At 67.9% G+C, this 54,840-nt stretch carries 54 protein-coding genes and 2 pseudogenes (2 of these 56 only partly in view); 32 read left to right on the forward strand and 24 right to left on the reverse strand.

Features of this window, described 5'->3' with window-relative positions; genetic code table 11:
• Positions 1–1,699, forward strand: the final stretch of a protein-coding gene (locus tag J3A72_RS12180) for a filamentous haemagglutinin family protein (protein ID WP_075075773.1). 10,685 nt of this gene lie to the left of the window's left edge; only the last 1,699 of its 12,384 coding nucleotides appear in the window; its start codon lies off the left edge, out of view; it ends in the stop codon at positions 1,697–1,699.
• A gap of 366 nt (positions 1,700–2,065) precedes the next feature.
• Here the strand turns inward: J3A72_RS12180 and J3A72_RS12185 are convergent, their stop codons facing one another.
• From J3A72_RS12185 to gspH, 3 genes are read right to left on the reverse strand one after another with little or no spacing between them, the layout of a single operon-like run.
• A complete protein-coding gene (locus J3A72_RS12185) occupies positions 2,066–2,680 on the reverse strand; it encodes a prepilin-type N-terminal cleavage/methylation domain-containing protein (RefSeq protein ID WP_075075774.1) in 615 nt (204 codons plus the stop codon).
• Complete coding sequence (gspI, locus tag J3A72_RS12190; RefSeq protein ID WP_153643303.1) at positions 2,677–3,027, reverse strand: type II secretion system minor pseudopilin GspI; 351 nt, start codon at positions 3,025–3,027, stop codon at positions 2,677–2,679. The genes J3A72_RS12185 and gspI overlap by 4 nt, the downstream gene beginning before the upstream one ends.
• A gap of 8 nt (positions 3,028–3,035) precedes the next feature.
• A complete protein-coding gene (gene gspH / locus J3A72_RS12195; protein WP_014647360.1) occupies positions 3,036–3,482 on the reverse strand; it encodes a type II secretion system minor pseudopilin GspH in 447 nt (148 codons plus the stop codon).
• 103 nt (positions 3,483–3,585) lie between these two features.
• On the opposite strand from gspH, the gene J3A72_RS12200 reads away from it, so the two are divergent.
• The gene (locus tag J3A72_RS12200) at positions 3,586–4,062 is read left to right on the forward strand and encodes a general secretion pathway protein (RefSeq protein WP_172617719.1); all 477 of its coding nucleotides are present in this window, start codon (positions 3,586–3,588) and stop codon (positions 4,060–4,062) included.
• A gap of 90 nt (positions 4,063–4,152) precedes the next feature.
• On the opposite strand, the gene J3A72_RS12205 is transcribed toward J3A72_RS12200, so the two are convergent.
• Entirely contained in the window at positions 4,153–4,488 is a 336-nt protein-coding gene (locus J3A72_RS12205; RefSeq protein ID WP_075075775.1) for a hypothetical protein, read from the reverse strand.
• A gap of 201 nt (positions 4,489–4,689) precedes the next feature.
• On the opposite strand from J3A72_RS12205, the gene J3A72_RS12210 reads away from it, so the two are divergent.
• From J3A72_RS12210 to J3A72_RS12235, 6 genes are all read left to right on the forward strand, one after another.
• A complete protein-coding gene (locus J3A72_RS12210) occupies positions 4,690–6,306 on the forward strand; it encodes a ShlB/FhaC/HecB family hemolysin secretion/activation protein (RefSeq protein WP_075075776.1) in 1,617 nt (538 codons plus the stop codon).
• A 38-nt stretch (positions 6,307–6,344) separates the two neighbouring features.
• Entirely contained in the window at positions 6,345–8,129 is a 1,785-nt protein-coding gene (locus J3A72_RS12215) for a MotA/TolQ/ExbB proton channel family protein (protein ID WP_075075777.1), read from the forward strand.
• A gap of 10 nt (positions 8,130–8,139) precedes the next feature.
• Positions 8,140–8,553 carry a biopolymer transporter ExbD gene (locus J3A72_RS12220; protein WP_005409874.1) on the forward strand — a complete coding sequence of 138 codons (414 nt, stop codon included), beginning with the start codon at positions 8,140–8,142 and terminating at the stop codon, positions 8,551–8,553.
• 39 nt (positions 8,554–8,592) lie between these two features.
• Complete coding sequence (locus J3A72_RS12225; protein WP_075075778.1) at positions 8,593–9,258, forward strand: cell envelope integrity protein TolA; 666 nt, start codon at positions 8,593–8,595, stop codon at positions 9,256–9,258.
• 42 nt (positions 9,259–9,300) lie between these two features.
• A complete protein-coding gene (locus tag J3A72_RS12230; RefSeq protein WP_075075779.1) occupies positions 9,301–11,046 on the forward strand; it encodes a putative porin in 1,746 nt (581 codons plus the stop codon).
• Positions 11,047–11,143: 97 nt separating this feature from the next.
• Positions 11,144–11,473: a hypothetical protein gene (locus J3A72_RS12235; protein WP_005409871.1), complete on the forward strand. Its 330-nt coding sequence runs from the start codon at positions 11,144–11,146 to the stop codon at positions 11,471–11,473.
• Between the two features lie 8 nt (positions 11,474–11,481).
• Here J3A72_RS12235 and J3A72_RS12240 read toward each other — a convergent pair whose 3' ends face one another.
• The 4 genes from J3A72_RS12240 to J3A72_RS12255 form a co-directional block, all read right to left on the reverse strand.
• Positions 11,482–11,880, reverse strand: coding sequence for an OsmC family protein (locus J3A72_RS12240; RefSeq protein ID WP_075075780.1), 399 nt, complete (start codon positions 11,878–11,880; stop codon positions 11,482–11,484).
• 117 nt (positions 11,881–11,997) lie between these two features.
• Positions 11,998–12,639 (reverse strand): hydrolase, encoded by a 642-nt coding sequence (locus tag J3A72_RS12245; RefSeq protein ID WP_032962577.1) that lies wholly within the window; start codon positions 12,637–12,639, stop codon positions 11,998–12,000.
• 55 nt (positions 12,640–12,694) lie between these two features.
• Positions 12,695–13,375: a hydrolase gene (locus tag J3A72_RS12250; RefSeq protein WP_014647352.1), complete on the reverse strand. Its 681-nt coding sequence runs from the start codon at positions 13,373–13,375 to the stop codon at positions 12,695–12,697.
• Positions 13,376–13,447: 72 nt separating this feature from the next.
• Positions 13,448–14,314: a pirin family protein gene (locus tag J3A72_RS12255; protein ID WP_075075625.1), complete on the reverse strand. Its 867-nt coding sequence runs from the start codon at positions 14,312–14,314 to the stop codon at positions 13,448–13,450.
• A 149-nt stretch (positions 14,315–14,463) separates the two neighbouring features.
• On the opposite strand from J3A72_RS12255, the gene J3A72_RS12260 reads away from it, so the two are divergent.
• The 10 genes from J3A72_RS12260 to J3A72_RS12305 all read left to right on the forward strand — a co-directional run bounded on the left by J3A72_RS12260 (position 14,464) and on the right by J3A72_RS12305 (position 25,907).
• On the forward strand, positions 14,464–15,390 hold the full coding sequence (locus J3A72_RS12260; protein WP_014647350.1) for a LysR family transcriptional regulator: 927 nt from the start codon (positions 14,464–14,466) through the stop codon (positions 15,388–15,390).
• 130 nt (positions 15,391–15,520) lie between these two features.
• On the forward strand, positions 15,521–16,024 hold the full coding sequence (locus J3A72_RS12265; protein ID WP_014647349.1) for an RNA polymerase sigma factor: 504 nt from the start codon (positions 15,521–15,523) through the stop codon (positions 16,022–16,024).
• An 82-nt stretch (positions 16,025–16,106) separates the two neighbouring features.
• Entirely contained in the window at positions 16,107–17,063 is a 957-nt protein-coding gene (locus tag J3A72_RS12270; protein WP_069116590.1) for a FecR domain-containing protein, read from the forward strand.
• Between the two features lie 184 nt (positions 17,064–17,247).
• Positions 17,248–20,364 (forward strand): TonB-dependent receptor, encoded by a 3,117-nt coding sequence (locus tag J3A72_RS12275; RefSeq protein ID WP_075075626.1) that lies wholly within the window; start codon positions 17,248–17,250, stop codon positions 20,362–20,364.
• A 52-nt stretch (positions 20,365–20,416) separates the two neighbouring features.
• A complete protein-coding gene (locus J3A72_RS12280) occupies positions 20,417–21,181 on the forward strand; it encodes a Slam-dependent surface lipoprotein (RefSeq protein ID WP_014647346.1) in 765 nt (254 codons plus the stop codon).
• Between the two features lie 89 nt (positions 21,182–21,270).
• Positions 21,271–22,725 carry a porin family protein gene (locus tag J3A72_RS12285; protein WP_075075627.1) on the forward strand — a complete coding sequence of 485 codons (1,455 nt, stop codon included), beginning with the start codon at positions 21,271–21,273 and terminating at the stop codon, positions 22,723–22,725.
• 136 nt (positions 22,726–22,861) lie between these two features.
• Positions 22,862–23,266, forward strand: a complete 405-nt coding sequence (locus J3A72_RS12290) for a response regulator (RefSeq protein ID WP_075075628.1) — start codon at positions 22,862–22,864, stop codon at positions 23,264–23,266.
• Between the two features lie 9 nt (positions 23,267–23,275).
• Complete coding sequence (locus tag J3A72_RS12295) at positions 23,276–24,862, forward strand: PAS domain-containing protein (protein ID WP_075075629.1); 1,587 nt, start codon at positions 23,276–23,278, stop codon at positions 24,860–24,862.
• 70 nt (positions 24,863–24,932) lie between these two features.
• Positions 24,933–25,274, forward strand: a complete 342-nt coding sequence (locus tag J3A72_RS12300) for a type II toxin-antitoxin system prevent-host-death family antitoxin (RefSeq protein ID WP_014647343.1) — start codon at positions 24,933–24,935, stop codon at positions 25,272–25,274.
• Between the two features lie 3 nt (positions 25,275–25,277).
• The gene (locus J3A72_RS12305) at positions 25,278–25,907 is read left to right on the forward strand and encodes a hypothetical protein (protein ID WP_014647342.1); all 630 of its coding nucleotides are present in this window, start codon (positions 25,278–25,280) and stop codon (positions 25,905–25,907) included.
• 72 nt (positions 25,908–25,979) lie between these two features.
• On the opposite strand, the gene proP is transcribed toward J3A72_RS12305, so the two are convergent.
• Positions 25,980–27,470, reverse strand: coding sequence for a glycine betaine/L-proline transporter ProP (gene proP, locus J3A72_RS12310; RefSeq protein ID WP_046430926.1), 1,491 nt, complete (start codon positions 27,468–27,470; stop codon positions 25,980–25,982).
• Positions 27,471–28,039: 569 nt separating this feature from the next.
• Here proP and J3A72_RS12315 point away from each other — a divergent pair.
• On the forward strand, positions 28,040–28,456 hold the full coding sequence (locus tag J3A72_RS12315; RefSeq protein ID WP_014647339.1) for a host attachment family protein: 417 nt from the start codon (positions 28,040–28,042) through the stop codon (positions 28,454–28,456).
• A gap of 5 nt (positions 28,457–28,461) precedes the next feature.
• Positions 28,462–28,785, forward strand: coding sequence for a thioredoxin family protein (locus J3A72_RS12320; RefSeq protein WP_049407275.1), 324 nt, complete (start codon positions 28,462–28,464; stop codon positions 28,783–28,785).
• A gap of 59 nt (positions 28,786–28,844) precedes the next feature.
• On the opposite strand, the gene J3A72_RS12325 is transcribed toward J3A72_RS12320, so the two are convergent.
• Positions 28,845–29,090, reverse strand: a complete 246-nt coding sequence (locus J3A72_RS12325; RefSeq protein ID WP_014647337.1) for a hypothetical protein — start codon at positions 29,088–29,090, stop codon at positions 28,845–28,847.
• A 460-nt stretch (positions 29,091–29,550) separates the two neighbouring features.
• Between J3A72_RS12325 and J3A72_RS12330 the strand changes: the two genes are divergently transcribed.
• The gene (locus J3A72_RS12330; protein ID WP_075075630.1) at positions 29,551–31,902 is read left to right on the forward strand and encodes a GH92 family glycosyl hydrolase; all 2,352 of its coding nucleotides are present in this window, start codon (positions 29,551–29,553) and stop codon (positions 31,900–31,902) included.
• A 143-nt stretch (positions 31,903–32,045) separates the two neighbouring features.
• Here the strand turns inward: J3A72_RS12330 and J3A72_RS12335 are convergent, their stop codons facing one another.
• The gene (locus tag J3A72_RS12335) at positions 32,046–33,419 is read right to left on the reverse strand and encodes a sensor histidine kinase (RefSeq protein ID WP_014647335.1); all 1,374 of its coding nucleotides are present in this window, start codon (positions 33,417–33,419) and stop codon (positions 32,046–32,048) included.
• Entirely contained in the window at positions 33,412–34,086 is a 675-nt protein-coding gene (locus J3A72_RS12340) for a response regulator (RefSeq protein WP_014647334.1), read from the reverse strand. The genes J3A72_RS12335 and J3A72_RS12340 overlap by 8 nt, the downstream gene beginning before the upstream one ends.
• A gap of 62 nt (positions 34,087–34,148) precedes the next feature.
• Between J3A72_RS12340 and J3A72_RS12345 the strand changes: the two genes are divergently transcribed.
• The 3 genes from J3A72_RS12345 to J3A72_RS12355 are packed head-to-tail and all read left to right on the forward strand — an operon-like array spanning position 34,149 to position 39,639.
• Positions 34,149–35,396, forward strand: a complete 1,248-nt coding sequence (locus J3A72_RS12345; protein ID WP_075075631.1) for a TolC family protein — start codon at positions 34,149–34,151, stop codon at positions 35,394–35,396.
• On the forward strand, positions 35,393–36,565 hold the full coding sequence (locus J3A72_RS12350; protein ID WP_140222843.1) for an efflux RND transporter periplasmic adaptor subunit: 1,173 nt from the start codon (positions 35,393–35,395) through the stop codon (positions 36,563–36,565). Before J3A72_RS12345 ends, J3A72_RS12350 begins: the two co-directional genes overlap by 4 nt.
• Entirely contained in the window at positions 36,562–39,639 is a 3,078-nt protein-coding gene (locus tag J3A72_RS12355; protein ID WP_140222844.1) for a CusA/CzcA family heavy metal efflux RND transporter, read from the forward strand. Before J3A72_RS12350 ends, J3A72_RS12355 begins: the two co-directional genes overlap by 4 nt.
• Positions 39,640–39,756: 117 nt before the next feature.
• Here the strand turns inward: J3A72_RS12355 and J3A72_RS12360 are convergent.
• The 3 genes and pseudogenes from J3A72_RS12360 to J3A72_RS12370 form a co-directional block, all read right to left on the reverse strand.
• Positions 39,757–39,843: pseudogene (locus J3A72_RS12360) on the reverse strand (3-ketoacyl-ACP reductase); the annotation flags it as partial.
• A gap of 160 nt (positions 39,844–40,003) precedes the next feature.
• Positions 40,004–40,081: pseudogene (locus J3A72_RS12365) on the reverse strand (3-ketoacyl-ACP reductase); the annotation flags it as partial.
• A 169-nt stretch (positions 40,082–40,250) separates the two neighbouring features.
• Entirely contained in the window at positions 40,251–40,994 is a 744-nt protein-coding gene (locus tag J3A72_RS12370; protein ID WP_049406377.1) for an SDR family oxidoreductase, read from the reverse strand.
• Positions 40,995–41,100: 106 nt separating this feature from the next.
• On the opposite strand from J3A72_RS12370, the gene J3A72_RS12375 reads away from it, so the two are divergent.
• Positions 41,101–42,054 (forward strand): LysR family transcriptional regulator, encoded by a 954-nt coding sequence (locus J3A72_RS12375; protein WP_075077003.1) that lies wholly within the window; start codon positions 41,101–41,103, stop codon positions 42,052–42,054.
• 66 nt (positions 42,055–42,120) lie between these two features.
• Here J3A72_RS12375 and J3A72_RS12380 read toward each other — a convergent pair whose 3' ends face one another.
• The 8 genes from J3A72_RS12380 to dkgB form a co-directional block, all read right to left on the reverse strand.
• Positions 42,121–43,488, reverse strand: coding sequence for a heavy metal sensor histidine kinase (locus J3A72_RS12380; protein WP_075077002.1), 1,368 nt, complete (start codon positions 43,486–43,488; stop codon positions 42,121–42,123).
• Entirely contained in the window at positions 43,485–44,183 is a 699-nt protein-coding gene (locus J3A72_RS12385; protein WP_053495177.1) for a heavy metal response regulator transcription factor, read from the reverse strand. The genes J3A72_RS12380 and J3A72_RS12385 overlap by 4 nt, the downstream gene beginning before the upstream one ends.
• 45 nt (positions 44,184–44,228) lie before the next feature.
• Positions 44,229–45,113 (reverse strand): copper homeostasis membrane protein CopD, encoded by an 885-nt coding sequence (gene copD / locus J3A72_RS12390; protein WP_075077001.1) that lies wholly within the window; start codon positions 45,111–45,113, stop codon positions 44,229–44,231.
• Positions 45,114–45,123: 10 nt separating this feature from the next.
• Positions 45,124–45,501, reverse strand: coding sequence for a copper homeostasis periplasmic binding protein CopC (gene copC / locus J3A72_RS12395; protein ID WP_032962626.1), 378 nt, complete (start codon positions 45,499–45,501; stop codon positions 45,124–45,126).
• A gap of 113 nt (positions 45,502–45,614) precedes the next feature.
• Positions 45,615–45,938 (reverse strand): adenylate cyclase, encoded by a 324-nt coding sequence (locus J3A72_RS12400; RefSeq protein WP_075077000.1) that lies wholly within the window; start codon positions 45,936–45,938, stop codon positions 45,615–45,617.
• On the reverse strand, positions 45,935–46,873 hold the full coding sequence (locus J3A72_RS12405) for a cyclase family protein (protein ID WP_140222845.1): 939 nt from the start codon (positions 46,871–46,873) through the stop codon (positions 45,935–45,937). Before J3A72_RS12405 ends, J3A72_RS12400 begins: the two co-directional genes overlap by 4 nt.
• A 19-nt stretch (positions 46,874–46,892) precedes the next feature.
• Positions 46,893–47,867 carry a TIGR03571 family LLM class oxidoreductase gene (locus J3A72_RS12410; RefSeq protein WP_075076999.1) on the reverse strand — a complete coding sequence of 325 codons (975 nt, stop codon included), beginning with the start codon at positions 47,865–47,867 and terminating at the stop codon, positions 46,893–46,895.
• A gap of 11 nt (positions 47,868–47,878) precedes the next feature.
• Positions 47,879–48,682 carry a 2,5-didehydrogluconate reductase DkgB gene (gene dkgB / locus J3A72_RS12415; protein WP_140222846.1) on the reverse strand — a complete coding sequence of 268 codons (804 nt, stop codon included), beginning with the start codon at positions 48,680–48,682 and terminating at the stop codon, positions 47,879–47,881.
• A gap of 118 nt (positions 48,683–48,800) precedes the next feature.
• Between dkgB and J3A72_RS12420 the strand changes: the two genes are divergently transcribed.
• Complete coding sequence (locus tag J3A72_RS12420; protein ID WP_046430882.1) at positions 48,801–49,703, forward strand: LysR family transcriptional regulator; 903 nt, start codon at positions 48,801–48,803, stop codon at positions 49,701–49,703.
• 370 nt (positions 49,704–50,073) lie between these two features.
• Here J3A72_RS12420 and J3A72_RS12425 read toward each other — a convergent pair whose 3' ends face one another.
• Positions 50,074–50,550, reverse strand: coding sequence for a MerC domain-containing protein (locus J3A72_RS12425; protein ID WP_075076997.1), 477 nt, complete (start codon positions 50,548–50,550; stop codon positions 50,074–50,076).
• A gap of 32 nt (positions 50,551–50,582) precedes the next feature.
• Between J3A72_RS12425 and J3A72_RS12430 the strand changes: the two genes are divergently transcribed.
• The 6 genes in view from J3A72_RS12430 to J3A72_RS12455 are tightly spaced (at most 2 nt apart) and all read left to right on the forward strand, a layout consistent with a single transcriptional unit that may run on beyond the window.
• On the forward strand, positions 50,583–51,116 hold the full coding sequence (locus J3A72_RS12430) for a DUF2796 domain-containing protein (protein ID WP_075076996.1): 534 nt from the start codon (positions 50,583–50,585) through the stop codon (positions 51,114–51,116).
• Positions 51,113–51,808 (forward strand): ATP-binding cassette domain-containing protein, encoded by a 696-nt coding sequence (locus tag J3A72_RS12435; protein WP_075076995.1) that lies wholly within the window; start codon positions 51,113–51,115, stop codon positions 51,806–51,808. The genes J3A72_RS12430 and J3A72_RS12435 overlap by 4 nt, the downstream gene beginning before the upstream one ends.
• Positions 51,801–53,054 (forward strand): ABC transporter permease, encoded by a 1,254-nt coding sequence (locus J3A72_RS12440; RefSeq protein WP_075076994.1) that lies wholly within the window; start codon positions 51,801–51,803, stop codon positions 53,052–53,054. The genes J3A72_RS12435 and J3A72_RS12440 overlap by 8 nt, the downstream gene beginning before the upstream one ends.
• 2 nt (positions 53,055–53,056) lie before the next feature.
• Positions 53,057–53,608 (forward strand): DUF3299 domain-containing protein, encoded by a 552-nt coding sequence (locus tag J3A72_RS12445; RefSeq protein WP_075076993.1) that lies wholly within the window; start codon positions 53,057–53,059, stop codon positions 53,606–53,608.
• Positions 53,598–54,215: a DUF3299 domain-containing protein gene (locus J3A72_RS12450; protein ID WP_046430871.1), complete on the forward strand. Its 618-nt coding sequence runs from the start codon at positions 53,598–53,600 to the stop codon at positions 54,213–54,215. The genes J3A72_RS12445 and J3A72_RS12450 overlap by 11 nt, the downstream gene beginning before the upstream one ends.
• Positions 54,215–54,840, forward strand: the 5' portion of a protein-coding gene (locus tag J3A72_RS12455) for a hypothetical protein (protein WP_075076992.1). The gene runs 121 nt beyond the window's last position; only the first 626 of its 747 coding nucleotides appear in the window; the start codon lies at positions 54,215–54,217; its stop codon lies off the right edge, out of view. The genes J3A72_RS12450 and J3A72_RS12455 overlap by 1 nt, the downstream gene beginning before the upstream one ends.

Here is a 54,840-nt window from a genome sequence, read left to right on the forward strand (position 1 = left end):
GCAGGGGGATTCCGCAGGCAATGTGACCCGCACGCGGCACAACCTGTCCGTCGACGGCAACACGGCATCGCCGGCGGGGTCGCTCCCACTGTTCGCATTCGGTCCGAATACGCCGCTGTCCACTGTGTCTGCGGCACTGGCGCCGAGCCGCTTCTACGCGGTGCAGGGCGACATCATGGGTCTGGCCACCGGCGCCCAGCGCACGCTGAATGTCAACGCGGGGCAGCGCACGCAGCTGAACTGGTTCGAGGCCGCCGGCGCCGTGCAACTGCGGGCAGGCCGGGACATCCTCGGGGTGTCGATGACCGCGTTGAACACCGCGCCCACCGACATCACGGTTGCGGCGGCAGGCCGCGACATCGTGCATCTGAATGCGACCATTGCTGGCCCTGGCAACGTCGAGATCAGTGCCGGCCGCCAGCTGCGCCAGGAGGATGCGGGCAGCATCGCCAGCCTCGGTGGCATCGTGCAGGGCGACACCCGTCCCGGCGCCAGCATCGCGCTGACGGCCGGCAACCAGCAGATCGATTTCGCGGCCCTGCGTGCACGCTATCTGGACCCTGCCAACCTTGCCGATCCCGCGCAATCGCTTGCGTCGCAGCCGGGCAAGGCAGCCAAGGTGTACGACCAGGAACTGAAGCAGTGGCTGCAGCGACGCTTCGGCGTGGCGGCCGAGGGCGACGGGGCGCTGGCCACGTTCGATGCGCTGCCGCAGGAACAGCAGCGTATCTTCCTGCGCCAGGTCTATTACGCAGAGCTGCGCGAAGGTGGACGCGAGTATACCGATGCAGAAGGGCCCCGCTTCGGCTCCTACCTGCGCGGGCGCGAAGCCATCGCCACGCTGATGCCGGACAGGAATGCGGCCGGTGCGACGATCGACCGTACCGGCGATATCGTGATGTACGGTGGCTCCGGCGTGCGTACCGAGGCGGGCGGCAACATCGAACTGATGGCACCGGGTGGGCAGATCGTGATCGGTGTGCAGGGCGTGGTGCCACCCGCCAGCGCCGGCCTTGTCACCCAGGGGCAAGGTGATATCCGGCTGTTCAGCCAGGACAGCGTGCTGCTCGGCCTGTCGCGGGTGATGACCACCTTCGGCGGCGACATCCTGGCGTGGTCGGAGCAGGGTGACATCAATGCCGGTCGTGGTTCGCAGACGACGCTGCTGTACACGCCACCGCGCCGCGTCTATGACGGCTGGGGCAATGTGATCCTGTCGCCGCAGGCTCCCGCCAGTGGCGCAGGCATCGCGACGTTGAACCCCATCGCCGAAGTGCCGCCGGGCGACGTCGACCTGGTCGCGCCGCTGGGCACCATCGACGCGGGCGAGGCTGGTATCCGCGTCTCGGGCAACATCAACCTGGCGGCGCTGCAGGTGCTCAACGCCGCCAACATCCAGGTACAGGGCGAGAGCAAGGGCCTGCCGGTGCTGGCATCGGTGAACGTCAATGCGCTGGCCTCGGCCAGTGCGGCAGCCAACAGCGCCAGCCAGGCCGCACAGGATGTGATGCGCAAGAGCCAGGACGAGGCACGGCGCAACCAGCCGTCGGTGATCAGCGTGCAGATCCTCGGCTTCGGCAGTGGCACCAGCGCCATCAATCCGCCGGCGCGTGGCAACACTGCCAACAGCGGTTATGACGCCAACAGTGCCTTCCAGTTCCCGCAGGCAAGTCGCGACGAGGGCACGCAGCGCCGCTAGGTGCCGTCCTTGGTCGGCACACGTTGCTGCCCACCAAGGTCGGCAATAGATCCACGCCATGCGTGGATGCGACCGGGCCGAAAGAACGAACAGCATCGGGCCAGCCGCCACGGAACGGAAGCGGCCCCAGCCAGGATGGCACGGAGGGCAGGGAGCGGCCATCAGCGGTGAGGACCACCGACACGGCGCCGCCGGGTGCAGGAGCGCGCCCGGCGGCGGGCTCGGCAGTAGATCCGCGCCATGCGTGGATGGCTGGGCCAGCCTCAGTGCCGACCAACGGTCGGCACCCACCAGGGCAGGCCGGGCATTAGAAGCCGCTCGGCAGTAGATCCACGCCATGCGTGGATGCTTTGCCTGGGAGGAATCCTAAAGCTCCAGCACGCGCCGGTAGCCCAGCGGTCCACGCCCGTCACGCAGGCCCAGCCGCAGTTCCAGCCCGGTGGCCGGCAGCACCTCGCCCTCGCTCGGCAGCATCGCCCAGCCGGCCCCGGGTTGCCAGGCGCGCACCTCGAACCGCTGCACATCCTTTGCCACTGCAATGCCTTCCGAAGGAACCGGTGCGGGCAGGGGATAGCGGTCCGTCGCCGTACCGCTGGCGCGCCATAGCGTGTTGCCTTGCCGCCACCAGCGCACCCGCTGCCAGCGCAGCCCATCACTGTCGACGCTGCGGGTGATTTCTAGCGCAAAGCTGCCATCCGGGTACCGTTCGCTCACCAGCGAAGGCGGCAGCAGTCGCTGCGGACGATCCGCCGGGCGCACCGCGCCGTTCATCAGCGCATCGTCGGCACGCATCTCGATATCGCGCTGGAACTGCTGCAGCACGCGTAGTGCCGTCGTGGTCTCGGCATCGGCCCGGCGCAGGCGCTGGTCGCTGCTGGCCACGCTGTCGAGCGCTCGCCAGCAGATCAGCGCCAGCACGCCCATGATGGTGATCGCGATCATCACCTCGATAAGGGTGAAGCCTGCTGCGGTACGCTTCATTGCGCCGCGGTCCACGGCAGCTGCATCCGCGCCAGCGACTGCCGCGGTGCATCTTCGGCAGCCACGCTGAGTTCCAGTTGCGGCTGTCCGTCACTCCCCGTGCCGATATGCTGCAGCACCAGGAAACTGCTTCGCCCCTGCACGCAGCGCAGCCGTGCATCCTGCGGCGGCTGCCCGGCCAGGCGCAGCTCCTGCCAGCGGTCCTGCGCGCACAACAGCGCCAAGCGACGGTCGCGCAGGCGTGACTGATCGTCGGTGGCCACCGCGACCGAGCGCATGACCGCAGCCAGCGCAATCGAAACGATCGCCAGTGCGATCAGCACTTCGATCAAGGTGAATCCGCGCATGTTCCGCTTCACTGCACGACCTGCAACTGTCCGCTGCCATCGTCACGAAGACGCAGCTGGCGGCCCTGCAACGACAACGTCAGTTCCCATGCCACGCCGATCCACTCCGGGCTCAGTTCAACCGGGGTGGCCGGCTGCACCACGATGCCGGCCGGTTGCCATGACTGTGGGCGCAGCAGGTCGTCGCGTTGCACGTCCACCCAGCGGGTGCCTTCGCGCCTGCTGAACCGGTAGCCGGCGGCGTCGGCCTGCCAGCGCAGGGGGCGGCCATCGATGCGGGCCTCGTCGCGCGCCACCTGCAGGCGCTGCGCCAGTCGTTCGGCCTCCTGCCGCAGCTGGCGCGCGGGGTCGAGCAGGCTGCCCAGGCCCAGGCCGATGCCCGCCGTGCAGATGCCGATGATCACCAGCACCACCATCAGTTCCAGCAGGGTGAAACCACGCGGCACGTGCTGCATCGACGTTGCCTCCTGTCCAGGTCGATGCCTGCCAGCGTAGGCCCGCATGATGAAACAAAAGCGTCAGCGGCGGCTGCTAGCGTGGGCGGACACGAACGTGGCGATGGTGCGGAACATGGATGGCAGGCGCTGGGATCGCAATCGGATGTTGACCCTGCTGGCGGCCACCCTGCTGCTGGCGGTGGTGGCCTATTGGAGCGTCACCCTGTCTGCGGTGGCGCCTGCGGCGGCGGCCAGCGAAGCGCATGCCGATGCGCCGGCCCGGCCGCTGTTCGATGCGGTGGCCAGTCTGCCGCTGGTGCGGCTGCTGTCGCCCGGTGCGGTGCAGACCGAGGTGGTCGTGCTGGGTGTGATGGCGGGTGACCACGCGCCCCTGGCCCTGTTGTCGGTGGATGGACGCCCGCCGGAGGCTCACGCGCCCGGCCAGCGGCTGGGGCCCTGTACGGTGCTGGCCAGCATCAGCGCCAACGCGGTGGAACTGAACCAGGCTGGGCAATCGCGCAGCCTGCCGGTGCCCGCGCTGCCACCGGTGCCGAACGATGGCATCGTGCCGGCCGCTCCGAAGGGCGGCGCTCGGTAGAGCCGAGCCCGCGCTCGGCTGCCTCGGCATGGCTGTTGAACGGTGTGCAAGCGCAGCCGGGCGTGGGCTCGGCTCTGCAGATGCATGGGTTCATCGCGCCGGACGCTGCGGTACCACGGACCGCCCGAAGGCATCGCCCATGCGTTGCCGCGTGCCTTCCAGGTTGTACTGCATCAGCTGGTTGCCGGGCTGCCGCATCAGGCGTTCGGCATCCGGCAGCGCCGCTGACTTCGCCGATTTCGGCGCCGGCGCCAGCCTGCGTTGCAGGCATTCCCACGCGGGGATGCGCTCGCCGTTGACCTGTACTTCGATGCACGGCGCAACACCGTCCTGCTTCTTCGCCTCTCCGGCCCAGGCCGATGGCAACGCCAGCAACAAGGCAAGGGCGAGGGCAGGGCGAAGGCCCGCCTTCAATGGCTCACTCATCTCGAATCTCCTGCAACAACCGACGCTCTGCAATGAAGACGTGTGGCGAGGGCAGTCTCCGCCCGCTGGTGCTCTGGCGCTGTCACAAGATGACAGTGCTGTCACAAAACTGGTGGCGGTTTTGACGCGACGTGCACGTCCTGTTGGTAGACCCACGCGCCGCTCCCTGGCCCCTCCCTTCGATACGACGCGATGCCTTCGATGACTCCTGTTCCGTGCCGAGCCGTCCGCTTTCCGTTGCGCCTGCATCCGCTGGTGCTGGCGCTGGCCGCGATGCCGCTGCCATTGTCCGCGCAGGAGGCAGCGCCTGCGCCCAGCGTGAACATCAATGAATACATCGTGCGCGGCAACACCGTGCTCGATCCGCGCCAGATCGAACGGGCGGTAGAGCCGTTCCTCGGCCCGGGCAGGACCCTGGCCGATGTCGAGAAGGCGCGCGATGCGGTCCACGCGCTGTACCAGCAGGCGGGCTACCAGTCGGTCTACGTCGAACTCCCCGAGCAGCAGGTCAGTGGCGGCGTGGTGCTGCTGAAGGTGCAGCAGACGCCGATCGGCCAGCTGCGCGTGGTCGGCACCCGCTACGAATCGCCCGACCGCATACGCGATCGCGTACCGGCACTGGCCGAGGGCAAGGTGCCGGACTTCGACCAGGCCCAGAAGGAACTGACCGCACTGAACGAAGGCGGGCGTCGCCAGGTGATGCCGCTGGTGCGCGAAGGCCAGGTGCCGGGCACGATGGACGTGGACCTGCAGGTCGAGGAGAAGTCGCCGTGGCGTGCCAGCGCGTCACTCAACAACGACCACAGTGCCGACACCGAGAAGCTGCGCCTGAGTGCGTCGCTGGCCTACGACAACCTGTGGAAGCGCGGGCACAGCGCCAACATCGGCGTGTACCTGGCGCCGGAAGATACAAAGCAGGCCAAGGTGTTCTCGGCCTCGTACACGATGCCGTTCGAAGGTACGCCGTGGAGCCTGGAAGCCTCCGGCTACAGATCCGACAGCCGCGTGTTGAATGCAGGCGGGCAGGTCGGTACCGGCACCGGCACCAACGTGATCGGCAACGGCCATTCGATCGGCCTCAAGCTCAACTACCGCCTTGCCGGCAGCAGCCAGTGGTGGCGCCAGCTCAGCCTCGGTGTGGATTTCAAGGACACCGAGGAAGACACGCAGATGGGCAAGGACAGCCTGAAGACACCGTTGAAGTATGCGCCGATCACCCTGGCCTTCGTCGGCGTGCGCCAGGGCGAGCAGGATCAGCTGAGCATCAACACCCAGCTGGTGGCCGGTACCCGCCGCCTGTTCGGTTACGGCAGCGACGCCACCGCGTTCGGGCAGAAGCGCTACTGGGCTGACCCGAGCTTCGTGGCCTTCAAGGCCGACGTGGCCAACACCCACACCTTCAGCAATGACTGGCAGTGGTATGCGCGTGGCTCGCTGCAGGTAACCGATGCGCCACTGGTGTCGGCCGAGCAGTTCGCTGCTGGCGGCATGTACACCGTGCGTGGCTACCTGTCGGCCGAGGCGATCGGCGACTACGGCGGCCTGGCCAGCCTGGAATGGCGCACCCCGGCGTGGTCGCTGTGGAGCGGCACCGATCTGCGTGTCTACAGCTTCGCCGACGCGGCCTACCTGCGCCTGCGCCGGCCGCTGCCCGAGCAGCGTGACAAGTACAACCTGGCCTCGGTCGGCCTGGGCGCGCAGCTGCGCCTGGGTGAACACCTGCAACTGCGCCTGGACTACGCCTGGCCTTATGCCGATGGCCCGGTCACGCGCAAGGACGACCCGCGCCTGCATTTCAACATCAGCACCAGCTACTGACCCTTCCCTTGAACATGCGTTCTCCGGAGACCCTTCGCATGGACCGTTTGCTTTCCCGAGTGTTGCTGCTGCTGGCCGCGCTGGTTGCGTTGCCTGCGGCTGCGGCCGATGCCAATTGGTGGCAGGCCGAATGGAAATACCGCAAGCCGATCACCGTCGACGCCGGCCCGCAGGGCGCGGGCCTGGCCGGTGACCCGGGCCGCACGCCACTGCTGCTGCGGCTGCATACCGGCAACTTCGGCTTCGACGGCACCCAGGATGCGGGCAACGACCTTCGCTTCGTCTCGGGTGATGGCCGTACCGTGCTGGCCCACCAGATCGAGCAGTTCGATCCCACGCTGGGCCTGGCCCTGGTCTGGGTGGACCTGCCGGCGGTCAGTGCCGCCGCGCCGCAGACCATCTGGATGTACTACGGCAATGAAAAAGCCCCGGCCAGCGGCAACGGCCAGCAGGTGTTCGATCCGGACTACACGCTGGTCTATCACTTTGCCGAGGCCAATGCGCCGGCACGCGACACCACCGCCTATGGCAACAATGCCGGTGCGGTGGTGCCGCCGTCGGAAGGCGCGGTGATCGGCCGCGGCGTGCAGCTGGGCGCCGGCCCGCTGCCGCTGCCGGCCAGCGCGTCGCTGGCGCAGGAAGCGGGCGCGCCGCTCACCGTTTCGGGCTGGATCAAGCCGGGCAGCAACAATGCGGCTCAAGCAATCTACGCCCGCCGTGATGGTGCTTCCGAACTGGTGCTGGGCATCGAGAACCGCGTGCCGTTCGTGCAGCTCAATGGCCAGCGCAGCACGCCGGCGCAACCGATTCCGGAAGGGCAGTGGGCGCATGTTGCACTGACGGCAGAGAAGGGCGCGTTGCAGCTGTACCTCAATGGGCGCGTAGCTGCCCAGCTGAGCGGTGCGCTGCCGGCGCTGGCCACCGCGCCGGTGGTCGGCGCCGATGCGCCGGGCGCGGCGCAGCCGCTGGCCAACTTCGAAGGTGCCCTGGACGAGTTGCGCATTTCGCGGGTGGCACGCCCGGCCGCGCTGCTGCTGGCCGACGCCACCGCTCAGGGCGCCGACTCGCGCCTGGTCAGCTACGGCGCCGACGAGCAGTCCGCCGGGCAGAGCCACTTCGCCTTCATCCTCAAGGCGATGCCGTTCGATGCCTGGGTGGTGGTCGCCATCCTCGGCCTGATGATGCTGCTGTCGTGGGCGATCATGATCGCCAAGAGCCGCCACTTCGGCCGTACCAGCAAGGCCAATGCCGTGTTCACCGAGAGCTTCGGAAAGCTGTCCGGCGTACCGCTGCGCACCCTGTCCGACATGGACCGCCAGGGCAAGGCGCCGACCGCCATGCACGATGGCTCGTTGTGGCGCATCTACCAGGTGGCCATCGATGAAATGCAGCAACGCCACCAGCGCGATGGCAACAGCGGTTACCTCAGTGGTGCCACCATCGCGGCGATCCGCGCCTCGATGGATGCAGTGATGGTGCGCGAGCAGGAAGCGATGGCGCGGCGCATGAACTGGCTGTCGACCACCATCGAAGGCGCGCCCTACGTGGGCCTGTTCGGCACAGTGATCGGCATCATGCTGGTGTTCGTGGTTGCGGCAATGGCCGGCGCGGTGGACATCAACTCGGTGGCACCGGGCATGGCCGCAGCGCTGCTGTGTACCGCCGCGGGCCTCGGCGTCGCGATCCCGGCGCTGTTCGGCTACAACTACCTGGGCGCGCGTGCCGAAGCGATCGGCGCGGACATGGCGGTGTTCATCGACGAATTCGCCGCGCGCCTGGCCGAAGAGCAGGACGGGCGCGGCCCGGCCGCGGTCCAGGGCTGAGGGGCGCGCCATGGGCCAGAAGGCGAAGTTCGGCATCAAGAAGCGCGAGAAGGGCATCAACGTGACGCCCTTCGTCGATGTGCTGCTGGTGGTGCTGGTGATCTTCATCCTGACCAGCAACGCTTCCATCCCCGGCATCGAGGTCAACCTGCCGAAGGCCAGCAACAGCGTCGCGCTGGAGAAGCCCAAGACCAAGGCGATCACCATCGACCCCAGTGGCCAGGTGTTTCTGGATGCCTACCCGGTGACGATGGCGGAGCTGGAAGACCGCCTGCGCACCGAGCGCGCGACCACGCCGGATTTCCCGGTGATCGTGCGCGGTGACGCGCAGGTGCAGTACGCCCGCGTGGTCGAGGTGCTGGACCTGCTGCGGCGCCTAGAGCTCGCCCAGGTCGGCCTGGTCACCGGCAAGGCGCAGGGCTGAGGCATGACGGCCCATCAACCCCCTCGGCCGGAGCCCGGCATGCGCGGTCGCCAGCTGCTGGTGACTGTCGCGCTGGTGCTGGCCGCGTTGCTGGTGCTCGGCATCGCCGTGTGGTGGATGCTGTTCAAGGACACCGCCAGCACCCGTCGGCCGGTGGTGCAGCCGCCGATGCTGGCGCTGCCGCCAGCGCCTCCGCCACCCCCGCCGCCGCCGGAAAAGCCGCCGGAGCCGGAAACGCCGCCGGAGGAGACGATGCCCGAACCGGAGCCGCTGGAGCAGCCGACGCCGGCTGAAGAGCCGGCACCGACTCCGGACAATGCCGATCCGGTGACGATGAACGCCGATGCGCAGGCCGGCGGTGACAACTTCGGCATCCAGTCCGGCAGTGGTGGCGGTTCGTCCGGTGTCGGTCGCGGCGGTGCCGGCAATGCCACCTATGGGCGCTACCTCGGCTACCTGATGCAGCAGGCGATCTCGCGCGACGACAGGGTCAAGCGCCTGGCGTTCCAGCTGCAGGTGAATGTGTGGCTGGCCAGCGATGGCCGCCTGGAAAAGGTCGAGCTGGTGCGTGGCAGTGGCAACGAGGAGGCCGACGCGGCCGTGCTCGATGCACTGCGTCGCATCGGCAAGGTCGACCAGGCACCCCCACCGTCGCTTGATTTCCCCGCCCGCGTCCTGATCCAGGGCCGCCGGCCCGGGGCCTGATTCCCGACCTCCGTGATTTCCCTTCTTTCGATGAGAACCGTGATGAACGACCACGTCCGCGCACGAACCGATTCCCGCCGCCCGCGGCCGGCCCGACGGGCGCTGCTGTGCTGCGCCGTGCTGCTCAGCCTGGCCGCCCCGACCGGTGCGATGGCCGCCGAAACGACCATGGTCAAGCTGATCAAGGGCCTGATCGCCAGCGGCGCACTGAAACCCGAAGATGGCCAGGCATTGCTGGTGCAGGCCGAGGCCGAAGCGGCGGCCGCCCAGCGCAGTACAGCCACCGCGACCTCGGCCGCCAGTGGCGGTGTCGCCCTGGAAGCCGGCGACGTGCGTGTACCCTACGTGCCGCAGAGCGTGCGCGACGGCATCCGTGACGAAGTACGCCAGGACGTGATGGCGCAGGCCAGGTCCGAGGGCTGGGCGGCACCGAACGAAGTGGCTGAGTGGACCAAGCGCATCAAGGTCACCGGTGACATGCGCGTGCGCAGCGAATCGCGCTTCTTCTCCGAACGCAACAGCGACATCGTGAGCAACTGGTCGTCGATCAATTCCGGCAACGGCTTCGACACCAACACCAACACCAACCTGCAGCTGCCACCACTGCTGAACACCCGCCAGGACCGCCGCAACCTGTGGCGCATCCGCGCCCGCCTGGGCATCGAGGCGACCATCGGCCAGCACACCACGGCCGGTGTACGCCTGGCCAGCGGCAGCAGCAATGGCCCGGTGTCGACCACCGAGCAGCTGGGCGGTGGCCTGAGCAAGAAGGACGTGTGGCTGGACCAGGCCTGGCTGGCCTACAGCCCGGCCGACTGGGTGACGGTGCGCGGCGGCCGCTTCGGCAATCCGTTCTGGACCAGCGACACGCTGTTCTCCAACGACCTCAACTTCGATGGCCTGGCCGCCAACCTGCAGTACGACTTCGGCGGCGGTGACCTCGGCCTGTTCGGCAACCTGGCGGTGGTACCGCTGGAATACACCTCCGACAGCGCGCCCAGCCAGAGCCGGGTCAAGACCCCGAACGAGAACAAGTGGCTGTCCGGTGCGCAGGTGGGCGTGAACTGGCGCTTCAATGACGACAACGCGCTGCGCGCGGCACTGGGCTACTACGACTTCAAGAACATCAGCGGCCACCTGTCCTCGCCGTGCGCGCTGTATGCGGGCGCGGTGGGCTGCGACACCGACTGGTCGCGTCCGGCGTTCATGCAGAAGGGCAACACCCTGATGCTGATCCGCGACATCGCGCGCAATCCGCTGGATCCGGCCAATACGCCCACCCCGCAGTATGTCGGCCTGGCCTCGGCATTCCGCCTGGCCACGCTGAACCTGCGCTGGGATACGCAGCTGGCCCAGGACGTCGGCCTGCGCCTTGAAGGCGACTACATCCGCAACCTGGCCTATGACAAGCAGGCGATGTTCAGTCGCGCCAACAACGGCATCGTCAACAACTACGGTGCCGGTGGTGCCGCCAGCATCGATACCTTCCGCAGCGGCGACACGGCATGGATGCTGCAGGCCACCTTCGGTGCCACCGAGCTGAAGGAGAAGGGCCATTGGCAGGCGCTGCTGGGCTACAAGCACATCGAGGCCGATGCGCTGCCGGATGCCTACAACGATCCGAACTTCCACCTCGGTGGCACCAATGCCCGCGGCTACTACGTGGGCGGTGCCTATGCGCTGGACGCGCGCAGCTGGATCAGCGGCAAGTGGATGGCGGCCAAGGAAGTGTCCGGTGCGCCGCTGTCGATCGACGTGTTCCAGCTGGAGTTCAACACCGGCTTCTGAGTGACGGCGTGATGCGGATCACGTAGTGCGTGGCGGGGGCGCAGCGATGCGCCCGTCTAGGGAAAGGAGACCACGCGTTGTTCAAAAGGAGGAGTGGATGAGCCGTCGCAAGCTGTTCGAGAGTCCCGAACCGTCCAGCCAGATGCTGGGTGTTGGACCGGCCTATGTTTCCGTGGAGGGCCTGCGCCAGCACCTGGCCGAGTTCCTGCTGTACGCGGGCCGGCCGGTGGTGATCATGCGCGGGCGCAGCGAAGTGGGCTACTTCCTGCCGGCGCGCTGCTGGCGCCAGCGTGACGATGATCCGCTGGCGGCCGCGGCCGCCGACCAGCTGCTGGATGCCGCCGGGTTCCAGGCCGAAGACATCCAGCAGGTGGAGCAGGAATTCAACGCGATGCGCCAACGCACCGTGCTGCATTCACGGCGCTGACCCTTCTGTTACGCCGTCGCCCCACGCTCACTGGTGATGCGTGCACCTTCGCGCATCACCAGGGTCACCGGGGTCTTTTCCACCACCTCCAGCAATCGCTGCCACTGCGCATCGCTCAGCTCGGCACTGGCATGCAGCACGCGGTGCACGTGGAGGCGCCCGTCCTCATCACGTTCCGAGCGCAGCTCGGCATGGAACTCGCCCAGGTCCCAGCCCTTGCGCTGCGCGTACATGCGCAGGGTGATGGCGGTGCACGCCGCCAGCGAGGCCAGGTACAGGTCGAACGGCGCGAAGCCCTTGCCCTGGCCGCCCAACGAGGCGGGCTCGTCCGCATCCACATCGACGCTGCCATTGCTGATGTGGTGCAGGTAACTGTCGGCGGTTGAAACAATGCGTGCGTAGGCCATCACATTCTCCATCTGTCCATGGCGTCGAGCCACGCTCGATTAAACCCACTGTAGCGTCGAGCCATGTTCGACGGCTCCCCAAAGGCGGCGCCAGCCAGGACCGGCGCCGCCACCCGGTTACTCGGTACGATCGTACGAGAACTGGATGCCCGCCGTACCGCCGGTTTCAATGAAGAGGTTCATGAAGGCCGGCACCGTTTCCGAACGGGCCCAGTCGCGCTGCAGCTCGCAGAACAGCTGCGGCACGCTGATCAGCTGGCCGCCGGCCTGTTCGATGCGGCGCAGCGCGGCATCGTGCGCGGCCAGCGAGGTGCCGCCGACGGCGTCGACCACCACATACACCTCATAGCCTTCCTTCAACGCATCCAAGGCCGGGAAGGTCAGGCAGGCCTCGGTCCACAGCGCGGTCATGATCAGCTTGCGGCGGCCGGTGGCTTCCACCGCCCTGCGGAACTGGACGTCTTCCCAGGAATTGATGGTGGTGCGGTCGTAGGTCGGATAGTCACCCAGCACCTGGCGCAGCTGCGGAATCGGCGGCTTGTTCAGGCCGGTCTTGACGTTCACCGTCGAATGCACGATCGGCAGGCCATAAGCCACTGCGGCTTTGGCAGTGCCGACGATGTTGTTGACCAGCAACTGGCGGTCCATCGAAGCAATGGAGTTCACCTGCACCGGCTGGTAGTCGATGATGATGAAGGCGGAGTTCTGCGGGGTCAGCAGATGATCGCTGGCCGGGTCGCGGATCGGTTCACTGGACATGATGGGTCTCCGGTTGAGAGGCGTGCCGACAGCGGGCCGGCACCCCGGGCGTAGGTCAGCTGCGCTGCGAATCCAGCGGCTCGTGGTTCTTCTGCACGTCCTGCGCCTTCAGGTAGCTTTCGATCAGCAGCTGGTAGTTCGGGAAGATCTTCGTGTAGACCTCGGCCCATTGCTGGGCATCGTCGCGGTTCCAGCTGCGCTGGATCTCCGAGGCCACCGCGGCGGTGTCCATCGGCACCACGCCGGCCTGCACCACCCGGGCCAGGGTGATCTCCTCGGCCATCTTCGAATAGGTGCCCGAGGCATCGATGACCGCGAACACCTGATAGCCATCGGCAACGGCGGCAATGGACGGGAAGGCCATGCACACGCTGGTGATGGTGCCGGCAATGATCAGCTGCCTGCGGCCGGTGGCCTTCACTGCTGCAACGAATTCCGGATTGTCCCAGGCGTTGATCTCGCCCTTGCGCGCCACGTACCGGGCATGCGGGGCTGCGTCGTGGATCTCCGGGATCAGCGGGCCGTTCGGGCCCTGCGGAACAGAGGCAGTGGTGATCACCGGCATCTTTGCCAGCGTGGCCATCCTGGCCAGCGCGGTGGCGTGGGCGCGCACGCGGGTGAACGGCATGTCACCGATGGTCTGGAACAGGCCGCTCTGATGGTCGATCAGCAGCATCGCGGCGTTGTCCGGATCGATCACCGGGCGGGCACCGTTGAAGTTGGCGGGGGTACTCATGGTCAGTCTCCTGGAAAAAGCGGGCGATGGCCCGGAGGGTGCGGCGGGCCATCGCCCGCCGCTTTGAAACGATCAGTGCGCGATCTGGCCGAAGCGGCCGCTGTTGAAGTCGTTGACCGCCTGCGCGATCTCGGCCTGGCTGTTCATCACGAACGGGCCATAGCCCACCACCGGCTCGTCGATCGGCTCACCGCTGAGCAGCAGTACGGTGGCGTCGCTGTCGGCGTCGACGAACACGTCCTCGCCGCTGCGGTCGAAGGTGACCAGCTGCGCTTCGCCGACCGGCTGGCCGCCGTTGATCCGCACCGTACCCTTCAGCACCACAAGCGCCAGCGTGCGGCCCTCGGCCACCGGCAGGTCGGTGTGGTGGCCCTGCTGCAGGCGGATGTCCCAGACATCCATCGGCGTGTGGGTGCGCGCCGGGCCGGCATGACCGTGGAAGCGGCCGGCGATGACCCGCACGCGGCCGGCGCCATCGGGCAGATCCACCGAGGGAATCTCTGCGTCGAGCAGGGTCTGGTAGCCCGGTGCGCCCATCTTGTCGCGCGCCGGCAGGTTCACCCACAGCTGGACCATGTCCAGCGTGCCGCCGCGCCTGCTGAATTCCGGCGTGTGGAATTCCTCGTGGAGGATGCCGGAGGCAGCCGTCATCCACTTCACGTCACCCGGGCCGATGGTGCCGCCGGCCCCGGTCGAATCGCGGTGGGCGACCTCACCCTCATAGACGATGGTGACGGTCTCGAATCCGCGATGCGGATGCTGGCCGACGCCACGCGGCGTATTGCTGGGGGCGAAGGTGTACGGGCCGGCGTAATCCAGCAGCAGGAACGGGCTGAGGTGCTGGCCGTGGGTGTTGTAGGAAAACATCGAGCGGGCGGGGAATCCGTCGCCCACCCAGTGCGGGCGGGGGGCGCTGTAGGTACCGGTGACACGCTTCATGGCGATCTCCTGACCGGGGCTGCCGGCCGCTGTTCTTCGTTGCGAAGACGATATTGCCGTGACAATAAGGCCGGTAGACGCCAGTATTTGCCGTCATAGTCCTATCTGGTGAACAATGTCTGCAGGCCGTGGCCGCAGGAGATCGCCCCGTGTTCATCGCAGATATCCGCCGTTGTGACCTCAACGACCTGTTCTACTTCGCCATGGTGGTCGAGCATGGCGGCTTCTCGCAGGCCGGCCGGGCGCTGGCGATGCCGAAGTCGAAACTGAGCCGGCGCATCGCGCTGCTGGAGGAACGGTTGGGCGTGCGCCTGATCCAGCGTTCGACCCGGCGTTTCTCGGTCACCGAGGTCGGCCAGGACTACTACCGCCACTGCAAGGCCATGCTGGTCGAAGCCGAAGCGGCCGAGGAAGCCATTGCGATGTCACGTGCCGAGCCGCGCGGCACCATCCGCCTGGCGTGCCCGATCGCGATCCTGCACGCGCGCATTGGCACGATGCTGGCCGATTTCCTGGCCCTGCACCCGCAGGTGACGGTGCAGCTGGACGCCACCAACCGGCGCGTCGATGTGGTGGGCGAGGGTGTGGACGTGGCGATCCGCGTGCGGCCGCCGCCGCTGGAGGACAGTGACCTGGTGGTACGCGTGCTGGCGCGCCGGGTCTGGTGCACCAGTGCCAGCCCGGCGCTGCTGCAGCGGCTGGGCACGCCGCAGGTGCCTGCCGACCTGGCGATGATGCCGACCGTGGATCTGGCATCGCCCAGCCAGCAGCATGCCTGGGAATACACCGGGCCGGGCGATGTGCTGGCCAGCGTGCACCATCGCCCGCGGCTGGTCAGCGATGACATGATCGCGTTGCGCACCGCCGCGGTGGCCGGGGTGGGCCTGCTGATGCTGCCGCGGATGATGATCAGCGACGAGCTGGCCAGTGGCGCGCTGGTGCCGGTACTGCCGGAGTGGGTGCCCAAGCACGGCATCGTGCACGCGGTGTTCCCGTCGCGACGCGGCCTGTTGCCTGCGGTGCGTGCGCTGATCGACTACCTCGCCGAACGCTTCGAGGCGCTGGAGGAACCGTAGATCCTCCATCCACGCCATGCGTCGATGATGCTTTCGTGGCGCGGCTTGCCGCCTGCGGCCCCGCAGCCCACAATCCACGTGCGGACCGTCGCCATCACGCCCATCATTCCCCGGTCCGGCCTTGGCACCTATGTCTCCCAATGCCCTGGCGCTGGTCGAGCTGCTGATCCGCGAGCGCCGTGCGTTGTCCCGCTTCGTCGCGCGCTACCTCGACCCGGCCAGCACCGAGGACACCCTGCAGAACCTCTACCTGAAGGCCAGCAGCGTGCCCGGCGATCCACCGATCCTGGAGCCGCGCGGTTATCTGTACCGGATGGCCTACCACCACGCGCTCAACCGCAGCCAGGCCGACGCCCGCGAGCGGCGCGCGATGGCCGAGTACGCCACCGGCATGGCCGAGGCAGGCCACGACGGCGAGGCGCAGGCGCTGGACCAGGCGCAGCTGCGCGAGATCACCCAGACCATCCTGGCCCTGCCGGCCCAGGTACGCGAGTGCTTCGTGCTCAACCGCTACCTGGGCCTGAGCGAACGCGAGATTGCCGCGCGCCTGGGGATCTCCAAGAGCCTGGTCGGCAAGCATGTGCTGCGCGCAGCGCTGCTGATCCAGCAACAGCAGCGGGGAATGGGCCGATGAGCGGCGATTGCCGTGGGCAGATCGTGCCCGCCGTTGTCACAACAGGAAAGCGCACCCATTCGCGGTGCGGCAGGCCACAACCATGACCACGTCCGAACCCTCGCCGCGTCAGGCCAGGCAGGCGTTGCGCTGGGTGATACGGTGCAGTGCAGGCCCGTTGCCGGAACGCCAGCAACGCACCCTGCAGCGCTGGCTGCAGTCCGATCCGCGCCATGCGCTGGCCTGGCGCCAGCAGCAGGCCTTCTGGCAGCGGTTGGACGCTGCCGGGCCCGAGGTGCTGGCCGCGCTGCCCGAGCTGACCGCCGACCGCCAGGGGCTGCGTCCGATCGCACCGCGCCGTCGCCTGCCGTGGCTGCTGGCATCGGCTGCGGCCGTGGTGCTGATGGTCGCGGCCGCTCCGCATGCGTTGCTGCTGGCGCGCAGTGATGTGCGCAGCAGCGATGCGCCACGAGTGGTGCAGCTGGCCGATGGCAGCACGGCGGTACTCGATGCCGGCACCGCGCTGGCACTTGCGTTCGATGGCCAGCAGCGGCGCGTACGCCTGCTGCGCGGGCAGGCCTGGTTCCAGGTGGCGCACGAGGTTCGCCCGTTCCAGGTCGAGGCAGCGGGCGGCCTGGTCCGTGACATCGGTACTGCCTTCAGCGTGTCGATGCTGGATACCACGGTCACCACCCAGGTCAGCGCGGGTGTGGTCGATGTGCGCCCGGGCGATGGCAGCGTGCAGCGCCTGCATGCCGGACAGGCACGCGTGTTCCGTGACGGGCACTGGCTGCAGCCGGTGCAGCTGGAAGATCCGGAGAGCATGGCGCCGTGGCGGCGTGGCGAGGTAGTGATCGATGATCGGCCGGCCGCGCAGGCCATCGTCGACCTGGCGCGCTACCGTCGTGCCCCGGTCTGGGTACTGGGCGGGCAGGGCGCACGCATACGGGTCAGTGGCCTGTTCCACCTGCAGCAACCGGACACGGCCATCGTCGCCGTGGCCGCGCAGGCGGGACTGCGCGTGCAGCGCTTGCCCGGTGGTGCGTTGCTGCTGTGGTGAAGCACCCGCGGAACATGGACGAACCGGTCGCATGAAAAAAAACATGAAAAAACCGTGGGCAGTCGTCGCAGCCCGCTGTCTATAGAGGTATAGCCAGAGCGAAACAGCGTTTCTTCTCAAGCCAGACACACCACCGGGCACCGGACGTGTCCGTTGTCCCGCCCCGCTTGAGGAGTTCCTGTCCATGCCGTCCACGGCATCCGCCTGTCATCGTCGCGCCACCGCTCTGGCCCTGGCTGTTTCCACCGCATTGCTGCAGTTGGCCTGGGTGCCGGCCGGGCAGGCGCAACCGGCGGTCGTCGCGCCGCTGCGCCAGTACGCCATTCCGGAACAGCCCCTGGCCGACGCCGTGCGTGCCTTTGGCCGCCAGGCCGATGTGCAGGTGGTGTTCCGCAGTGACCTGGTGGAAGGCCGTCGCTCCAGCGCGGTGAGCGGCGAGTACAGCCAGATGCAGGCCCTGCAGCTGCTGCTGCGTGGCAGCGGCGTGCGCGCGCAGCGTGGCATGGACGGCACCTGGAGCCTGCGTGCCGCAGCGGAGGCGGGTGAAGGGGAAGGGGTGCGGGTGACCGAGACACTGGACGTGGCCGGTCGCCTGCAGTCGGAAGGGGGCGAGGCCCGCGATCGGCGCGGCTACGATGATGTGTTCGCGCTGGACATGGCCACGGCGTATTCGGGGCGCGACCGGGTGGAGCGCTACCGCGGCTCCAATCCGGCCGACGTGGTCAAGGATCTGGTCGGTGTGTTCAGCGGCGATGCGCGCAACAGTGGCGCGCTGGACATCAACATCCGCGGCATCCAGGGGCCGGGGCGGGTGCCGGTCAGCATCGACGGCGGCGAGCAGGCACTTACGGTCTGGCGCGGCTACAACGGCGTCAGCAACCGCAACTACATCGATCCCAACCTGATAGGTGGCATCCAGGTCATCAAGGGGCCGGGGCTGGTGCGCGATGTGCACAGCGGGATCGGTGGCGCGCTGGTGATCAAGACCATCGACGTCGATGACATCGTGGAAGCGGGTGAGCGCTTCGGCGGGGAGCTGAAGATCGAAGGCAGCAGCAATGCGGTGGCGCCACGCCTGCCGCGGCTGCATACCGGCGAGGACTACCGCACGGTGCCCGGGTTCCCGCAGGGCTCGCCCTCGGCACCGTATGCCGACAGCACGCTGCTGGTGCCGGTGAAGTCGCGCGGTTCGGAAGCCAATGTGTTCGCCGGCGAGGACCAGGCCTGGCGGCTGGCGCTGGGCCTGCGCGGCGAACACGTGGACCTGATGGCCGCGTATGCCTGGCGCAAGCGCGGCAACTACTTCTCCGGCACCCAGGGCACGGCGTACTACGACCAGGACCCGCGCGAGCAGTTCGAGTACAAGGGCCTAGACTACATCACCACGCTGGCGCGCTACTTCAAGCCCGGCGACGAGGTGCCCAACACCTCCAGCGAGCAGGAATCGTGGCTGCTGAAGGCGACCTGGCAGATCAACGATGACCAGCAGCTGCGCGCCACCTGGCGGCGTACGCTCTCCCACTACGGCGAGATCATGCCCTCGCGCATCCTGTCCGCGCCCGACTACGGTCGCATCCAGTGGCCGCTCAGCCGCGTCGATGCCGATGCCTGGAACCTGGAATACCACTGGCAGCCTGCCGGCAGCCGCTGGCTGGACCTGCGTGCCAACCTGTGGCGCACCGAAACCACCAGCGATACCTACACCGCTGGCGGCTTCCCCAATTTTGCCAGCAACCCCGACTGGAACCCCGGCAGCAGCCCGATCCTGCGCAATACCGCGCTGGCCAATGCCCGCAACGACCGCACCGGCCTGACCCTGAGCAACCGCTTCGCGCTGCATTCCACCCTGGACCTGACGGTGGGCGGCAACTGGCAGTTCGAGAAACTGCGCTCGGCGGACCCGTACTTTGGCGTCAGCGATGGCTGGCGCATGTACCCGCGCGCCGGGCGCCGCCAGGAAGGCGAGGGCTATCTGGTGCTGGACTGGCGGCCGGTGGATTTCCTCTCCCTGAGCGCCGGCGTGCGCTACGCGCGCTATTGGGCCATCGATGATTTCCTGCAGGAACACCCGGAGCTGATGACCACCTCTGTATTCCCCAAAGAGGCCCGCTACCGGGTCAACGAACTGCCCGTACGCCCGGCCAGCCTGCAGGGCGAGATCGACGCCATCGAGTCGCAGCGCGCGTTCTGGGACAGCATCGGCATGGGCTTCATCGTCGATGATCTGCTGAAGGGCCTGCTGAGCAGGTACGAGACGCCGGTGGCGGTGGAGCACAGCATTCCGTGGCTGCCGGATGCGGACGGCAACTACAGCCGTGCCAGCAACCCGTGCCTGAATGGTCAGGTGGCGGCCATTCCCGGGCTGTTGCCGGTGCAGGGCGCGCAGATCCTGTGCAGCATCCAGAGCGGGCGGTCGCAGACGGTGGCCGGCCGCAACGAGCGCAGGCGCGACCATGCCTGGCTGCCGACCTTCTCGGCCACCGCGCATTTCTCGCCCAATGCGCGCGCCTATGTGCGTTACAGCGAGGCGGTGCGTTTCCCCAGCATGTTCGAGAGCACCATCGCGTTCTCCAGCAGCCTGAACCCGCTGTACCCGCTCAAGCCCGAGCACGCCTACAACTACGAAGTGGGCTATGTGCACAACCTGTCCGCACTGTTCGGCAACACCGCCGATGCCGACGTGAAGCTGGCCTACTACGTGCACAAGACCCGCAACGTGATCGAGCGCGACGGCAATTTCCTGTTCGACAACCTGGACAAGCAGCGCATCCGCGGCGTGGAGCTGCAGGCGCGGTTCGACAACCGGCGCTTCTTCACCGACCTGGGCATCACCCGTACGCTGGAAAACAAGGTCTGCGACGAAAGCATGGCGGTGCAGCTCGATGCGCTGGCCGGCAAGGTGCCCAACTGCGTGCAGGACGGCTTCGTCAGTGGCTACCTGCTGACCCAGGCCATTCCCCGGTTGTCGGTGAACGTGTCGCTGGGCACCCGGCTGTTCGATGAGCGCCTGGAGCTGGGCAGCCGCATCGTGCATTACCAACGCCACCAGAACCCGGACCTGCAGGCCTACCGTGACCGACTGTACGCCGGCAGCGGTGGCCTGATCTGGCAGAACGTGCCGTTCACCTGGGGAAACATCACCACCGTCGATGCCTACGGGCGCTGGCGCTTCAATGACCACGCCAGCGTCGAGCTGGTCGGCACCAACCTAGGCAACCGCTACTACGTCGACCCGGCCACGCGCTCCACGCTGCCGGCGCCGGGGCGCACGCTGAAGCTCGGTGTCACTGCACGCTTCTGATGACCTGCCTCGTTGTTGTACCCGTTGTTCCCTCAACCCAAGGAGTAGTTCCATGAAGATGATCTCCCGTTCCGTACTGGCCATGGCCGCCACCTTCGCCCTGGCCGGTGCCGCCCAGGCCGCCGACATCGTCGGTGCGGCCAGCCCGGCCACCGATTCGCAGCTGTACGTCAAGGTCGGTGCCTCCGAAGTCAACGGCGGCCCGCACAGCGCAGGCAAGGCCGGCATCGGCGTCGGCACCGTCTCCAACGGCAAGCCGGTCGACTTCCAGGGGCTGGCGGCCTACTCGGCCCCGACCACCGTCAACGGCGTTACCGTGCGTACCCTGGCCATGCCGATCACCGGTACGCCGGGCAGCCATTCCGGCATGGGCCACTTCAACTTCGTCAAGGTGGGCAGTGGCGATGTGTGGTTCGGCGAATGGTCCAAGGACGGCGCTGCGGGTGGCTTCAACAACCGCCAGGTGTACTTCGCTGGCGACCGCGCCGGCACCACCCTGCCCAGCGGTACCGCCACCTACGCGGTGGCCGGCCTGAACCGGTTCAATGGCAGCAACCTGCTCAGCGGTACCTTCGCGGCGAACTTCGGCACTGGCAAGCTGACCGGCGGCCTGACCGGTGGTGGCCAGACCCTGGCGATCAGCGCCAACATCAACAGCGCCGATGCATCCTTCGCCGGCACCGCCGTGGCCAACGGCTCGGTCACCGGCAACAGCCAGGGCCAGTTCTTCGGCGCCAACGCGGCCACGCTCGCCGGTATCGCCACGTTCGCCGGCAACAGCCAGTACGACACCGCCTTCGGCGGCAGCAAGAACTGATCGCCACGCCCCTGACGGGGCAGGGCAGGGACAAGCCGCGATCCGCCAGTCCCTGCTTCGGCCGCTGCATGCACCACCACGGATCGACCATGCGCCATTCCACCTTCCTTGTCGTACTGCTGTTGGCTGCCGCTGATGTGCGCGCCCAGCAGGACGATCTGCGCCGCGTGCTTGAACAGGGCAGCGAACTGCGCCACCAGCAGCAGGACCGGCAGCGCCTGCAACAGGTCGAGTCGGAGCGGCCGACCATCACCATCGACGGCAGGACGCTGCGCGTGGAGCGCAGCGTCGACGATCTCGGCCAGGCCCTCTACCTGTCACTGCAGCATCAGCAATGGCGGGCCGCCGCGGCGTTCCTCGAGGAGTACATCGAACTGCCGGGGCATGACCCGCTGCTGCGCCATTACGCGCAGGGGGCGTTGGCCCGCGTGGCCGGCGACCATCGTCGCGCGGCGAAGGAGTACGAAGCGCTGCTGGCGGCGCAGCCGGATTTCCTGCCGGCCCGACTCGAGCTGGCACGTGTCTATGCGGAAGACCAGCGTGATCGCGATGCGGTCGCGCTGTTCACGGCCATCGCTGCAGGCATCAATGCTGATGATCCGGCCACGGCCGGCGTCCGCGCGCGCGTGGACGGTTACCTGGGTGCCCTGCAGGCGCGCCAGCGCTGGAAAGGCGCGCTGTCCGCCGGCCCCGCATGGAGTGACAACATCAACCGCAGCTCGGCCAGCCGCACCTGCCTGTTCGGCGTAGGCGACGCCTGCCTCATCGAACGGAAACTGCCCGACGCCCAGCACGCAGGGGGCCTCGACTACGACGCCAGCCTGGAACGGCGCTGGGTCCTCGACGGGCATCATGGGCTGTACGTGCGCGGTCTCGCCTTCGGTCAGGCATGGCGCGGGCACCGTGCCTACAACGAGCTCAATGCCAATGTGCAGGCAGGTTACAGCTGGCGCAGTGCGCGGCAGACCGTGCTGCTTGCCCCCAGCTATGACGTCCAGGGCCTGGGCAACCATGCGCTGCAGGGCGGCAGTGGCGTGCACGGCGAATGGCAGTACGCCCCGGATGCACGCAGCCTGCTCAAGCTGGAGGCCGACTGGAAGCGCCAGCGGTATCGCCAACAGGGCCTGGCCAGCAACTATGACGGCGAGCTGGCATCGGTGTATGCCATCTGGTTCCGTGCGCTCAATCCGCGCTGGACGGTCTTCGCCGGGCTGGATGTCACCGGCAGCAGCGCTGCCGACCCGGCCAACGGCTACCGCCAGCGCGGCTTGCGGCTGGGCGCGGCGCGGCAGTGGAGCGGCACCACGGCCACGGTGTTCGTGTCGCTGCGCCGCCGCGACTACGACGCCTGGAGTCCATTGCTGGAGGCGCGCAGGCAGGACGACGAACAGAACCTGATCGCCATCGTGCGCAGCGAGCGGCTGGCGGTGGCCGGGCTGGTGCCCAGCCTGGGCCTGCGCTACGCCCGCATCGACAGCAACGTCGGCTGGCTGTACAGCCACGACCGCAGCCTGCTCAGCCTGAAATGGGAGCGTGCGTTCTGAACGCGCCGCTGCAATGCCTGGGTGAACGGGCCGTGGCGGCGATCTTCATCGATCATCACGCGCCCTTGTAGCCCGTTTCGCGCATCCTGCAGGCGTTGCGGCAGAGGTGCGCCGCGTGTATCGAGGAGCGCGGGTCGTGCTGGAAGCGGGCAACAAGCCAGAGGGCCTGAAAGGGCTGCGGGTGCTGGTGGCGGAAGATGAATTCGCCATCGCGATGTTCCTGGCGGACTATCTGGAACTGAAGGGGGCGCAGGTGGTGGGACCGGCCGGTGACCTGCAGGCGCTGGGGCGTCTGGTCGATGAGAACCCCATCGATGTCGCCCTGCTGGACATCAACCTGGGGGGTGAACTGGTTTACCCCTTGGCCGACCGCTTGGCGGACGCCGGCACGCCGTTCATGTTGACCTCCGGCTACGATGACAATCTGCCCAGCCGCTTCGCTGGCGCGCCCCGCTGTACCAAGCCCTATCACATCGAGGCACTGGTGCAGCAGCTGGCACGGCTGGTGGCAGGCCCGCAGGCTGCTGCGGACATCGCCTGATTGCGCGGCATGTCACACCGCATCGAAGGTCTCCCGGCTGTTGAGCGCCCGGCGGGCATGCCGCCGTCGCTGCAGGCGCATGCGCGCCATGACGGCATGGCCGCCCGTATTGCCCGCCACGACTGGTCAGGCACGCCACTGGGTGCGATCGAGCGATGGCCGCCGCACCTGCGCGCCACTGTCGACCTGATGCTGGCCCACGGCTTCCCGATGATCGTGCTGTGGGGCGAGCAGCTGGTGCAGCTCTACAACGATGGCTATGCCGAGATCCTCGCCGACAAGCATCCGGGCGGGCTTGGCCAGCCCACCCGCGAGTGCTGGCCTGAGGTCTGGCACATCAACGGCCCGATCTACCAGCGGGTGTGGCAGGGCGAGACCATCACCTACGAGGACAAGCTCTATCCGCTGGCGCGGCGGGGGCGGCTGGAGGATGTCTGGTTCACCATCACCTACAGCCCCATCCGCGGTGAGGAAGGGCGCATCAACGGCGTGCTTGTCACCATGTTCGAAACGACCGCCGCGCATGTCGCGCAGGCGGCCCGCGAGCGCGAGGAGCAGAAGCGCCGTGAGAGCGACCGGCGCCTGGCGCTGGCATTCAAGGTGCTGCCGGTGGGCGTCTGCATTGTCGATGCCGAAGGCCGACTGCAACTGTCCAATGACCGGATGCGGACCTATCTGCCCACCGGCAAGGTGCCGTCCACCGATCGTCCCAACCACTACCGCTGGCAGGGATGGCACCCCGACGGCTCGCGCATCGAGCCCCATGATTTCGCCATCGCCCGCGCCCTGCGGGGGGAGACGGTGGTCCCTGGCCTGGAGTTCCAGTTCATCCATGACGACGGGCGCGCCCGCTGGACACGCGTCGCCGCTGCGCCGCTGCGCGATGCAGACGGCGAGGTGACCGGGGTGTTCGCCATTGCGGTGGATATCGACGACCTCAAGCGCGCCACCGAGCGCCAGGCGGTGCTGCTGGCCGAACTGCAGCACCGGGTCCGCAACATCATGTCCACCATCCATGCCCTTGCCTGGCGGACGCGCAGTACCGTGGCCAGCGTGGACGAGTACGCCGAGCGGCTGTGCGGGCGGTTGATGTCGCTGGCGCGCACGCAGAGCCTGCTGACCCGCGGCGGCAATGCCGGGGTCTGCCTGCGCGGGATGATCGAAGAGGAAGTGTCGGCGCAGATGCCGGGCACGGGCCTGTGCGAGCTGCACGGTGAGGACGTGCTGCTGCCACCGAAAGCGGCCGAGGTGCTGTCGTTGGCCATCCATGAGCTGGCGAGCAACGCGCTGCGCTATGGCGCGGCCGCGCGCGCGGCGGGGCGGATCGAGGTGTCCTGGCATCTGCAGGTGCAGGACGCCGAACCGTGGCTGGGCCTGCACTGGTGCGAGCGCCATGCCGACGTGGAGGGCTGGGAAATGCCACGACAGCGCGGCCTGGGCCGGGCGCTGATCGAGCAGCGCGTGCCCTACGAGCTGGCTGGCAGCGGCGAGCTGCACTTTGGCCCACAGGGGCTGGATGCGTGGATCCGCTTCCCGCTGCGCGAACGCGACAGCCTGCTGCAGACCGATGCTCCGGACACCGGGCCCCTGCGGTAAAAGGGGATTTATCCCCAATTTGGCCAAATTGGGTATAGTGTCGCTCATCCACCCCGCCTGGAGCCGTGCCATGACCCTGCCGCTGGATCTGCCTGGCCTCGAGAAGGCCCCGGCCTCGTCGGTGAAGACCCGGGGCTGGCCGAGCCTGATGCGCACCGTGCGCGAAAAGCAGGCGCTGGTCATCACCAACCACAACCACCCGGAAGCGGTGATCGTGGACATCCGCACCTACCAGGAACTGCTGGCCAAGGCCGCCGGCGGTGATGCCGGTGAGCGCAGCGAGGAGCTGCAGCGCCTGCGCAGCGAGTTCGACCAGACCCTGGCCGGGCTGCAGCGCGGGGAAGGGCTGGGCAAGGTGCTGGGCCAGCCGATCCGGCGCGGCCGCAAGGTCACCCTTGGCCGTCCGCTCTGATCGATGGGACGCATCCTGGCGTTGGCCGGTGTCAATGGCGCCGGCAAGAGTTCGCTGCTGGGCACCTGGCTGGACGCCGAAGGGCTGAGCTGGTTCAACCCGGACTCGTTCACCCGCCGCCTGGTCGACGCCGGCTGGCCGCTGCCGGACGCCAATGCCGAGGCCTGGCAGGAAGGCACCCGCCGCCTGCGCCAGGCCATGGCCGATGGCACCGACTTCGCCTTCGAGACCACGCTCGGTGGCAACACCATTCCGCGTCTGCTGCGTGAGGCCTGCGAGCGGCACCAGGTGGCGATCTGGTTCTGTGGGCTGGCCGATGTCGGGCTGCACGTCGCCCGTGTGGCCGCGCGGGTGGCCGCCGGTGGCCACGATATTCCGGTGGAGAAGATCCACGCGCGTTTCGATTCGGCGCGCGCAAATCTGCTGGAGCTGCTGCCGCACCTGGCCGAGCTGCATGTCTACGACAACAGCGCGCCGGCCGATGCCGACGGCTGCGTGGTGCCGCTGCCGGTATTGGCCATGGCTGCAGGCCAGCTGCATTACCCGGTCGCAGTGGCCGACCTGTTGCACACGCCGGGCTGGGCCAAGCCCATCGTGATGCGCGCGATGGAATTGGACACCCCGGGTGATTGATGCCGCACGGGGTGCGGAGTCGAACCCATGCTCGGCTGATCCCCTGGAAGTCAGCAGAGCACGGGCTCGGCTCTACAACGCCGGCTTCGCCTGCTCGGGCTCGGCAACGTCCGGCAGCGGCGGCAAGGTCGGGTCCACCGTCACCGGCACATCGCTCTTCAACAGCGCGGCTGCTTCCTTGTCGCTGCCAACCGCTGGCGGTGAACCGCGCAGCGGCAGGCCGGCGGTTTCCTTCACGAACAGCATGGTTACCAGGCCGATCACCGCCGCGCCCATCAGGTAATAGGCCGGCACCAGCGGGTCGCCGGTACGCTCCACCAGCCACGCGGTCACCAGCGGCGTGGTGCCACCGAACAGCGACACCGACACATTGAAGGCGATCGACAGCGCGCTGTAGCGCACCGGGGTGTAGAACAGCGCCGGCAGCGTGGACGGCATCGAGCTGGTGAAGCACACCAGCGCAAGCCCCAGCAGCATCAGGCCGAGGAAGATCAGCCCGTCGTTGCCGCTACCGACCAGCAGCAGGCACGGAATGGCCAGCACCAGCAGCGCGATGCACGCACCGATGATCATCGGGCGCCGGCCCAGCCGGTCACTGAACAACCCGCCGACGATGTTCAGCGGCATCATCACCAGCATCACGATGATGATCAGCAGCAGGCCCTTGCTCTCGGCATAGCCCATCGTGACGCTGAGGTAGCTGGGCATGTAGGTCAGCAGCATGTAATCGGTCACGTTGAACACCAGCACCAGACCCATGCACACCAGCAGCTGGCGGCCATGCACCTGGAACAGCGCGCCCAGCCCCGGCCGCTCGTGCTCACGCTTCTCGGCTTCCTCGGCGAAGGCGCGGAACGCCGGGGTTTCCTCCAGCTTCATGCGCATGTACAGGCCGAGCAGGCCCAGCGGGCCGGCCACCAGGAACGGAATGCGCCACCCCCAGTCCAGCATCTGCTCGCTGCTCAGCAGCATGTGCAGCGCGGTGACGGTGCCGGCGCCGGCGATGTAGCCGCCCAGCGTGCCGAACTCCAGCCAGCTGCCCATCAGGCCGCGGTTGCGGTCGGTGGAATACTCGGCGATGAAGGTGGCCGCGCCCCCGTATTCGCCGCCGGTGGAGAAGCCCTGCACCACGCGCGCCAGCAGCAACAGCACCGGTGCCCAGATGCCGATGCGCTCGTAGGCGGGAATCAGGCCGATGGCAAACGTGCCCAGCGCCATCAGGATCATGGTGAACGCCAGCACTTTCTGGCGGCCGTAGCGATCACCCAGGGGGCCGAACACCAGGCCGCCCAGTGGCCGCACCAGGAACGCCACGGTGAAGGTGGCGAACGCAGCGATCACCTGCGCGGTGGGGTTGCTGGAGGGGAAGAACACCTGGCCGATGGTGACGGCCAGATAGCCGTAGACACCGAAGTCGAACCACTCCATGGCATTGCCGAGTGCGGCCGCGCCGACGGCGCGCTTGAGCATGGGCTTGTCGACGACGGTGATCTCATCGACCTTCAGGTGGCGGCGGCGTTTGAACCAGCCGAAATGGGCATGGGCATCGGGGGTGTCCTGCATGGGGGCTCCCTTGTAGGCAGAAGAGGGGAAGTGAGCGGTGAGGTAGGTCCCGGAAATCGGAAACGGCGATGCAGGCGCAGGTGGCGCAGGGGCATCGGTGAGTGGCGTGGGGGCCGGAGAATGTGTGCAGGCACGGCGCCATGCGCACGGCAAAGCACCGCCGCAACGGCGGAAACGCAGCAACGGGATCACAGCGGTCGCGCAATCAGCGGCCGGCGGTCACAGCAGCGTGGGGAGTGCAGGCCGAGGGCCTGCGGGCGTCATCCGCCAGGATCCAGCGCGAGGCGGTGGAACGGCAGGGCGGGAGCCATCGTGGCAAGCGAAGCGCCGGTCGGCAGTGCTTCCCACGTAACAGGTGCGCCCGTCACGTAGTGGGTCGTGTCGATCATCCGTTCATCATAGCGGCATCGGCGTGAGCATGCAGCGAAGCGGACTGATCTGCACGCTGTGTTCCATCGCGCCTGTTCATCCGCGCGGCATGCAATGACAAGTGTTGAACGAACTCTGGCCGCAGCGCTCACGCGACGCTGTCTACGGTAGCGCTGGACGCAATCGAGAAGGAGCATCGCATGACCCGTCGCATTCCCGAAGGCACGTTGATCATCGTCGCCGATGGCGGTTCGGCCCGCGTGTTCACCAACGTCGGCAGCGAACATCAGCTGGCGTTGAAGCAGGAAGGTGAGCTGCGCCTGCAGGACATCAGCGAGCAGGGCGTCTCTGGTCAGGGCCCGGCCGGCGCGGTGCCGAAGGACATGTCCATTGCGCAGCTCAACGAGGCGACGTTCGCCAAGCAGGTGGCGGAGCAGTTGAACGAAGATGCGCTCAACAACCGCTATGCACACCTGGTGCTGGTGGCAGACCCGACCACGCTGGGCCGTATCCGCCCGCTGCTGCACAAGGAGGTCCAGGCGCGTCTGCTGGGCGATATCGCCAAGGACCTGACCAACGCCCCGCTGGCGGATATCCAGAAAGCGCTGGCGGCGTAACCGGCATGCCGTTCATGCGTGACTACCCGGCGGCGGAGCCTGCAGGCGCGGACGTGGAAGCTCAGGCGGGCTGGCAGCTGCTGGAGTTCGGTGCACCCTGGTGTGGCCATTGCCAGGCCGCGCAGCCCGCACTCCAGGCGTTTGTGGACGCCCACGATCTTGTGCATTGGAAGATCGAGGATGGCAAGGGAAAGCCGCTGGGGCGTGCGTTCAAGGTAAAACTGTGGCCCACCGTGGTGCTGCTGCATGACGGCCAGGAAGTGGCGCGCGTGGTGAGGCCGGTCGACAGCGCCGACCTCGCCACCTTGCAGGGCGCATTGCCAGATTGAGGGCAGCAATCACTGCGTGCGGTGCGCACGGCGCCGAGCAGGCTCGGTTGCAGGGCGGGCTAGTGATAGGTCACCTTTTCCGCTTCCGCACGCAGCTTCTGCAACAACGACCGGCCATGCTGGCTCAGCATGACCATCGCATTGGCGATCTCTCTGGCGTTGTAGCCCATCGGTGCGGGCGGCTTCGGCTCGGGGCCGTACTGTTCGCCGATGAGGATGGCCATGCCTTCTGCACTGTTGAGGGCGTGTTCGATGCGCTGGAAGAGCGACTCCATGGCCGGGCTGAGCGGACGCGTGTGTTTCATGCGGGAACTCCTTGGGTGCGAGGGCCACCGCAAGGGTGGCGGGCGATGCGTGCTTGGAACTCCCGGAAGGAACAGAGAAAACCGGAAGGCCTGACGGCCACACGCAGCGCCCGCCGTAGTTACGACGGGCTATCTCTGTCCTTCTTTTCGGGGGTTCCAATCCCGGCAGCGGGATGTCCGCTGCGGCGCAATCCTGGGCAGATCGAGGCGCTGCGCACCAATTGATGGTTTGTCTCGCTTTGTCCCGTTCGGAAGGCGCGGTCTTTCAGAAGTGCATGTCTGGACATCCATTGCCGTATCGGCACCGATCGGGACGCGGGAGACCGGAAGGCTATGAGGTGATTCGTCGTGCGGCCATGCAATTACGTGCAAAGCATCGTGCCGGTTCCGGCGGCCGCACTGCAGCATGCGACAGGGCAGGGCCGGTGCTAGGATCCGACTACCACCTGAATCGATCCAAATGCCGATGCCCACGCTGGACCGTCGTCTCCTGATCGCTTTCGTCGCGACCGCCATGCTTGCCTCCGGGGCGGTGCTGGCGGCTCCGTCGAAATCCGCCGCCGAACGCGCCTATGGCTCGGTCGACCCGTTCATCGGTACCGGCGGGGAAGGCCATACCTACCCGGGGGCGACGGTGCCGTTCGGCATGGTCCAGCTCAGCCCGGACACGCGCATCCAGCCGCGCGAAAAGGCCTATGGCTGGGCAGCGGGCTACCGTTACGACGACAGCAGCATCGTCGGTTTCTCGCACACGCATTTTTCCGGCACCGGTCATTCGGACCTGGGCGACATCCTGCTGATGCCGTTCACCGGCAACCCCGGGCTGGAGCGCGGCGATCCGGAGAAGCCGCGCAGCGGTTACGCCTCACGGTTCCGCCACGCTGACGAGAAGGCCGAGCCGGGCTACTACGCGGTCACCCTGGACGACTACAAGGTGCGTGCCGAGCTGACCACCAGTGCGCGCGTGGGCGTGCACCGCTATGCCTTCCCCAAAGGTGCCGACGCCAAGGTGCTGCTGGACATGCGTACCAGCATGTACGACTACCCGGGCAAGGTGCTGTGGTCGCGGGTGCGGGTGCGCGCCGATGGCACGGTGACCGGCTTCCGCGAGACGCGCGGCTGGGCGCCGGGCCGCCAGCTGTTCTTCGCGATGCGTTTCTCGCGGCCGCTGGCTGGCCATGAACTGCATAACACCGAGCAGGACATCGTCTACAAGGGCTTCCCGCCGCCGGGCGAGAAGGACCCGGGGCAGCGCGCACAGATCGAGGGTCGCCAGCTGGTCGGCACGTTCGCATTCGGCAAGCTCGACGCACCGCTGGTGGTGAAGGTGGCCATTTCGCCGGTCAGTGAAGCCGGCGCGATCGCCAACCTCGACGCGGAAGTGGCTGACTTCGATTTCGACCGCGTGCGTGCACAGGCGAAGCAGGACTGGACGCAGGCACTGTCCGTGCTCGATATCGATGCCCCCGAGCATGCGCGGCGCAGTGCCTATACCGCGCTGTACCACACGATGCTGGGGCCGACGCTGTTCATGGACGCCGATGGCCAGTACCGCGGTTCGGACAACGCGGTGCACAAGGCCGACGGCTTCACGCACTATTCGACGTTCTCGCTGTGGGACACCTACCGCGCGCTGCACCCGTTGCTGACGCTGGTGCAGCCGGAGAAGCGCAACAGCGACTTCGTCAATTCGATGCTGGCCCACCATGAGCACAGTCCGTATGGCATGCTGCCGGTGTGGTCGTTCCATGGCCTGGAAGACTGGTGCATGATCGGCTACCACGCCGTGCCGGTGATCGCCGATGCCTACGTGAAGGGCATTCGTGGCTTCGACGCCGACAAGGCATTGAAGGCGATGGTCGAGACCGCCAACTACGGCCCGTATGACGGTATCGCGCAGTACCGTGAGCTGGGCTATGTGCCGATCGACGAGGAAGGCGAAGCGGCCAGCAAGACGCTGGAGTACGCCTTTGATGACTGGACCATCGCACGCATGGCGCAGGCGATGGGCAAGGCCGATATCGCGGCCACCTTCGACAAACGCGCGGGTAACTGGCGCAACGCGTTCGACAAGGACACCGGCTTCATGCGCGCGCGCAAGCGCGATGGCAGCTTCCGTACGCCGTTCGACCCCAGCGCCAGCGGCTACGGCACCGACTACACCGAGGGCAACGCCTGGCAGTACTCGTGGTACGTGCCGCAGGACGTTGCCGGCCTGGCGGCAGCCCACGGTGGCAGCGACAAGCTGCTCGCGCGCCTGGACGAGGTGTTCAACGCCAAGGTGGATCCATCGATCTTCGAGCACATGGAAGACATCACCGGCCTGATCGGCTGGTATGCGCACGGCAACGAGCCCAGCCACCACGTGGCCTACCTCTATTCGTACGCGGGCCAGCCATGGCGCACCCAGGCGCGGTTGAAGCAGATCATGGACACCCAGTATGCCGACCGCCCCGATGGCCTGGCCGGCAATGATGACGTTGGCCAGATGTCGGCCTGGTATGTGTTCACCGCGCTGGGCTTCTACCCGGTGGCGCCGGGCTCGGGCGAGTACATCCTGGGCCGTCCGTTCCTGCCGAAGACCGCGATGCGTCTTCCGAACGGCAAGTCGTTCACCATCGTGGCCGAGGGCCTGGATGACAAACACACCTATGTGGGCAGCGTGAGCCTCAACGGCAAGCCGTTGCAGCGCACCTTCCTGCGCCATGACGAGATCCTGGCTGGCGGCGAACTGCGCTTCAGCATGCAGGCCGAGCCGAACAAGGACTGGCCGGGGCAGGACGCGCAGGCGCCGTATTCGATGAGCCGGTGATGCGCACGTGGTAGGTGCCGACCTTGGCCGGCACGCTTCACGGGTGACCTGGAACCTGCAGAGCCGAGCCCATGCTCGGCTGCTTTTGGCACGGTGCCTGAGCCGAGCATGGGCTCGGCTCTACAAGGGCAATTCGACAAAGGTCAACGGAAACGCAACCCGACGCGCGCGCCACCGAGCGGGGCCGTTTCGATCATCAATATCGCGCCATGCCGCTGCGCGATCTCGGCCACGATCGCCAGCCCCAGCCCGCAGCCATCTCCCTCGCTGCTGGCCCGGTAGAACCGTTCCGTGACGCGCGCGCGCTCGGCTTCGGCGATACCTGTACCGTCATCGTCCACCCACACCTGCACGCCCTCGGCATCCCGCTGTAGTCCCAGGGTGATCACACCGGGCACGGCGCCGTAGCGCAGCGCGTTGTCCAGCAGGTTGCCCAGCGCCTCGCGCAGCAACTGCGGATCACCCTGTACCTTCACGCCGTCGTCGGGTCCGTCGTAACCCAGGTCCACGCCCGCCACCAACGCACGGTCGGCGTAGCGCTCGACCACGCCCCGTGCCAACGCGGCCAGATCCAGCGGCTGCAGCGGCAGTGCGCTGCCCTGTGGATCTTCCGAGCGGCTGAGCATCAGCAGCTGGTTGACCAGGTGCTGCAGCCGTGCCAGCCCGGCCAGCGTGCCGGACAGCGCCAGCTGCTGGGCCTGCGGATCCTGTTGGCGGAGTGAGCTCTCCAGCTCCACCTGCATTGCCGCCAGCGGCGTGCGCAGCTGGTGCGCCGCATTGCTGACGAAGCGCCGTTGCGCGGCCTGCATCGCGTCCAGCCGTTGCAGCAGTGCGTTGTAGGCTTCGACCGCCGGCCACAGTTCGCGTGGGGCTTCCTGCGCGGGCTCCAGTGGCGCCAGCGGGTCCGGACGCGGGCTGGCCAGCCGCCGCGCCACCTGGTTGGCATGGCGTGCAGCCGCGCCGGTACCGGACCAGGCCAGCCACGCGGCCAGCGCCAGGATCGCGGCCTGGAACGGGATGCTGGCCAGCAGCAGCTTGCGCTCCAGCCGGTGCCGCTTGCGCAGCGTCTCGGCCACGCGCAGGCGGATATCATGGCCCGGCCCAGCGCTGACCACGACCTCGACCATGCGCACCGGCTGCCCACGCAGGCGCGCGTCGTAGTAGACGGCATCGTCGCTGCCGGCAGCGATCGCGGGGCGGGGCAGCGCTTCGGGCAGGTCCCCATACAGGCGCCCGCCGGCAGCGTCGACCACTTCGCCATGCACTTCGTCAGCGGTATCCCAGGTGAACATGCGCGACACCGCGGGCGTGATCTCGATCGAGGCGCGCCCGTCCTGCACCTTCACCAGCTCGGACAACGACATCGCCGAGTCCAGCAACCAGCGGTCATAGACCTGGCCGGCATAGAAGCGGGCCAACGCGAATGAACCGATCGCGCTGCACAGCAGCAGCACCAGCAGGGGCAGCCACAGGCGGCGCAGCAGCAGGCCACGCAGGCTGTGCACACGCTCAGTCACCACCGGCTTCCAGCCGATAGCCCAGGCCACGCAGCATGCGGATGCCGACGCCGGCGCGCGCCTGTTCCAGCTTGCGGCGCAGGCGGCTGACATGCACTTCGATCACTGACAGGTTGGCCTCGTGATCCCAGCTGTACAGCGCGTCGAACAGGCGCTGCTTGGTGACGGTGCGGCCAGGATGCTGCATCAGTGCCTCGACCAGCGACAGCTCGCGCGCGGTCAGTTCGATGCGCTGGCCTTCCACCTGCACTTCATTGCGGATGCTGTCGAAGCACAAACGGCCCAACCGCTTGTGCGCCGGTGCGTCGCTGCGGCGACGCGACAGCGCACGCAGGCGGGCTTCCAGTTCCCCCAGTGCAAACGGCTTGGCGAGATAGTCGTCGCCACCGCGGTCAAGGCCGAGGATGCGGTCCTCCACGCCATCGCGCGCCGTGAGGATCAGCACCGGCAGGGTGACGCCGTCGTTGCGCAGGCGCGAGAGCAGGTCGAGGCCATCGACGTCGGGCAATGAAAGATCGAGCACCATCACGTCATACGGCGCGCTGGCCAGTGCAGCCGGCGCGTGCAGCCCGCGCGAAAGGTGGTCGCACAGATGGCCGGCGCCCTGCAGGGCGCGGATCAGTCCATCGGCCAGGGCGGCGTCGTCTTCGATCAGCAGGATTCGCATTGCAAGCTTCGTGCAAGGTTGGGGCAAGTTTGGCGCAAGTGCGTCACCTTACCGTGACGTGCATGAATTTCTCCCGTCGTCTTGCGGCCCTGCTGGCCGCCCTTTCGTGCGCGCCTGCGACTTCGGCGCTGTCCTTGCAGGATGCACAGCGTGCAATGGAAGCGCACAACCCGGACCTGCGCGCGGCGGCATTGGAACTGCGTGGGGTGCAGGGCGATGCGCTGACCGCTGCGTTGCGGCCAGCGGCCGAGCTGTCGATCGGCAGCAGCAAGATCAGCCCGAAGCACGGCATCGGCCCGGGGCGCTGGCAGGACAGGCGGGTGGACAGCACGCTGGGCCTGGGCTGGACCTGGGAGCGCGGCGGCAAGCGCGCATTGCGCATCCGCCAGGCGGACGCGCTGCTGGAAGTGGCCGGGCTGGACATGCTCGATACCCGGCGCCGGCAGCAGGTGGCACTGCATGAAGCCTATTTTGGCCTGAAGGGCGCGCAGGAGCGGGCGCAGATTGCCGAGGCCAACCGCCAGAATTCGGCCGAACAGATGGCGGCGGCCGACAAGCAGGTGGCCACCGGGGCGATGGCGCCGGTGGATCGCGCGCGGATGGCGGTGGACCATCTGGCGGTGGCCGATGCGGCGCGCGAGGCGGCCTTGGATCTGCGTGACGCGCGGCATGCGCTGGGCCTGCTGCTCGGCAGCGATGATAGCCGCGACCTCAGTGCCGATGACCCCTGGCCGGATGCCAGCAGCGTGGCCAAGGTGCGCGCGTTCGATCCGCAGCAGCGTGCCGATCTGCGCGCGGCACGCTCGCGCCTGGCCGCCGCCGACGCTGGCGTGGCCCTGGCACGTAGCGAGCGCCACCGCGACATCCAGCTGGGTGTGGAGGCCGAGCGCGAGCCCACCGATATCAGCGGTGTCACCTGGGGCGTGTCGTTGACCATTCCGCTGGGCGGCCCGTCGCGCGCACGCGGCGCGATCCAGCGTGCCGAGGCCGACCGGGACAGCGCCGCGCTGGAACTGCAGCTGCTGCAGCGCGAAGCACACGCTGAACTGGACCAGCTGCAGGCCAGCGTGCAGTCTGCCGCGCAGCGCCGCAGCGACTACGAGGGGCTGCAGTCCGACGCTGCGCGCAAGGCGGTGGAGGGCATCGAACTGGCCTATCGCCGTGGCGCCGCCAGCCTGACGGATCTGCTCGACGCGCGCCGCAGCTGGCGCGAGTTCGAGGCCGCGCTGATTGATGCGCGTGCCGACCATGCCATTGCCCTGGCGCGCTGGGAAGCGGCCACATCCGTTGCTGAAGGAGAGTCCCGATGAAGTCCACCGTCGCCCATCGCCCGCGGGCGCGACATGCCACGCTGCCGGCCCTGCTGGCGCTGGCCCTGCTGGGCGGCTGCGGTCGCGAACCGGCGTCGTATACCGAGGATGCGCCGCAGGTCAGTGCCGGCCAGATCCTGTTTCCGGCCGGCATCCGCCAGCTGGATGTACTGCGCAGCGAGGCGGTGACCGCCGGTGCCAGCGCCAGCCTGCAGCTGCCGGGCCGGGTGGTCTGGGACGAGACCCGCTCCAGCGCGCTGCGCACCCCGCTGGCGGGGCAGGTGGCGCGCATCGAGGCACAACCGGGGCAGAAGGTGAAGGCCGGCCAGGTGATCGCCTGGATCACCTCGCCCGAGTTCGGCCAGGCGCAGGCGGAGGGCGTGCGTGGCCGTGCCGAGCTGCAGCTGGCACGCCGGGAACTGGACCGCACCCGCGAACTGCACGCGGCAGGGGTGGCGTCGGGCCGTGAACTGGACGAGGCCGAGGCCAGCTTCGCCGGCAGCCAGGCCGATCACGCGCGCGCGACCGCCTTCGCCAGGGCGTATGGCAACGGCCAGCACGTCGACCAACGGCTGCCGCTGCGCGCACCCATTGATGGCGTGCTGGTGGAGCGGCGGATGAGCCCGGGCATGGCAGTCAGCCCCGACAGCGAACAGCCGCTGGCGATGATTGGCGATCCTGACCGCCTGTGGTTGCTGCTGGATGTACCGGAGAGCCTGGCCGGACGCCTGAAGGCGGGCATGCAGGTGAGCGTGCCCGGCGCCGATGGGCAGCCGCAGCAGGCGACCCTGCAGCACGTGGATGACTTCGTCGACAGCGAACGCCGCGTGGTGCAGGCGCGCGCCGAACTGGACAACCGTGCGCGCGGTTTCAAGGCGGGCCAGTACGTGCGTGCGCAGGTGGCAGTGCCGGCCGGGGGCGGTGTCTCGCTGCCCGATGCTGCGGTACTGCTCATCGACGGCAAGCAGGTGGTGTTCGTGGAGGAGGCCAAGGGCCGCTTCGCGCGCCGCGCCGTGCGTGCCGAGGAACTGGGCGATGGCCGCCTGTGGGTGCGCGAGGGCCTGGCCCAGGGCGCCAGGGTGGTGGTCGAAGGGGGCCTGTTGCTGCAGCAGCTGGTCGACAGTGCGCCCGCAGCCGCCAGCACCGGGACGGGGCATGCCGCGCCATGATCGATCGCCTGATTGCCTATTGCCTGCGCCAGCCGCTGATGGTGATGCTGGCGCTGCTGCTGTTCATCGGCGCTGGCATTGCCGCGTTCCGCGTGCTGCCGGTGGAAGCCTTTCCGGATGTGTCCGACACCCAGGTGACGGTGGTATCGCTGCACCCGGGCCGGGCCGCCGAGGAGGTGGAGCGCGAGGTGACGATGCCGCTGGAAGTGGCACTGTCCGGCATCCCGCATTCGGTGCGGGTGTTCTCGCATACGCAATTCGGCCTGTCGATGATCATCCTGACCTTCGACGACAAGGCCGACGATTACTTCGCGCGCCAGCAGGTGCTGGAACGCCTGCAGGGCGTGGAGCTGCCCGAAGGGGTGACGCCGGAGCTGGAGGCGATGAGCTCGGCGGTGGGCGAAATCTACCGGTACGTGCTGAAAGGCCCGCACCTGACACCGACCCAGCTGCGCACCGTGCAGGAATGGACGATGGAGCGCAGCCTGCGCACCGTGCCGGGCGTAGCCGATGTGATCAGTTTCGGTGGCTTCGCGCGTACGTTCCAGGTCAAGCCGGACCTGGACAAGCTGCGTGACCGCGGCATCAGCCTGGCTGAGTTCGCCGAGGCGCTGGAGAAGGGCAGCTCGAACGCAGGCGGCGGCTACGTGGAACGTGGCCAGCAGCAGTTCCTGATCCGCGGCGTGGGACTGATGCGTTCGCCGGCCGACATCGGCAACGTGGTCGTGGCGCAGCGCAGTGGCACGCCGATCCTGGTGCGCGACCTGGCTGGCATCGCCGATACCGGCCTGCCCCGGCAGGGCCTGGTCGGCCAGGATGACAACGACGATGCGGTGTTCGGCATGGTGCTGATGCGCAAGGGCGAGAACCCGTCCGACGTGCTCGACGCCCTGCATGCGCGCATCGCCGAGATCGAAGCGAACCAGCTGCCGGCCGGGATCAGCATCGAGCCGTTCTACGACCGCTCGTGGCTGGTCTCGACCACGCTGAAAACCGTCTTCAGCAACCTGCTGGAAGGCGCGGTGCTGGTGTTCCTGGTGCTGTGGCTGTTCCTGTACAACGCCCGTGCCGCGCTGATCGTGGCGGCGATGATGCCGCTTGCGCTGCTGTCGACCTTCCTTGGCCTGCATCTGTGGGGCGTGCCGGCCAACCTGCTGTCGTTGGGTGCGATGGACTTCGGCATCATCATCGATGGCGCGGTGATCGTGACCGAGCACATCGTCTCGCGATTGTCGAAGCTGCCACCTGCGGCCGACCGTAAGACACGGTTCTCGACCATTCTTTCGGCAGCGTCGGAAGTGGGCCGGCCGACGTTCTTCTCGATGCTGATCATCATCGCCGCGCACATCCCGATCTTCACCCTGCAGCGCCAGGAAGGCCGCATGTTCGCGCCGATGGCGTACTCGGTGACCTCGGCATTGATCGGCGCGCTGATCCTGGCGCTGACCGTGGTGCCGTTGTTCTGCTACTGGTGGCTGCGGCGCGACCGCATGCGCGACGGCAATCCGCTGATGGACCGCCTGACCGGCTGGTACCGGCCGGTCCTGGAGCGCGCACTGGCCCGCCCGCGTGCGGTAGTGCTGACCGCGATTGCGCTGCTGGTCGGCACGCTGGCATTGGGCACGCGGCTGGGTTCGGAGTTCCTGCCCGAGCTGGACGAAGGATCGATCTGGCTGACGGCCACGCTCGACCCGAGCACCAGCCTGGGCGAAGCGCAGCAGCAGTCGCGGCGCATCCGTGAGCTGGTCGGCAGCTTTCCGCAGGTATCGACGGTGGTGGCCAAGCTGGGACGCCCGGAAGACGGCTCCGATGCCAAGGGCGCCAACCAGATCGAGGCGCTGGTGGCGTTGAAGCCGGAGAAGGAATGGCCGAAAGGCGTGGGCAAGCGACAGCTGGTGAGCGACCTGCAGCGCACGCTGGAGCAGCGCATTCCGGGCCCCGAGTTCTCGATTTCGCAGCCGGTGCGCGACAACATCCTGGAGAGCATCTCGCAGATCAAGGGCCAGGTGGTGATCAAGGTCAGCGGCTCGGATCTGGACGTATTGAACCAGCAGGCGCAGGCGATCCTCGGCCAGGTACGCGGCGTGGAGGGCGTGGAGAGCGCCTTCATCGACCGCGACGGGTCATTGCCGCAGCTGCAGATCGAGATCGACCGCGACCGCGCCGCGCGCTATGGCCTGAACGTACGCGACGTCGACGAAGTGATCGAGACCGCACTGGGCGGGCGCCAGGTCGGCGAGCTGTGGGAGGGTGACCGCAGATTCCCCATCACCCTGCGCCTGGACGATGCCGATCGTGACCTGCAGCGGCTGCGTACGGTGCCGGTTGGCATCGGCGATGGCCACACGGTGACGCTGTCCGACGTGGCCGACTTCCGCATGGCCAGCGGCGCGATCAACATCTCGCGCGAGAACGCACAGCGGGTGAAGGCGGTGAGCATCTTCATCGCCGGCCGCGACATGGGCAGCGTGGTGGCTGACATGCGCAAGCGCGTGGATGCCAGCGTACAGCTGCCGGAAGGCTATCGGCTGGAGTGGTCCGGCGAGTTCGAGAACCAGCAGCGTGCGATGAAGCGGCTGGGCTGGGTGATTCCGCTGTCGGTGCTGATCATCTTCGTGCTGCTGTTCGATGCCTTCAAGGACATCAGCAGCGCCGCGCTGATCCTGGCCAACGTGCCACTGGCGATGATCGGCGGCATCCTGGCCCTGTGGCTGACCGGCATTCCGCTGTCGGTGTCGGCGGCAATCGGCTTCATTGCATTGTTCGGGCAAGCGGTGCTGAACGGCGTGGTGATGCTCAGCCGCTTCGCCCAGTTGCGCGAGCAGGGCATGGACCTGCTGCAGTCGGTGGTGCAGGGTTCGCTGCAGCGCCTGCGCACGGTGCTGATGACCGCACTATTGGCGATGTTCGGCCTGCTGCCGATGGCCACCTCGCATGCGATCGGTGCCGAGACCCAGAAGCCGCTGGCGGTGGTGGTGATCGGTGGTCTGCTGTCGGCGATGCTGCTGACCCTGCTGGTGTTGCCGACGCTGTACTACTGGGTGCATCGCCGCCGCGAGGCCCGCATCGCGTGACCTACCTGTAGAGCCGAGCCCACGCTCGGCTGCTTCTGGCCTTTGCGCGAAGAGCAGCCGAGCATGGGCTCGGCTCTACAAGGGCGTCGCGCCATGCGTGGATGCCACCTGTGCGATCTACACCATTCCGCCGTTGGCGCGCAGCACCTGACCGTTGATCCATCCGCCATCGGCACCGGCCAGGAACCCCACCGCACCGGCGATGTACTACTGGGTGCATCGCCGCCGCGAGGCCCGCATCGCGTGACCTACCTGTAGAGCCGAGCCCACGCTCGGCTGCTTCTGGCCTTTGCGCGAAGAGCAGCCGAGCATGGGCTCGGCTCTACAAGGGCGTCGCGCCATGCGTGGATGCCACCTGTGCGATCTATACCATCCCGCCGTTGGCGCGCAGCACCTGGCCGTTGATCCATCCGCCATCGGCACCTGCCAGGAACCCCACCGCGCCGACGCTGTACTACTGGGTGCATCGCCGCCGCGAGGCGCGCATCGCCTGACCTACCTGTAGAGCCGAGCCCACGCTCGGCTGCTTCTGGCCTTTGCGCGAAGAGCAGCCGAGCATGGGCTCGGCTCTACAAGGGCGTCGCGCCATGCGTGGATGCCACCTGTGCGATCTATACCATCCCGCCGTTGGCGCGCAGCACCTGGCCGTTGATCCATCCGCCATCGGCACCTGCCAGGAACCCCACCGCGCCGGCGATGTCCTCCGGCGTACCCAGCCGCTCCAGGGGGTTCATCTTCGCCAACCGCTCGATCAGCTCGGGCGATTTTCCATCCAGGAACAGATCGGTGGCGGTCGGGCCCGGCGCCACGGCGTTCACGGTGATATTGCGTCCGCGCAGCTCCTTGCTGAGGATTGCGCCCATCGTCTCCACCGCCGCCTTGCTGGCCGCATACACGCTGTAGTTCTCCAGCCGGATGCCGACCACGCTGGTGGACAGGGTGATCAGCCGGCCACCGTCGCGCACCCGTCGCGCGCTTTCGCGCAGCACGTTGAAGGCGCCCCTGAGGTTGATGCCGATCACCCGCTCGAACAGGGCGTCGTCGGTATCGGCCAGTGGTGCCAGCTGCAGCACCCCGGCGCTGTTGACCACCACGTCGATGCCGCCGAAACGGGCTTCGATGGCGTCGAACAGCTGGCGCACCGCCTGCGGATCGGACACATCGGCCTGCAGCGCGGTGGCCTGCGCGCCGGCGGCGTTGAGTTCGGCCGCCAAGGCTTCGGCGTCGTCGCGGCGGCCCGCATAGTTGATCGCGACCGCGTGGCCATCGGCGGCGAGCCGACGCGAGATGGCGGCACCGATGCCACGGGATCCGCCGGTGACCAGGGCGACAGAGCGGGCGGGGGAGAGGGTCATGGTGGCTTCCACGGGGACACGCCGAAGTGGCGCAGCGCCATCTTCGCGAAATCGCGCTTTCGGATAATCCTGCATAATCCGCCAACATCATCCGGATAGCCGAACAATGGACCGCTTCACGGCCATGCGCGCCTTCGTCCGTATCGTCGAGCGCCGCAGCTTCACCCGGGCCTCCGAGGACCTGGGCCTGCCGCGGGCCACGGTGACCGACGCGATCAAGGCGCTGGAACAGCGGCTGGGCGTGCGCCTGCTGCACCGGACCACGCGGCTGGTGGTGCCGACGCTGGAAGGCGAGGCCTTCTATGGCCGTTGCCTGCGCCTGATCGCCGACATGGACGACGCCGAGGCCGCATTCCGTGACGCGCCGCCGCGCGGCCCCTTGCGCATTGAGGTGCATGGCACGCTGGGCCGGCACCTGCTGTTTCCCCACCTGCCGGAGTTCCTGCAGCGCTACCCGGAGATCGAACTGGAGGTCAGCGAAGGCGACCGCTATGTCGATCTGCTGCGCGAAGGTGTGGATGCGGCGCTGCGGGTGGGCACGCTGGCCGACAGCGATCTGGCGGCGCGCCGGTTGGCGATGCTGCGCGAGGTCACGGTGGCCGCGCCGGGCTACCTGCAGGCCAAGGGCGTGCCAGGCAGCATCGAGTCGCTACTGGGCGGCCATGAAATGGTGGGCTATCGCTCCAGCGCCACCGGCCAGCTGATTCCGCTGGAGTTCCAGCAGGGCGGGCAGGTGCGCTACGTGCCGCTGCCAGTGCGGGTGCGTGTGTCCGGTGCGGATGCGTTCCTCGGCGCCGCGCTGGCGGGCCTGGGCATCATCCAGGCTCCGCGCTACCGGATGGCCCCGTATATCGCGCGCGGGCAGCTGGTGGAGCTGTTGCCGGACGCGCCGCCGACCCAAAGCCCGTTGAGCCTGGTCTACCCGCGCAACCGCACGCCGTCGCCACGCCTGCGGGTGTTCATCGACTGGGTGGCCGGGGTGTTCGAGCAGACCGGGGGTGCCGGCCAGCGGCCGGCACTACCGGAGCGGCACGCGAAGCTGTCCGACCGCAGGGGGTAGTGCTGGCCGCTGGCCGGCAACCGCAATGCGCTTGATGTACCCCGGGGGGGCGGCCGGCGGCCGGCACTACCGGGCTGCGGCGCTCGGCAGCACCAACTCGAACACGGTGCCGGTGTCATCGGACGCAACACTCACGCTGCCGCCATGCGCCTGTGCAATCGCGCGGGTGATCGCCAGCCCCAGCCCCGCACCTTCGTGTCGGCCACGCTCGCCGCGGTAGAACCGATCGAACAGGCGCGGCAGCGCTTCGGCGGAAATCGGCGTGCCGACGTTGTGCACGCTGACCCTGCACACGCCATCGGCCTCGGCCAGCCGTACCCGCACCTCGCTGCCGGCAGCGGCGTGCTTCAACGCGTTGGACAGCAGGTTGGCAATCGCCCGGTGCAGCATCAAGCGGTTGCCTTCCACGCTCGCCACACCTTCGCGATGCAGGGTCAACTGCCGGTCCTCGGCCAACAGCTCGTAGAACTCCAACAGTGAATCCACCACCCCATGCAGCGCCACCGGCTCGCGTGAAGGCAGCGCACCCGGCGCCTCGGCCTGCGCCAGGTACAGCAGGTCACCCACGGTCTGTGCCAGCTGCTGCAGTTCCTCGGCACACGACGCCAGCGTCTCGCGGTAGGCCTCGTTGCTGCGCGGGTGCGCCAGCACCACCTGCACCTGGGTGAGCATATTGGTGATGGGCGTGCGCAGCTCGTGGGCGAGATCACCGGAGAATTCGGTCAGCCGCGCGAAGTCCCGCTGCAGGCGTGCCAGCATGCCGTTGAGGGTCTGCGCCAGCTGCTCCAGTTCGGCCGGTGCACTGCGCGCGCTCAGGCGGCGCTGCAGGCGACCGGCGGTGATCTGCCTGGCCTCATCGGCCAGCGTGCGCAGCGGCCGCAGCGTACGCCGCACCACATAGCCGCCGAGCAGGCTGCTGGCCACGGCGGCGCCGATGATGGCGATTGCCAGCAGGTGGCGGAAGCGCTCCAGGAAGTCGGCGTGACGGTTGTCATCAATGGCCAGCAGAGTCACCAGCTGGCTGCCGTCGGCCAGCGTCTGGCGCAGGTGCAGGGCATGCATGCAGCGACCATCGGTGAGGATCCAGTCGTGCCGCCGTGGCGCGGCGTCGATGGGCTGGCTGCGTGCATGCTCGCGCAGCAGTGCCGGCGCAGTGGAGAACAGTACGGTTCCGCTCCCATCAACAATGTGGAAGGCGATACCCGGATGATGGCCGAGCGCCTCTGCCAACCGCGGTCCGCGCGCGGCGGCAGGCCCATTGTCAGCGAGGTCGCGGATCAACGCGACCTTGTTTTCCAGTTCGATGAAGTCCTGGGCAACAAGATCATGGCGGGCGCTGACATAGATCGCCACGCCCAATGCGGCCAGCACCAGCGTGGCCACGATGGCGAACAGCAGTGTCAGCCGTACCGCGATGGAACGGCGCAGGCTCATCCGCTGTGCACGGCACCGTCGTCCGGCGCCTCCAGCACATAGCCCATGCCGCGCACGGTGACGATCAGCTTGGCATCGAAGTCATCGTCGATCTTCGCGCGCAGGCGGCGGATCGCCACGTCGATCACATTGGTGTCGCTGTCGAAGTTCATGTCCCACACCTGCGAGGCGATCAGCGAGCGTGGCAGCACTTCGCCCTGGCGACGCGCCAGCAGCTCCAGCAGGGTGTATTCCTTCTGGCTGAGGGCGATGCGCTGGCCGCCGCGTTCGACCCGGCGGCGCAGGGTATCCACCACCAGGTCGGCGATGATGATGCGCTCGGCCTGCGGCTGTGCCTGGCCGCGACGCAGCAGGGTGCGTACCCGCGCCAGCAGCTCGGCGAAGGCGAACGGCTTGGCCAGGTAGTCATCGGCGCCCAGTTCCAGGCCCTGCACGCGGTCGGCGATGCTGCTGCGCGCAGTCAGGAACAGCACCGGCACCTGCCATCCGGCGGCGCGCAGCCGCGACAGCACGTTCCATCCGTCCATGCCGGGCAGCATCACATCGAGAATGACCAGTTGGTACTCGCCGCTGCCGGCCAGGTGCAGCCCGTCCACGCCGTTGCAGGCGAGATCGACCACGTAGCCGGCCTCGATCAGGCCCTGGCGCAGGTAGTTGCCGGTCTTGGGTTCGTCTTCGACGATCAGCAGTTTCATGATGTGCCCATCATCGCAGCTTGCACGTGGGCTGGCTGCGCAGGCTCACGCCAACGGGTCCAGCGTACCAAGCACCGCCACGCAGGCCAGCACCAGCACGGCCAGCACCGACTCGCAGGCCAGGCTGTGGCGCAGGGAACGCAGCGGCCGCGGTTGCCAGCCGTCGCGGATGGAGGTGGCCAAGGCCGGCACCAATCGCCAGCGATGCAGCGCCGCCAACCCCAGCATGCCGACCACCAGGGCCAGCTTGAGCAGCAGCCAGCGCCCATGCGCGGTACCGGTCAGGGTCTGCACGGAACCGCCGAGATCGACATAGGTATAGGTGCCGGTCATTGCCAGCAGGGCGACGATGACCGTGCCCGGCAGGGCGAAGCTGTGCGCGGCCCGCCACAACTCGTAGGTGCGCTCGCGCAGGCGCAGGCCCTGTGGACGCAGCGCCAACTGCAGGATGGCGGCGATCGCGCCGACCCAGGCACCGGCGGCCAGCAGGTGCACGATGCCGGCCAGCAGCCGCAAGGTGCCGCCGAACCCATCGCCCGCAGCGGCGTGGCCGTTCCAGGACAGGCTGGCCAACGCCGTGGCAGACAAAGCGAGCAGGGCCACGCGGCGCAGGCCCTGCAGCGGCGTGGCGAATGCCAGCAGGGGCAGCATCGCCAGCACCGCCACGGTACGCAGCAGGCCGGCTTTACCCACCGGCGTACCGGTGAGGAACCAGTGCGCCGTTGCAGGGTCGATGTCGGCCGGCGCGATGCCGAGCACACCGGACAAGCGGGTGATGGCATCGGTGACCACCACGGCCACCGCGATCAGGGCGAGCGCCAGCGAGACGCCGCGCGGCAGCCCCGGACGGACGAACAGCATCCGCCCGAACAGCAGCATCAGCACCAGGTACAGCGCCAGCCGCAGCGCATACGGCGAGAGCTCGGCCACGACGGCAGCCTTACTTCACGGTGAAACGGTACGTGCCAGTGATCGGGTGGCTGTCCTGGCCCACCGCGCGCCACTGCAGTGCGTAGCTGCCTGCCGGCAAGGGCTTGGCGAAGCGTGCCCGCAGGGTGTGGCCATCTTCGGAGAGCTCCTGCGCAGTGGTGGGCATGGCCATCTTCATGCGGCCATGGTCCATGCTCAGTTCGATGCGGGTGGCACGCGGCATCACCTTCTCGCTGAACTGCAGCTCGATCTGGCTGGCCGGCGCCACGGTCGCGTCGGCGGCCGGCGTCGAGCGCACCAGGCTGGGATGGGCCAGGGCCAGCGGCGCAACCGCGAGGCCGGAAACGAGGACAACAAGGGCGGTGGAGCGGAGCAGGGGACGGGCCATGCGTGGGACACCTGTGGAAGACATGGCCCACAGGGTGGAGGGCAGCGCCTTTCGCTGCCCTGACCCCTGCATTACCGATCTGTAATGTTTCGTCCGCCGGCCGCTGGCCCGCATCACAGCGCGTGCAGCGGCCCCTGCATGCGATGGAAACTGCCATCGGTGGCGGTGAACCAGGCCAGCGAATGCCCGCCCGCGAAGTCATCGACATGCACGACCGTAGCGCCATCGGCTTCCTGCCACGAAATGGCATAGACCCCGACGCTGATCCGCTGCCACTCACAGGCGGCTTCGCCCCGCGCACCGGCATAGGCGCCGGAGACGATGGCGTACTGCACGTGGCGGCCATCGGCGCTGTAGACATTGTCGGCGGCCAGGCCGTCATAGCTGACGCGGAAGCGGCGGCCGACGAACACGGGAAGGTCAGCGGCGGTGTTCATCGGATTGCCACCGGGTTGATGTTGACCTGGGTCGAACCGACGTACAGCGGCTGGCCGAGTACGAACAGGAATTCCCAGGCCTTGTCGCGCACCAGGGCACGGCTGTCGATCAGCTCCAGGTTGTAGATGCCACGCTTGGCCAGCATGTACTGGTTGATCGGGAACTCCTCGGCACCGTTCGGGTTCGGGTAGACCTCCGAGGCCCAGGTGTCGCCACCGAAGGCGACGATGCCCTGGTCGGCCAGCCACTTCGCCGCCTCCATGCCGATACCCGGTTCCACTTCCAGGAACTGTTTGTCGTCCTTGCCGATCAGTTCCAGCCAGCCGGTGTTGAACAGCACCACGTCGCCCTTGCGCAGGCGCAGCCCCTGCTTCTTCAGCACGGCCTGGATGTCGGCCACGGTGAACTCGGTGCCGCCGGGCACGATCGCCTTGCCGTAGTACGCGGTCATGTCCAGCACGACGCCACGGGTGACCATCGGCGGCACCTTCTCGACGCCGAGCTTGCGCACCCCGTCCACGGTGACGAAGTCGGCGGCCTTGTTGCCGTTGTAGTAGACGTTGTCGATGCCGATATGGCCGATGCCGTTGAGCTGGGTGCCAACGCCGGTCCAGGCGTTCACCAGTTCATCGTTGAAGGTGAACTTGTTGGGGCCCAGCGACTTGCCAGCCTGCTGGCCGACCTGCACGTTGTACAGGCGGAAGCTGCGGTGGCGGAACGCGGGCAGGTTCTTGTCCACCGGCACCGCCAGCGGATAGGTCTTGCCAGTCCTGACCAGCGTGACCGCGTGCTTGACCACGTCGGCGGTCAGCAGGTTGGCCGCGCCAATCTCGTCGTTGGCGCCGTAGGCAGAGGGGTACCAGTCCTCGGCGGTGGCCCGGAAGGACATCGGCAGGGTGGCCAGCGCTAGCGCGGCCAGGGTCTTCATCTTCATTGCAAAGCTCCGGTAACTGTCAGGCCGTCGCGGGGGCGGCAAGCGGGGCATGCGGCGCAGCGGCGCCGGCGTGGGCCGGGAAGTGCGGCAGCACGTACTCGGCGATTTCGTGGAAGGTTTCGGCCAACGGCCGTTCGTTGCGGCGGAACTGCAGACCGATGTGGTCGACACCGGCCGCCTGCATGGCGTGCAGCTCGGCCAGCAGGGCGTTGCGGCCGCCGCGCAGGCCGAAGCGCCAGCGCTGCAGAGGAGCATCGGCATCGGCCACCAGGTCCAGGTGGATGAAGCTGGCATAGGGCTTGTTGCCGGCCACGGCGCGCCAGGCCGCCACGCGTTGTACATGGTCCTGCGGCGTGCCCGGGTAGGCCAGGCAGCCATCCATGTGCTGGCCGATCCACGCCGGTTGCTGCTGGGCCAGGCCGGCCACGAACAGCGGCAGGGCCGGGCCATCCGCGGGCAGCACGTCCAGGCCCTGCGGCAGGTGCGCGGCAGCGCCTTCGCGCAGCAGTGCGATGTGCTCGCGGAAGCGGCTGCCACGGCTGTCGAAGTCGCGGCCGAACAGCGGGTACTCCACCGGGCGGTCGCCACTGGCCACGCCCAGCAGCAGGCGGTCACCGCTCAGCCGCTGCACGCTGCGTGCCGACTTCAGGGTCAGCAACGGCTCGCGGATCGGCAGCACCACCGCGCCGGTACCCAGCAGGATGTGCTCGGTGATGCCGGCCAGGTAGCCGAGGTAACTGAACACCTCGAACACCTGTGCGGCATCGCCGAAGGCCGGGTCGTACATGGGCACGTCGCGTACCCACAGCGCGCGGAAGCCAAGGCGGTCGGCCAGCCGTGCCAGCTCCGCATGGCGCTGCAGGTCCGGTTCGCCGGGCAGGCGTCGCGCGGCGTGTCGTGCCTGTTCGCCCAGCGGCGTCCAGTCATTGTCCAGCGGTGCTTCGATGCCGATGCTGAAGCCACCGGCCTGCAGACGCGTCAACGCATTGCCCATGGCGAGGCTCCTCAGTCCCAGGCCGGTGCCAGGCCCGGCGGATCGACTTCGCGGCCGTTGCGGTCAAGCGCAGCGATCGCGGCCATGTCATCGGCATCCAGGTGCAGGTCCTGGGCGAGCAGGTTGCTGGCCAGGTTCTCGCGCTTGGTCGAGGACGGGATGACCGAGTAACCCAGTTGCAGCGCCCACGCCAGCGCGACCTGGGCGACGGTGGCCTGGTGCTTGTCGGCGATGGCGGCCAGCACCGGGTCCTTCAGCACCTTGCCGTAGGCCAGGGTCATGTAGGAGGTGACGGTGATGCCTTGTTCCTGCAGGAAGGCAGTCAGTGCCGGGTTCTGCAGGTAGGGGCTCAGTTCGATCTGGTTGGTGGCGATCTCGCCGGCGCCGACCACCTCGATGGCCTGCCGGGTCAGTTCGATGTTGAAGTTGGACACACCGATCTGACGGGTCAGGCCCAGCGATTTGGCTTCGGCCAGCGCGGTCATGTACTCGCGCAGTTCAACGCCATTGCCCGGCGCCGGCCAGTGGATCAGCAGCAGGTCGACGTACCCGGTGCGCAGCTTGGCCAGGCTGTCGCGCAGGCTCGGGATCAGCTTGTCGGCGGCGTAGTTGTCCACCCAGATCTTGGTGGTCAGGAACAGCTCGTCGCGCGGGACGCCGGATTCGGCGATGGCCTGGCCGACCTCGGCTTCGTTGCCGTAGATCTGCGCGGTATCGATCGCACGGTAGCCGACGTCGAGGGCGTTGCGCACCGAATCGATGACGGTCTGGCCGGTCAGGCGGAAGGTGCCGACGCCAAAGGAAGGAACGCTCATGATGGACTCCAGGGACTTCGTTGAGAGCCGGTGGGCTCGGGACAGGGCGAAGTGTGGGCGCTTTACATTTGTTGATTAAGCCGTGTATACGGGAAATGCTTTTGCGCCGAGGTAAAAAATGAAAACCACCCTGGATGAGCTGAAGGCCTTCGTGGCCGTGGTCGACAGCGGTTCGATCACTGCCGCGGCCGAAGAGCTGGAGCTGACCATCTCCGCCACCAGCCGCACCTTGGCGCGGCTGGAGGACAAGCTGCAGACCACGCTGCTGCGGCGGACCACGCGGCGGCTGGAGCTGACCGAGGAGGGAGCCGCATTCCTGGAGTACGCGCGCACGATCCTGGCCACGGTGGACGAGGCCGAGGAACAGATGGCCGCGCGGCGGCTGCAGCCGGTCGGGCGCCTGCGCGTAGACGCCGCCACGCCGTTCATGCTGCACGTCATCGTGCCGTTGCTGGAGGGCTTCCGCGAGCGCTACCCGCAGGTGGAGCTGGAGCTGAATTCCAATGAAGGCATCACCGACCTGATCGAGAAGCGCACCGACGTGGCGTTCCGCATTGGCGTGCTGCGCGATTCCACCCTGCATGCGCGGCCGATCGGCCACAGCCGCATCCGCGTGGTGGCCAGCCCCGAGTACCTGCGCCGGCATGGCACGCCCACGCGGGTGGAGCAGCTGCGCGAGCACGACCTGCTTGGCTTCACCCAGCCCAGTTCGTTGAACGAATGGCCGCTGCAGGATGCCGATGGCGGCCCTTTCGTGATCGAGCCGGCGATTGCTTCGTCCAGTGGCGAGACACTGCGGCAGATGGCGGTGACCGGGCTGGGCATCGCCTGCCTGTCCGACTTCCTGACCCGCCAGGACCGGCGTGACGGCCGCCTGGTGCAGTTGTTCGCCAAGCAGACGCAGGAGGTGCGCCAGCCGATCAACGCGGTGTACTACCGCAACACCGCGCTGGCCGCGCGCATCACCTGTTTCGTCGACCACGTGACGCAGACGCTCGGCCAGCGTCCGTTTGACGAATAAGGCGGCGTAGCGCCGGCCGCTGGCCGGCTGCCGGGTCTCTGGGGCTGCCGGCCAGCGGCCGGCACTACCGACTGAGCGTCACCTGTTGCGTGGCCCATGCATGGAGGGGTAGAGCCGGCCGCTGGCCGGCTGACGGGTCCCTGAGGCTGCCGGCCAGCGGCCGGCACTACCAGCTGTGTATCACCTGATGCGTGGCCCATGTACGGATGGGTAGCGCCGGCCGCTGGCCGGCTGCCGGGTCTCTGGGGCTGCCGGCCAGCGGCCGGCACTACCAACTGTGTTTCATCTGATGCGTGGCCCATGTACGGATGGGTAGAGCCGGCCGCTGGCCGGCTGCCGGGATCCCGCAGCTGCCGGCCAGCGGCCGGCACTACCGGCGGTTGTGCAGCGCGCGGCGGTTGCCGATGTGCGCGCATGCCAGCAGCACGCCACCACCAGCTGTCGCCACGCCATGCCAGAGCAGTGATTCCTTCAGCGGCAGGTATAGCGAGGCCGACAACAGCGGGAGGGCGCCGACGCAGGCCAGCCTTGCAGGTCGCCAGCGCCCATGCCGGTGAACCCCGGCCAAGGTGCTCGCCAAGGCCAGCGACGACGCCAGCAGCGCAAACAGCCATTCCCAGCGCGACATCATCAGCAGAAACGTCATCGCGCCATGGGCGGGATGCTGGAACGAGCGCAGCGCCATCATCGCGGCCGGCACGAAGGCCAGCAGCAGGGGCAGGGCGATGCAATGGGCGGCGCAGGCCAGGGACAGCCAGGCCCCGGCTAGATCGAAGCGGGGGTGCCAGCGTGCCGAAGCTGGCGGCTGGGCCAGGGCCCTTGCAGGCGTCGCGGGGATGTGGTCCATAATGTTACATAGTAACAATTGGAGTCTCTCCCATGAAGCGTTCTGCTGCTCTTTTCCTGCTGCTGGCTGCCAGCGCTGCACAGGCCCATGATGTCCGCCAGCCCGGTGCGCACGTACACGGCCAGGCCACCGTTGATCTTGCGCTTGACCAGCAGACGCTGGAATTCGCCCTGCAGGCGCCCGGCATCGGCATCCTTGATTTCGAGCGGCCGCCGGCCAATGCAGCCGAGCAGGCCGCGCTGGCGCGTGCGACTGCGCTGCTGCAGGGCGGCAGCTGGGTCACCTTGCCCACCGCCGCGGGCTGCCGCCTTATCGCGAACGATGCCAGGGCCGAGGGCTTCGATGCGATGGCTGCCGCGCCGCCGCCCGGTCAGCATCGCCACGCAGGGTTCAGCGCAACGCTGCGGTACCAGTGCACCAAGCCTGCCGGGTTGCGGGCCATCGTCGTGCGCCTGCCCGCAGTATTCCCGGGCCTGCACGAAGTGATCGTCAACAGCACCACCGCCCATGGCCAGAACCGCAGCGTGTTGACTGCGGACAATCTGCGCGTGGTGCTGGCACCGTGAGCATGCGACCGGTGATCGTGCTGGATGGCGTGCAGTTCGGCTATGGCCGGCGGCTGGTGCTGGACGTGCCGCGGCTATGGATCGAGCAGGGCAGCAGCGTGCTGCTGCGCGGAATCAGTGGCGGTGGCAAGAGCACGCTGCTGGGCCTGCTGGCGGGCGTGCTGCTGCCCGGCAAGGGCCGCATCGAGGTCGCCGGCCACGCGCTGCAGGCGATGCGTGGTGCCGCGCGGGACCGCTTCCGCGCCGACCACCTGGGCGTGATCTTCCAGCAGTTCAACCTGCTGCCGTTTCTCAGCGTGCGCGACAACATCGCACTGGGCCTGCGCTTCTCGCGCCTGCGCAGTGCGCGCATCAGCGGGCCGTTGAATGCCGAGATCGCGCGACTGCTGCAGGCCCTGCAGCTGGACCCCGGGCTGATGCAGCGCCGCGCCGGCACGCTCAGCGTCGGCCAGCAACAACGCGTGGCGGCGGCACGCGCGCTGATCGGCCGCCCGGCGTTGCTGCTGGCTGATGAGCCGACCTCGGCGCTCGACCGCGACGCGGCGACCGCGTTCCTGAAGCTGATGTCGGCGCAATGCGAGGCGGCCGGCACCACGGTGCTGGTGGTCAGCCATGACGACAGCCTGCAGCCGTTGTTCGACCGCACGATCGTCTTGTCGGAGATCAACCAGGCAGGTGCCGACCATGCTTGAGCTTGCATGGGCCAGCCTGCGCAGCCGCGCGTTGAGCGTGGGCCTGACCGTGCTGGTCATCACCCTCAGCGTGGTGCTGTTGCTGGGTGTCGAGCGTGTGCGCACGCAGGCGCACGAAGGCTTCGCCAGCACGGTGTCGGGCACGGACCTGATTGTCGGTGCGCGTTCGGGGCCGGTGAACCTGCTGCTGTACGCGGTGTTCCATATCGGTGACCCCACCAACAACGTGTCCTGGCAGTCCTACCAGGCGCTGTCCGCAATGCCGCAGGTGAAGTGGGCGGTGCCGCTGTCGCTGGGCGATTCCTGGCGCGGCTACCGGGTAGTGGGTACCACTGGCGGCTACTTTGAACACTATCGTTATGGTTCCGGTCATGCGCTTGCCTTTGCACAGGGGCGGCCCTTTGATGATCTGTATGACGCGGTGATCGGCGCGGAGGTGGTACGCGCGCAGAAGGTCGGCCTCGGCGACGAGATCGTGCTGGCGCACGGCACCGGCGCGGTGACGCTGGCCACGCATGCCGACAAGCCGTTCCGGGTCTCCGGCATCCTGCAGCGCAGCGGCACGCCGGTGGATTCGTCGCTGCTGGTCTCGCTGCCGGCGATCGAGGCCATCCACGTCGACTGGCGCTCGGGTGTGCAGCTGCGCAGCCAGAGCGTCAGTGCCGAGCAGGCGCGCCACCTCGATCTGACCCCGACCAGCATCACCGCTTTCATGCTCGGCCTTAACTCGCGCATCGCCACCTTTTCGGTGCAGCGCAGGATCAACGAGTATCCCGAAGAGGCGATGCTGGCGATCCTGCCCGGGGTGACGCTGCAGCAGCTGTGGCAGTCGCTGGGCACGGCCGAGCGCGCCCTGCAGCTGATCAGCGCGTTGGTGGTGTTGCTGGGCATGGTCTCGCTGGTGGCGTTGCTGGTCTCGACGCTGCAGCAGCGGCGGCGCGAGATGGCGATCCTGCGTGCGACCGGCGCGCGGCCGGGTTACATCGCCGGCCTGCTGGTAGTGGAAGCGGTGGCGACCAGTGCCGTGGCCTGCGTGCTGGCGTTGGCGCTGCTGGTGGCCGCCAGCATGGCCGGACGCGGCTGGGCCCTGGCCACGTTCGGCCTGTCCATCACCCATGTCTGGCCGGATGGCCGCGAGCTGGCCTGGGTGGCGGGTGTGTTGGCGATCAGCGCGGTGGCCGGGCTGGTGCCGGCGTTGCTGGCCTACCGGCGCACCTTGGCCGATGGCCTGTCGCCGGGAGGCTGAGCATGCGCTGGATGCTGTCATTGCCGATGGTGCTGGCGCTGGCAGCCTGCGAGCGGCCGGTGGATACCGCTGTGCAGGCGTTGCCACCTCCGCCGGTTGTCGACCACGCTGGCGCTGCGGATGCGGCGGAGCAGGAACTGGACTGGTTGCAGATGATGCCCAAGGACGAGCTGGCCGCGCTGGAGCGCGGAGAGGGCCCGGAGGTGGAGCACAACGGCAACCGGCGCATGCCGCAGTTCGGCACGTTCCGTACCGTGGATACGGTGCTGCAGCGTCCGGTGCGCCTGCCCGGCTACGTGGTGCCGCTGGCCACTGCGCAGGACGGGCGCCTGACCGAATTCCTGTTCGTGCCGTACTACGGCGCCTGCATCCACGTACCACCGCCGCCACCGAACCAGATCGTGCACGTGGTGCTGCCGCGCCCGATCGCCATGCCGGACATGTACTCGCCGTTCTTCCTGGCCGGCACCCTGCGTGACGAGCGGCTGGATGATGATCTGGCCGGTTCCGCCTACACCATGCGCGATGCCCAGCTGAGGCCCTATGAACCGTAGCGCTGTGTTGCTGCTTGGATGCGTCTGGTTGGCAGGCTGCACGTCACCGGGCGGTGATGCCGTGGTGGCCACGCCGCGCGACAAGCCGTTGCCCTCCGCCGCGCCCGAAACGCCTATCGACCGCTGGGACGCGCTGCGGCCGGACGAAGTGACCTATCAGCGCCCGCCCCCGCAGATCGGCTTGTCACGCAATGGCATGGACGGGGTGGGCGGCCTGATCGACGACACCGGCTCGGGCACGCCACCGGGGCAGGAAATCGACCATTCCAGCCCGGATCGCGCCAAGCAGTTCGGCTCTTCGCGCGTGGTCGACGCTGTCGACGGTCGCGCGGTGGATCTGGATGGCTACGTGGTACCGCTGGGCACCAATGATGCCGGCCTGGTCGATGAGCTGCTGTTCGTGCCGTTCTACGGTGCGTGCATCCACGTGCCGCCGCCGCCACCGAACCAGATCATCCATGTGACCCTGGCCACGCCGATCGCGCTGGGCGATCTTTGGGACCCGTACCGGTTGGCCGGCCGCCTGCAGGTGAAGCGCTTCGATGCGGACATTGCCAGCGCGTCCTACGATGCCGCAGCGGCCACGCTGACGGCGATCCACGACTGATGCGCATGCGCTGGATCCTGGCTGCCGGGGTGCTGGTGAGCGCAGTCGTGCTGCTGGTGTGGTGGCAGCGGCAGCGCGCACCCACCGCGCCGCCGTTGGTCGCGTTTCCAGCACCGGCGTCCGACGCCAGCCAGCGCATCGAACAGCGTTTGGGTGACGACCACGCGTTCCGCAACGACGTGCTGTTCCTGCTTGCGGCAACAGTGCGCGACCGCTGCCAGCCAGCGCAGGCGGGGCTGCTGGCGCGCATGGCCAATCGTGCGTCGCTGCCGGTGCTGGCGGCGGTGAGTGCGGTGACCCAGCAGGATCCATCGCTGGACCGGCCGATCTACCAGTACATCCAGCACCGCGCCGACGCGACGCAGTGCGGCCATCCGCTGCAGATGCCGTTGACCGGTGGGCGCAGCATGGTGTTGGACATCGAACAGTACGCGCGCACCTTCCCGGACAGCTACTTCGACCCGCAGCGCAGCAGTGAACCCCGGGACTTTGGTGGACGGTCGTTGCAGCAGCGCGCTGGCAACGCCTGCAACAGCGTGGTGTATTCGGTGCTGCCGCTGGGTGGCACCGACTGGCGGTGCAGCAGCCTGCGCGCGAATGCCCGCGCGCGGGTGCGCGGCCTGTG

This window comes from Stenotrophomonas sp. PvP093 (assembly GCF_017876915.1).
Classification (GTDB): Bacteria; Pseudomonadota; Gammaproteobacteria; order Xanthomonadales; family Xanthomonadaceae; genus Stenotrophomonas; species Stenotrophomonas muris.

What these genes read in the sequence shown, in the direction of transcription:
- J3A72_RS12185 (WP_075075774.1), bottom strand. Translation starts at nt 2,680, where the DNA reads ATGAAGCGTACCGCAGCAGGCTTCACCCTTATCGAGGTGATGATCGCG.
- gspI (WP_153643303.1), bottom strand. Translation starts at nt 3,027, where the DNA reads ATGCGCGGATTCACCTTGATCGAAGTGCTGATCGCACTGGCGATCGTT.
- gspH (WP_014647360.1), bottom strand. Translation starts at nt 3,482, where the DNA reads ATGCAGCACGTGCCGCGTGGTTTCACCCTGCTGGAACTGATGGTGGTG.
- J3A72_RS12200 (WP_172617719.1), top strand. Translation starts at nt 3,586, where the DNA reads ATGGTGCGGAACATGGATGGCAGGCGCTGGGATCGCAATCGGATGTTG.
- J3A72_RS12205 (WP_075075775.1), bottom strand. Translation starts at nt 4,488, where the DNA reads ATGAGTGAGCCATTGAAGGCGGGCCTTCGCCCTGCCCTCGCCCTTGCC.
- J3A72_RS12210 (WP_075075776.1), top strand. Translation starts at nt 4,690, where the DNA reads ATGACTCCTGTTCCGTGCCGAGCCGTCCGCTTTCCGTTGCGCCTGCAT.
- J3A72_RS12215 (WP_075075777.1), top strand. Translation starts at nt 6,345, where the DNA reads ATGGACCGTTTGCTTTCCCGAGTGTTGCTGCTGCTGGCCGCGCTGGTT.
- J3A72_RS12220 (WP_005409874.1), top strand. Translation starts at nt 8,140, where the DNA reads ATGGGCCAGAAGGCGAAGTTCGGCATCAAGAAGCGCGAGAAGGGCATC.
- J3A72_RS12225 (WP_075075778.1), top strand. Translation starts at nt 8,593, where the DNA reads ATGCGCGGTCGCCAGCTGCTGGTGACTGTCGCGCTGGTGCTGGCCGCG.
- J3A72_RS12230 (WP_075075779.1), top strand. Translation starts at nt 9,301, where the DNA reads ATGAACGACCACGTCCGCGCACGAACCGATTCCCGCCGCCCGCGGCCG.
- J3A72_RS12235 (WP_005409871.1), top strand. Translation starts at nt 11,144, where the DNA reads ATGAGCCGTCGCAAGCTGTTCGAGAGTCCCGAACCGTCCAGCCAGATG.
- J3A72_RS12240 (WP_075075780.1), bottom strand. Translation starts at nt 11,880, where the DNA reads ATGGCCTACGCACGCATTGTTTCAACCGCCGACAGTTACCTGCACCAC.
- J3A72_RS12245 (WP_032962577.1), bottom strand. Translation starts at nt 12,639, where the DNA reads ATGTCCAGTGAACCGATCCGCGACCCGGCCAGCGATCATCTGCTGACC.
- J3A72_RS12250 (WP_014647352.1), bottom strand. Translation starts at nt 13,375, where the DNA reads ATGAGTACCCCCGCCAACTTCAACGGTGCCCGCCCGGTGATCGATCCG.
- J3A72_RS12255 (WP_075075625.1), bottom strand. Translation starts at nt 14,314, where the DNA reads ATGAAGCGTGTCACCGGTACCTACAGCGCCCCCCGCCCGCACTGGGTG.
- J3A72_RS12265 (WP_014647349.1), top strand. Translation starts at nt 15,521, where the DNA reads ATGTCTCCCAATGCCCTGGCGCTGGTCGAGCTGCTGATCCGCGAGCGC.
- J3A72_RS12270 (WP_069116590.1), top strand. Translation starts at nt 16,107, where the DNA reads ATGACCACGTCCGAACCCTCGCCGCGTCAGGCCAGGCAGGCGTTGCGC.
- J3A72_RS12275 (WP_075075626.1), top strand. Translation starts at nt 17,248, where the DNA reads ATGCCGTCCACGGCATCCGCCTGTCATCGTCGCGCCACCGCTCTGGCC.
- J3A72_RS12280 (WP_014647346.1), top strand. Translation starts at nt 20,417, where the DNA reads ATGAAGATGATCTCCCGTTCCGTACTGGCCATGGCCGCCACCTTCGCC.
- J3A72_RS12285 (WP_075075627.1), top strand. Translation starts at nt 21,271, where the DNA reads ATGCGCCATTCCACCTTCCTTGTCGTACTGCTGTTGGCTGCCGCTGAT.
- J3A72_RS12295 (WP_075075629.1), top strand. Translation starts at nt 23,276, where the DNA reads ATGTCACACCGCATCGAAGGTCTCCCGGCTGTTGAGCGCCCGGCGGGC.
- J3A72_RS12300 (WP_014647343.1), top strand. Translation starts at nt 24,933, where the DNA reads ATGACCCTGCCGCTGGATCTGCCTGGCCTCGAGAAGGCCCCGGCCTCG.
- J3A72_RS12305 (WP_014647342.1), top strand. Translation starts at nt 25,278, where the DNA reads ATGGGACGCATCCTGGCGTTGGCCGGTGTCAATGGCGCCGGCAAGAGT.
- proP (WP_046430926.1), bottom strand. Translation starts at nt 27,470, where the DNA reads ATGCAGGACACCCCCGATGCCCATGCCCATTTCGGCTGGTTCAAACGC.
- J3A72_RS12315 (WP_014647339.1), top strand. Translation starts at nt 28,040, where the DNA reads ATGACCCGTCGCATTCCCGAAGGCACGTTGATCATCGTCGCCGATGGC.
- J3A72_RS12320 (WP_049407275.1), top strand. Translation starts at nt 28,462, where the DNA reads ATGCCGTTCATGCGTGACTACCCGGCGGCGGAGCCTGCAGGCGCGGAC.
- J3A72_RS12325 (WP_014647337.1), bottom strand. Translation starts at nt 29,090, where the DNA reads ATGAAACACACGCGTCCGCTCAGCCCGGCCATGGAGTCGCTCTTCCAG.
- J3A72_RS12330 (WP_075075630.1), top strand. Translation starts at nt 29,551, where the DNA reads ATGCCGATGCCCACGCTGGACCGTCGTCTCCTGATCGCTTTCGTCGCG.
- J3A72_RS12340 (WP_014647334.1), bottom strand. Translation starts at nt 34,086, where the DNA reads ATGCGAATCCTGCTGATCGAAGACGACGCCGCCCTGGCCGATGGACTG.
- J3A72_RS12345 (WP_075075631.1), top strand. Translation starts at nt 34,149, where the DNA reads ATGAATTTCTCCCGTCGTCTTGCGGCCCTGCTGGCCGCCCTTTCGTGC.
- J3A72_RS12350 (WP_140222843.1), top strand. Translation starts at nt 35,393, where the DNA reads ATGAAGTCCACCGTCGCCCATCGCCCGCGGGCGCGACATGCCACGCTG.
- J3A72_RS12355 (WP_140222844.1), top strand. Translation starts at nt 36,562, where the DNA reads ATGATCGATCGCCTGATTGCCTATTGCCTGCGCCAGCCGCTGATGGTG.
- J3A72_RS12370 (WP_049406377.1), bottom strand. Translation starts at nt 40,994, where the DNA reads ATGACCCTCTCCCCCGCCCGCTCTGTCGCCCTGGTCACCGGCGGATCC.
- J3A72_RS12375 (WP_075077003.1), top strand. Translation starts at nt 41,101, where the DNA reads ATGGACCGCTTCACGGCCATGCGCGCCTTCGTCCGTATCGTCGAGCGC.
- J3A72_RS12380 (WP_075077002.1), bottom strand. Translation starts at nt 43,488, where the DNA reads ATGAGCCTGCGCCGTTCCATCGCGGTACGGCTGACACTGCTGTTCGCC.
- J3A72_RS12385 (WP_053495177.1), bottom strand. Translation starts at nt 44,183, where the DNA reads ATGAAACTGCTGATCGTCGAAGACGAACCCAAGACCGGCAACTACCTG.
- copC (WP_032962626.1), bottom strand. Translation starts at nt 45,501, where the DNA reads ATGGCCCGTCCCCTGCTCCGCTCCACCGCCCTTGTTGTCCTCGTTTCC.
- J3A72_RS12400 (WP_075077000.1), bottom strand. Translation starts at nt 45,938, where the DNA reads ATGAACACCGCCGCTGACCTTCCCGTGTTCGTCGGCCGCCGCTTCCGC.
- J3A72_RS12405 (WP_140222845.1), bottom strand. Translation starts at nt 46,873, where the DNA reads ATGAAGATGAAGACCCTGGCCGCGCTAGCGCTGGCCACCCTGCCGATG.
- J3A72_RS12410 (WP_075076999.1), bottom strand. Translation starts at nt 47,867, where the DNA reads ATGGGCAATGCGTTGACGCGTCTGCAGGCCGGTGGCTTCAGCATCGGC.
- dkgB (WP_140222846.1), bottom strand. Translation starts at nt 48,682, where the DNA reads ATGAGCGTTCCTTCCTTTGGCGTCGGCACCTTCCGCCTGACCGGCCAG.
- J3A72_RS12420 (WP_046430882.1), top strand. Translation starts at nt 48,801, where the DNA reads ATGAAAACCACCCTGGATGAGCTGAAGGCCTTCGTGGCCGTGGTCGAC.
- J3A72_RS12425 (WP_075076997.1), bottom strand. Translation starts at nt 50,550, where the DNA reads ATGGACCACATCCCCGCGACGCCTGCAAGGGCCCTGGCCCAGCCGCCA.
- J3A72_RS12430 (WP_075076996.1), top strand. Translation starts at nt 50,583, where the DNA reads ATGAAGCGTTCTGCTGCTCTTTTCCTGCTGCTGGCTGCCAGCGCTGCA.
- J3A72_RS12440 (WP_075076994.1), top strand. Translation starts at nt 51,801, where the DNA reads ATGCTTGAGCTTGCATGGGCCAGCCTGCGCAGCCGCGCGTTGAGCGTG.
- J3A72_RS12445 (WP_075076993.1), top strand. Translation starts at nt 53,057, where the DNA reads ATGCGCTGGATGCTGTCATTGCCGATGGTGCTGGCGCTGGCAGCCTGC.
- J3A72_RS12450 (WP_046430871.1), top strand. Translation starts at nt 53,598, where the DNA reads ATGAACCGTAGCGCTGTGTTGCTGCTTGGATGCGTCTGGTTGGCAGGC.